Source organism: Streptomyces sp. NPDC002623, from assembly GCF_053592635.1.
The window spans coordinates 1-57,671 of the sequence record NZ_JBSFWB010000038.1; the positions used below are offsets into that span (position 1 = coordinate 1).

Consider the following 57,671-nt stretch of genomic DNA (forward strand, 5'->3'; position numbering starts at 1 on the left):
TTGTGGCCCCGGGCGGCGGGGGGCCCCCCCGCGGGGCGCGCTATCACTCGCGCGAGTGATCGCGCGCCGAGCGGGCGCGACGGAGGGAGCGAGCGGCGCGGCGCGGCGCGGCTTCATACGTTCCCGTGACGCCGGAGTGACGCGGACCGGGGCAGGACTTCTCCATGAGCGGTTTTCCGGGCAGCCCCCGTACCTTGCGGGGCGCCGTGGTGGCGGTCGACAGCAGCGGGCCGCTGTCGCGGCTGGTGGTCTTCCAGTACAACCCCGACCAAGTCGTCCGCACGCTGCGTCCGCGCGGTCCCGCCTCCTCGCATCCCTCCGGCGCCGCGGACGCCCACCGGCTGTGGGGCGCGCCCGTGGAGACGGTCTCGCTCACCGTCGGCGTCGACGCCACCGACCAGTTGGAGCGCGGCGATCCGGTGGCCGCGCTGACCGGCGTCGCGCCCCAGCTCGCCGCGCTGGAGATGCTGCTCTATCCGGGCATCGCCACGGTGGTGGAGAACACGGCGATGCTGCTGGCCGGCACCATCGAGATCCTTCCCATGGAGAGCCCGCTCACCCTGCTGATCTGGGGTCCGGGACGAGTGGTTCCGGTCCGCATCGAGAGTCTCACGATCACCGAGGAGTCCTTCTCGCCCGAGCTGTTCCCCACCCAGGCCTCCGTGCAGCTGTCGGCTCAGGTCCTCTCCTACAACGACCTGTCCGTGAACGACGCCGGCCATGCGCTCTTCCTGGTGCATCACGCGATGAAGGAGACGATGGCCCTCGTGGCCGGCGCCACGGCCGCGGCCACGGTGGCAGGGGGTGCGACCGGTGTCTGACAGGGCCCTGGGAACCAGCCGGTACGACGGAGTCGGTACGGCGACCACCACCGTCGAGGACCCGGTCGACGGCCTGCGGCAGGTACGTCATCTGCGGGTGCGGCGGCATGTGCCCGGCCTCACGGCCGGACGGCCACTGGCACTCCACACGGTGGCCGAGGGAGACCGTCTGGACCTCGTCGCGCAACGCTACCTGGGCGACCCGCTGGCCTACTGGCTCGTCGCCGACGCCAACGCCGCCCTGGATCCCGACGACCTGACCGACTTCCGCACCGTGGGCGCCGTCCTGGTGATCCCCGCACCGGGAGGATGACGATGAGGCAGATGCCGGCCTCCGGCCTGCGGCTCACCGTGCTCGCCGGCGCGACCATTCCCACGCCGCTCCCCGCTGACCTGACCGCACGCCTTCTCTCGGTGCGCGTTCGGGAGGACGACGGCGCGCGCTCGGTGTTCACCCTCACCTTCGACGCCGGACGGTCCGCACCGATCGCCGCGCTGGACACGCCGGTCCTGCGTCCGCCCCTCGTGCCGTTCGCCCGGGTCACCGTCGTCCTCACGTTCGCGGCGCTGCCGCGCGTCCTGTTCGACGGCATCATCACCAACCTCGAGCTGACCCCCGGTGACGGGCCGGGCGGGGCCACCCTGACGGCCACCGGGGAGGACGTGTCCTACCTGCTCGACCGCCGGGAGGTGGACGCCGAGCATCCCGCCATGGACGACTTCGCGCTCGTCAACCAGATCCTCGCGCGGTACGCGTCGCATCGCATCCTGCCCATGGTGATCCCCCCGCGGGTCGCGGACCCTCCTCTTCCGATCGAGCGGATCCCCACCCAGCACGGCACCGATCTGGCCCACCTGCGCGAGCTGGCCGGCCGTCACGGGTACGTCTGCTATGTGGTCCCGGGCCCGCAGATCGGCGCCAGCACCTTCTACTGGGGGCCGCCGGTGCGGTCCGGGGCGCCGCAGCCGGCCCTCTCGGTGGATCTCGGGCCGGAGACCAACGTCCGTGCCCTGCGTTTCCGCACCGACGCGCTCACGCCGGTGCTCGTCGAGGGCGATCTGCAGGATCCGCGCACGGGCGCGCAGATGGCGGTGGACACGGTGGGCAGTCTCCGCCCGCCGCTGTCGTCGCGCCCGCTGTGGGCCTCGCACACGGGGGACATCCGCAGGCGGCGCCTGGTGCGCGACAGCGGGACAGGGGCGATCGGTGCCTTCGCCCGAGCCCAGTCCCTGGTGGACTCCGGCGTCGACGCCGTGGTCGCGGAGGGCGAGGCCGACGGGGGGCGCTACGGCGACGTCCTGCGCCCGAGGGCTCTGGTCGGCGTCCGGGGAGCCGGCTGGTCGCACGACGGCCACTGGTACGTGCGCCGCGTCGAGCACGAGCTGGCGCCGGGCTCCTACGTCCAGCGGTTCACCCTGACGCGCGACGGTCACGGCCCGACCGTGCCCGTCGTGCGACCGTGACCCCCGGCGCCGAAGCCGCAAGGTACAGGAGAGCGTGGCGTGAAAAGGTTCTACGGCAAGTACCGCGGCAAGGTCACCTGCAACGTCGATCCCCTGATGCGGGGAAGGGTCCAGGTCAGCGTGCCGGCCGTGCTCGGGAAGGGACGGCTGTCCTGGGCCGAGCCCTGTGTGCCGTACGCGGGCCGTGGGGTGGGGTTCTTCGCCGTGCCGCCCGAGGGCGCCAACGTCTGGGTCGAGTTCGAGGCGGGCAATCCCGACTACCCCATTGTGGGGGGTTGTTTCTGGGGCACCGGCGAGGCTCCCGCGTCTCCGGCCGTGCCCCAGGTCAAGGTATGGAAGACGGACGCCGTCTCGATCACGTGCAGCGACCTTCCCGGAGGCGGCGGCCTCACCATTGCCGTCGGTCCGCCGGTCTCCGCCCTGCCGATGAGGATCGCGTGCACGGCCGACGGCATCGAACTGTCCCTGGGCGCCGCCAGCGTGACGCTGAGCCCCACCACGGTTTCGGTGAACAAGGGTGCCCTGGAGGTCACGTAGTGCCTGGATTCCTCGCCCACGAAGGGGCCGTCACGCTGTGCACGCACGCGGCCCAAGCCCGTCCGGCCGTCCTGAACCCCCGGGTCAAGGTCGGCGGCCGGCCGACCGCGGTGCTGGCCGCCCCGTGGCTGGTCACCGGCTGCGCGCCGCCCGGCCTTCCGCCCTGTGTCACCGCCCAGTGGGCCACCGGCACGACAAGGGTCAGGTCGACCGGCATGCCGCTGGTGATCCAGGGAGGCACCGCCGTGTGCGCGCCGTCCGGCGGACCGCTGTTCGTCGTCGCCGTCCAGCCCCGCGTGCGGGGGATCTGATGCGCTTCGGCTTCCCTCTGCGCCTGGACGCCCGCGGCCGGCTCGCCACCGTGGACGACGAGGAGTACCTGCGCGGCCTCGTCGAGGCCGTTCTCTTCACCCGGCCGGGCGAGCGGGTCAACCGCCCCGACTTCGGCAGCGGGGTGGACCGGCTGGTCTTCGCACCCAGCGGCGACGAACTGGCGGGGGCGACGCAGTCGCTGGTCCAGGCGGCGGTGCAGCGGTGGCTCAGCGACCTGCTGCGCGTGCACGAGGTCCGGGTCGAGGCCCGCGACGCGGTGCTGGACGTGACGATCCGCTACACGCCCCTGCGCCAGGACACCGCCGAACCGCGGGTCCTGCGGCTCACCGGCCGGGGGACGCCGTGACCGGCCCGGGCGCCGTCGCCGCCGAGGCGACCGTGTTCGGCATCGACCGGGACCGCAGACGCGCGCTGGTCGCGGCCACCGCGGACCCCGCGCTCGACGGGATCGACCACGTCGAGGTCCTCTCCAACCGGCCCGACAGCCCCGAGCACGTGCCGGGAGCCCCTCGGCAGCGCACCCTCGCCGTGCACCTGCTGCGCGGTCCCGTGCCCGAGGATCTGGTGACCGGCCCGGACGGCCCCAGGGTCGTCGTTGTCGGCGGGGTCCGCGCCGACTCCCGACGCAACCCGGTCGAGGTCGAATGGGCGCTCCCCGCCACCGAACTGACCTCCGCCGCCGATACCCCGGCGCCGGTGACGGAGGCCGACCGCGCCCTGGTGGCGGCGTGCGTGCCCGAGGAGGCACGGGCGAAGGTGCTGATCGTCAGGACGTCGTCGCCCGGTGACCGGTCGGCGTGCGTCCTGCGCCTGCTCGGGCCGGCCGGAGCGGCCGCTCCGGCCGGCTTCGACGTGCCGTTGGCGCAGGCCCCGTTCACCTTCGCCGTGGACTGCCCTGCGGACGCCGTCCGCGGCCGACCGAACCCGACGCCGCCCGTCACCGCGGCCTCGCCGGTGCTCGACTACCTCGCCCGCGACTACGAGGCCCTGCGCACCAGGCTCCTGGACCGGATGGCGGTTCTGCTGCCCGACTGGACCGACCGGTCACCGGCCGACATCGGCGTCACGCTGATCGAACTCTTCGCCTATCTCGGCGACCGCCTGTCCTACCGGCAGGACGCGGTCGCCCAAGAGGCGGCGCTGAGCACCGCCCGCCGCAGGGTCTCGGTCCGCCGGCATGCGCGGCTGCTCGACTACCACGTCCACGAGGGCTGTTGCGCACGCACCTGGCTGGCCTTCACCACCGATGCCGAGGTCTCCCTGCGGGCCGGCACGGCTGTGGGCGAAGGAGCGGGACCGCCCGGCCGGCGGCCGCCCGCCGCACGCGACACGGCGCAGGCCGACGCCGCGGTCTTCGAGACCTGCGCCCCAGTGGTGCTCACCCCCGCCAGGAACAGGCTCTTCCTGCACGCCTGGGCGGAGGCGGACCACGTCCTGCCCGCCGGCGCCCGCTCCGCGTTCGTGGCGGTGGCCTCGGACGGCGATCCCGCCCTGTGCGCCGGTGACGTGCTGGTGCTGGCCGAGCTGGGCCCCTCGGGCACCCTCGTCGACGGCGATCCGACCCACCGGTACGCCGTCCGGCTGGACCGGGAACCGGTCGAGCACGTCGACGCGCTGGCCGGCCACGGCGGCGGGGCCGCCACGCAGCGGGTGCTGGAGATCCACTGGCACCGTGACGACGCCCTGCCCTTCCCGCTGCGGGTCTCCCGGCCGGTCGGCGACCGGGCCGCGGGCACCGCGGTCGCCCTGGCCAACATCGTCCTGGCGGACCACGGGGCCTCGGTCCACGACGACACCCCCGTACCCGCGCAGGTGCCGTGGCAGGGCGGCTACCGGCCGTTCCTGCGCAGGGCGGGACTGGCCTGGGCCGCCCCGGCGGATCCCGGTCCGCTGAACGGGGTGCCCCCCGGCCAGGGCTGGGAGAGCGCGAGTGCGGCTCTGCGCCCCGATCCGCGGCGCGCCGTCGCCCAACTCGAGCTCGACGACGGCGCGCGCCGCTGGCTGCCGCGTCCCGACCTGCTGGACAGCGACCGGGCCGCCGCCCATGTGGTGGTCGAGACGGAGGACGACAGAACCATCAGGCTCCGTTTCGGCGACGGCGTGACGGGGCGCCGCCCCACCCCGGGGACGACCATGACCTTGCGGTACCGGCTCGGCGGCGGCTCCTGGGGCAACGTCGGCGTCGACACCCTCACGGAACTCCTCGGTGCTCCGGGCGGCACCAGGCTCACGGGCGTCTTGGTCACCAACCCCCTGCCGGCCGCAGGCGGCCTCGACCCCCAGCCGATGGCGGAGGTACGGGAACTGGCGCCCCGAGCCTTCCGTACCCGCCTTCAGGCGGTCACCTCCGACGACTACGCCGCGATCGCCGGTGCGGACGGCGCGGTGCGGCAGGCCGTGGCCTCACCCCGGTGGACGGGCTCGTGGTACGCGCAGCAAGTGGTCGTGGATCCGGACGGGACGACGGACGAGCAGCTCTTCGACCGGCTGGCCGGCCTGCTGGACGTGCGACGGACCGCGGGGGTGGACGTCGAATTCGCCGAGGCGGCCCTCGTGCCGGTGGAGATCGGCATCGGCTGCTGCCTGGACCCGGGAACCCTGCGTGTCCAGGCCGAGCAGCGCCTGCGTGAGGTCCTGTCCGCGTCGGTGCTGCCGGACGGGCGCCGCGGGCTCTTCCACCCCGACAACCTGGGTTTCGGTTCGTCGCTGTACCTCAGCGACCTGATCGCGCAGGCCATGTCCGTGCCCGGAGTGGTTCAGGTCCAGGTCGAACGGTTCTGCCGTGCGGGTGCCGACGCGGCCACGAACCGCGCCGCTCTCACCCGCGGCCGCCTGGACGCCTCGCGCCGCGAGATCCTGTGCTGCCGCAGCGATCCGGACAGCCCTGAGACCGGCTTCGTCGATCTGGTCGTCGGAGGCGGCGCATGACCGAGCCGCTCCCCCGGCGCCGCGACCGGCCACCGGCCGCCGGTCAGCCGGAGCAGTTCCCCGCCCGCGTCCACGTCACGGCCCACGGCCGGTCCATGGCGAGGATGCGCACCGCCCTGGCCGCCCCCAGCCAGCCCGTGGGGGTGCGCGCCCTCGCCCGAAGGCCGCCCGACGAGCCGGCCATCGCCCTGCTGGACGCCTGGGCGGTCGTCGCCGACATCGTGGCCTTCTACACCGGGCGGGTGGCGCAGGAAGGCTTCCTGAGCACCGCGACCGAACGGGAGTCGGTGCGGGAGCTCACCCGTGCCCTGGGGCACGAACTACGGCCCGGGGTCGCCGCCCAAACCGACTTGGCGTTCACCGTGGAGGAGGCACCGGGAGCGCCGGAGATCGTCACCGTGCCGCAGGGCACGGCGGTCCAGAGCGTCCCGGGCCCCGGGCAGAGCCCGCAGATCTTCGAGACGGGCGCCGACCTCGAGTGCCGGGCCGCGTGGAACCGCGTCCCCGCCGTCGCCACCGTCCCCCAGCCGCTGGGAGCTCGTCCGGCCCGGATCTGGGTCGAGACGGCGGCGTCCGCGGTCCAGGCGGGCGACACGCTGCTGGTCGTCACCGGGTCCGGCACCGACGGACCGTCGTCGGCCTGGGCCTGCGCGGTGGTCACCGATGTGGCGGCGCAGCCTCCCGGGCGTCCCGGCTGGACCCTGCTGTCGGTGTCCGCGGCGTCCGGCACGGACCTTCCCAGCGACACCCTCCTGCTCGTCAAGGGCGCCCGCGTCCACCGCTTCGCCCAGCGGGCCGCTCTGTCCGGCTGGAACATGCCGGAGGGCGAATCCGTCGCCGCGGACGGACCGACGGCGCCCCCGCCGCGGCCAGACGAGAAGCTGGTGCTGGAACTGGACGGCGACAATCTGCGGATCCTGCCCGGCTCCTGGCTGGTCGCAGAGTGCGCACGGCCGGCCGACGGCCACACGACGGCCGCCCAGGAAGGCGGCGGGGAGCGCCGACTGTACCGGGCGGTCTCCGCCTCCCCTTCGGCCAAGGCGCACAGCGGCTTCGGCACACGGACCACGGTGGTGCGCACCGACGGCGCCGACCGGGAGTTCGACCCGCGGAGCACGCTTGTGCACTGCCAGTCCGTGGAGTTGCCCACCAGCCGCATGCCGCGGACGGAACCGGTCGCCGGCCGGAGGCTGGAGTTGGCGGCGACCACACCCGGCTTGCCGCCGGGACGCGCGGTCGTCGTCCAGGGATGGGACGTCGGGAAAGGCGCCACGGCCGCCGAGCGGGCCGAGATCGTCGACTGCACCGTCGATGCCGCGGGCGCCTTCATGACGGTCACCCTGGACAGGGAACTGAAGGGCGCGTACGCGCCGGAAACGTTCGTCCTGCGCGGCAATGCGGTGACGGCCACCCATGGGGAGACGGTGAACCAGGTGCTGGGCAGCGGCGACGGCGAGCAGCGGTTCACCGCCCTGCCCATCTGGCGCGGCCCGCTCACCTACGTGCGGACGGCCGCCCTGGCGGGAGCCGGGAGCACGCTGGACATCCGGGTGAACGGCGAACTGTGGACGGAGGTGCCGACGCTGCGGGAGGCCGGACCGAACGACCGGGCGTACGTGGTGCGCAACACGGAGGACGGCACGGCGACCGCGGTCTTCGGCGACGGTGTGCGCGGCGCCCGCCTGCCGACCGGCACGGAGAACGTGACCGCGAGCTACCGCGTGGGCATCGGGGCCGACGGCGCCCTCGGCCCCGGTCAGCTGAGTCTGCTTCCGCGCCGCCCCCTGGGCATCGCGACCGTGGACAATCCGGCGGCCGCGCACGACTGGGCTCCTCCTGAGACGCTGGAGGACGCGCGGGGCGCGGCGCCCCGTCGGGCCCGCACGCTCGACCGGGTGGTCTCGGTCGGCGACTACGAGGACTTCGCGCAGGGTTTCGCAGGCGTCGCCACGGTGCGGGCCGACCTGGTCCTGGACGGCAACCGCAGGACCACCGTGGTCTCGGTGACCGGTGAGCGCAACACGCCCGTCGGCGAAGGGCTGCTCGCCGATCTGACCGCGGCGTTCCGGGACGTCTGCCCTCCGGGTGCCTGGGTGCGCGTGCTGGCGGCCGACGTCCTCTGGTTCGGGGTCCGGGTGGGAGTGCTCGTCGACCCCGCCCATGAGCGGCCCGCGGCGGTCCGTGCCGTCGCTGCGGCTCTCGAGCTACGTTTCGCACCCGACCGTCAGCGGTTCGCGACCCCGGTGACCGCGTCGGCCGTGACGACGACGGTGCGGGCCGTGCCAGGTGTCATGGCCTGCGACGTTCCCCGGCTGTTGCCGCTGCCCGCCGTTCCCGGGGCGGGGGTTGCGCTCCCGCCGGACACGGAGTCGGTGCGGGTGCTCACGTCCTCCCCCGCCCACCAGAGCGCCGAAGGCGTCCGCCCGGCGCGGCTGGTGGGCCTGGCGCCCGGCGCGGTGGAGGTCACGGTGATGCCCGCGTGAGCGGCTCGGTGGACGAGACGGGCGTCCAGGGCGACCCGGAACGGTTGCTGTCGCTGCTTCCGGCCCATGTACGCGCCCGGGACGAGCAGTCGGGCGGAGCCCTGCGCGCCCTGCTGTCGGTGGTCGCCGGGGAACTGGGCGTCCTGGAGAGGGAGCTCGCGGGGCTCTACGACGGCTGGTTCGTGGAGACCTGCAGTGAGGAACCGCTGTCGCATCTCGCGGAGCTGATCGGGCTGACCGAGGCTCTGCCGGACCTGGGCGAGGGGCACGGCTGGCGGACCGTCGTCGCCCACACCGTCTCCTACCGTCGGCGCAAGGGCACCGTCGCGGTGCTCGAGCAGGTCGCCAGGGAGGTCACCGGCTGGCAGGCGCGCGCCGTCGAGTACTTCAAGCTGCTGGCCACGACGGTGCACGTCAACCATGTCCGCCTGGACAGACCGGCAGTGGCGTCGCTGCGCAAGGCGAGCCGTCTGGACCACACCGGCGGTCCGCACCCGTACGCCCGCGGTCCCGCCACACCGCAGGACTTCGAGCGAGGCGCGCTCGATCCGCTGATGCGGACCGCCGAGGTACGCGGGATCGGGTCGGAGCGCGGCCGTTACGGCATCTCCCAGCTCGGCGTCTTCCTCTTCCCCTTGCGCAGTCACTCGGTGGGCGACGCCGATGCGCCCGGGCGATGGCCGCAGGCCCGGCCCGACGGACCGGGCCGTTGGGCCTTCGACGCCCTGGGCAGGCCCGCGCCCCTGTTCGCCGCCGCGCCGCCGGCGCAGGCGACGCGGGAGCAGGCCGCCTGCGAACCGGACCTGCCCGTCCCGCTGCGGGCCCGGAGGCTGCACGCCCTGCTGGAAGCCGCGCGTCACGGCGAGCTGGACGCGCGGCAGTTGCCGCTGGGCGTCCGGATCGGCCGGGACGCGCCACCGCTGCCGCCCGAACGGTTGCGGGTGTGCGGCCTCGAGCCCCTGGCGGGCGGGGACGAGGACCAGGCGTGCGTGGACCCCGTGACGGGCCGACTGCTGCTGTTCCGCGGCCGCGCCCCGCTGGAGACGGCCGAGGTCTTCGTGCGGTACCACTACGGTGCTCTCGCCGAGGTCGGCGCCGGGACGTACGACCGGTCCGCGGGGTTCCACCGGGCCCTCGAGGCAGACGGGTACGGCGGCGAGGGAATCGTCCGGCGGATCGACGTCGGCCCGGGCGGGCAACGGTCGCCGGCCGCGGGCGTCGTCCGGGCGCGGGAGGCGCTCGCCGGGCTGCCGCCGGGCGCCACGGCGATCGTCGCGATCGGGGACAACGCCTCCCGCTCGGCGGACCTCTCCTTCAACATTCCCAAGGGGACCCGTCTGGTCCTGGTCGCGGCCTCCCCGCCGCGGCGGGAGCCCGAGGCGGGCTCTCCGGGGCGGTCCGCGGACGCCGCGTGCGTCCCCGCAGGGCTCCGTCCCCATCTGCGCGGCTCCCTCGTGGTCACCGGGGAGCAGGGCAGCAGCCTGGTCCTCGACGGGCTCGTCGTCGAGGGAGACGTGACGGTGCGGGCCGGGTCGCTCGCCCGGCTGGTGCTCTCCCAGTGCACGGTCACCGGCCGCGTCACAAGGGCGGCCGACGCGCCGCCCGGGGACGGCGGGGTCCGTCGGCTGGAGCTGATCCGCAGCGTGGTGCGGGCCGTGGACTGGCCCGAAGGCCTGCAGGACATCGCGATCAGCGACTGCATCGTCGACGCGGGCGCCGCCCGACCGGCGCTCACGGCGCCGGGGGCGCGTCTGACGGTTCGGGCGAGCACCGTGCGCGGCGCGCTGCGGGTGCGCACGCTGGACGCCGCCGACACGGTCTTCGACGGCCGCCTGCGCGTCGAGGACCGGCAGGAGGGCGGCCTGAGCCACTGCTACGTCTCACCCGGATCCCTCACGCCGCGCCGCTTCAGCTGCGCACCGGCGAGCCGGGAACACTCGCTGCTCGCACCGGTGTATGCATCGGAGGAACCGGGCTCGCCGCTCTACCTCGCCTTGGCGAGGACCTGCCCGGACGCGATCCGCGAGGGCGGCGAGGGCGGCACGGAGATGGGCGCGTACCACCACCTGCACCGGCCGTCGCGCCTCGCCGCGGTCCGACGGCACCTGGCGTCGTACGTGCCCGCGGAGCTGGAAGCCGGGATCATCTGGAGTTGAGCCATGCACGGAGACTTCACCCGCTGGACCTTCGCACCGAAGGAGGCCTACCGCTCGGTCCTGCTCCAGCAGGGCCGGGTGGTGCTGGACGCCGACTGGAACGAACAGGCCGCACTCACCGCCCACCACGACGAGACGCGCACCCTCGACCTGGCCGGGCCGGCCGGCGGTCCGGCCACCGGTGCGGGCTTCGCGATCGTGGGCGCGGACGGCGCGCCCGCCGAGGCGGCCCGATGGGAGGACCTCTCGGTCACCCCCGGGCGCTACTACGTGGCCGGAATCCTGGTCGAGGCGCCCGCCCCGCCGCCCACTGCAGACGGGGAGCGGGCCGGGTGGCCCCTGCGCGACCAGCCCCATCTGCGGGAGGTCGACGGCCTGTCGGCGCTGCCGGAGCCGCCGCCCGGCCGCTACACCGCCTTCCTCGACGTGTGGACCCACCATGTGACCGCGGACGAGCGCCCCGCCCTGCGCGAAGCGGCGCTGGGCGGTCCGGACACCGGCAGCCGTGCCCAGACGGTCTGGCAGGTGCGACTCGCGTCAAAGGAAACGCCCAGGACGCCAAGATCGATGGCGGCCTCGCTCGGGAAGCCGCATGCGGAGCTCGATCCGTGCGCGGTGGCCCCCGCCGGCGGCTACCTGGGCCTGGAGAACCAGCTCTACCGGGTGCAGATCCACCACCCGGGCCCCGAGCCGACCTTCCTGTGGTCACGCGAGAACGGCAGCGTCGTCGCGGGCGTCACCGCCATCGCCTCCGCCTCCGAGGCCGAGCCCGTCTCGCACCTGACGCTGGATCGGGAGGGCCGCGACGAGGAGCTCTCCATCCGCCGGGACGATCTCGTCGAAGTCACCAGCACCGATCTGCAGATCCGCCGGCAGCCGGGCTTCCTGGCCACCGTCGTCGCGACACGCGGGCTGCAGCTGACCGTGCGCTGGTCCGGCCCGGCTCCCGCCCTCGCCCAGCTGGGCAGAACGCCCCTGGCGCGGCGCTGGGAGGGACTGCTGCCGGTGACCGAGGACCACCAGGACCTGGAGAACGGCATCCGGGTGCGGTTCCCCTCCGGCGGAACGCCCGCCAGCGGCGACCACTGGCTGATCCCCGCCCGCACCAGCCGGCTGCTCCACGGCCAGACCTCGCAGGCCGGAACCATCGAGTGGCCCCCCGGCGCCGACGAGCGGGGCGAGCCCACGACCCCCGTGGGGCCGGTGATCCACAGCGCTCCCGTGGCCCTCCTCACCCGGGACGCAACCGGCTGGACCCTGGAGGGCGACTGCCGGCACCTGTTTCCGGCCCAGACCGAGCTGATCACCCTCGACCTCGCCGGCGGCGACGGGCAGCAGGCCCCGCCGGGGTCGCCGCTGCCCCAGCCTCTCCGCGTGGCGGCCCGCAACGGCGGGCTGCCGCTTCCCGGCGCTCCGGTGCTCTTCACGGCCGAGAGCGGCGTGCTCACCGGACTCGGCGCCGGCAGGACGGGCCGGAGGATCACCGAGGAGACCGGACCCGACGGAGTGGCCGCGGTCGCCTGGACCCTCGACCCCCAGGGCGGACCGGACCAGCGGCTGACGGCCGCACTCCTGGAACACCCGGACGCGGAATCGGGGATCCCGCCCGAGCTCACGATGACCGGCCGCCTCGCGATCGCCGCCCGGATCGCCTGGCAGCGCCCGGCCGAGGCGGCGGCCTTCGCCGAGCCCCCGACCGTCCAGAACGCCCTGGAGCGGCTGGCGACCCTGCGCCGGCTGCGCCTCCTCGGCGGCGACGGCCAGCACCTCGGCCCGCGTGACCGGGTCCTGCCGCAGCCGGTGCGGGCCGTCGTGGACAGCGCCTGCGGCCCCGTCCAGGGCGCCACGGTGACCGCCACGGCGAGCGGCCAGGGGCTGGTCGCCGTGGCCCGCCCCGCCGACACCGGGCCGCCCGAACCGGGGTCCGCGCTGTGGGGGGCGGCCAAGGACTGGGTGACGGGTCCGGACGGCACGGCGGCGTTCTGGTGGCAGCCCGATCCCGGCGTCGCCTCCGACGTCCTTCGTCTTCGCCGGCCCGACGGCCCGGACGCGCCGCTCGCCGTCACGGCGCAGAAGTTCCTCGAACGCGCGGTGGCGGCCGACGTCTCCTGGACGCCTCCCGGCCCGTGCCCGGGTTCCCCTTCGACGAGGACCGTCCAGGCGGCCCTGGCATGGCTCGCCGAGCGCCGCAAACTGCGGCTGGTGAGCGGCGACGGCCAGTATCCGCGGGTGAGCAGCCGGGTCCTGCCGCAGCCGGTGCGGGTCGTCGTGGACAGCGCCTGCGGCCCGGTCCGGGGGGCCACGGTGGTCGCCAGGGCCAACTCCGGGGCCCTGACCGCCGAGGCGAGCGGCAGCACGCCCCCCGGACCCGCCTCTCCGGCCTGGACCGGCACGGGCGAGAGCGTGACGGGCGAGGACGGGACGGCGGCGTTCTGGTGGCAGCCGGCACCCGGCGCGGCCGCAGACACCCTCAGGCTCCGGCTGAAGGACGGCGACGGCGCCACGGTCACCGTCGCCCTGGCGCCGCGACCGGGCGTCCACATCACGCAGGTCACATGGCTGGAACCCGAACAGGGAGAGTTCCGCAACGACGACGACGTCGTCCCCGCCACCCTCGCCGGCGGGATCTCCGCCGCGCTGGACCGGCCCATCGACCTGCGCAGCATCATGCACTCCGCCGCCGACCGGCGGCCCAAGCCGGTGTGCCATGTCGCCCTCGACCTGCCGGGGCCGATCGCCAACGAGTTCCCCTGGGCGGGGATCGCCAACCCCATGAAGAACGTCATGCTCAGCACCGTCGTCCTGCCGCCCGCCCCCTTCACCGGCGCCGTCTCGGACCGCACTATCGAATGGCGCCCCATCCAGGACGACACCGCCCCCGCCGCGAAATGGCTCACCGACAGACTCCCCGCCAAACTCGCGGAGCTCCCGCCCTCGCTCCGCCCCGTCACCGGACGCTTCGTCATCGAGGGCTCCGCGATCATCGCCAAGGACGACCCGGACCTGCGGCTCAACTGCCACGCCCCGCACGTCCTGGACGGAGACCGCACCCGGCTGCTCCTCCCCACCGACGACGCGGTCCCCGGAGGCCGCTTCGTGCAATGGTTCCGCCTCAACGTTCCCTAGCCTGTTCTTCATGGACTGACCCGGTCTCGTCCGGCGGCGGTCCCGGGCCGCCCGGCCGTCTCGCCCACGTCGCAGCGGGCGTCGGGGCACCGGTCTTCGAGCCGAGCGGTGTGCCGGGGCCGGGCCGGGCGGGTCTCGGCACACGGGCCGGGCAGGGTAGGGGCTGTCGCGCAACCTCCGCTCGGCGAAGGCCGAGAGCGGGCTTCGGCTGTGCGGCTGTGCGGCTGAGCGGCTGAGCGGCTTGTCGAGGCTGCGGACCGTGCCGAGGAGCTTGGCTTGGTCTCGGTGTCCACGCATGGCGACCGCGGTCATCGAGGTGGCGGCCGAACCGCTGGAAGAGCCGGGCGAAGCCCGGCCCGACCAGGGCACTGCGCCGGCGGTATCGGGCCCGACCGGGCGCAGCGGCGAGGCAGGCGACCATGGCCTGCCGGCCGGCGGGGGCGTGTCGACGCCTGGCGGGGAACCCCGCCTGGTGGGCCTCGCCGGCGACCGGGACCGACAGCAGCAGGTCGGCCAGGGCCTCCCCCTGCGGGCTCCGAGCCGGAGCCCGGGACGACGACGCGATGCCGACCCCTATCGCCCGGCGTCCACTTCAACCAGAGGACCGAGCCGGACGGGGTGGGATCAGGGACGCGCGGGTCCGGGCGGCAAGAGGGCCGCGGCCGCGCGGACGGTGTCCTGGAGCGAGTCGTGAACGGTCACGTCCGGGCGGGCGAGCCGCAGTTGCTCCAGGACGTCCAGGCGGCGCGGGTACTCGGGGTGCGCGCCGACCGCGAGCCGAACGCCGCGGGCGGCGTGAGCCCCCAGCTCGTACAGGGCGATGGGCTGGACGGCTTCCGCGCAGAACCAGAAGAGGATCACGTCGGCGAGGCGGAGGTGCTCGTACTCCCAGGCGGTCTGTTCCCGTGCCGCCTCCGCCTGCCCGAGAGGGAAGGCTTCGCGACGCGGGTTGAGCACGACCGCCGGGGAACCGATCGCGTCGAGCTGGAGCGCGGCGCGGCGCTGCCAGTCGGGGCATCCGGTGATGCCGCCGCCCAGGAAGAGCGCGGCGGGACCGCCGTCATGGCGTGCGGGAGCTTCGACGTAGCGCAGGGGCCGGGGCGGCAGCAGCGGGAAGCCGCTGACGGCGATCGCATCCAGCAGGTCGCGTACCAGGGCTTGGGCTTCGAGGGTTCCGGCCGGGTAGACGCGCAGTACGGGAGCCAGGCGCCAGGTGTCGAGTTGGGGGTGCGGGCGCAGCATCTGATCGATGGACGCGGCGGTCAGGACGCCGTCGGCGGCGGCGAGGCCGTCCAGGCCTGCGTCGATGCTCACCTGCGCGGACAGGATGCGGGCGCGGTGTGCTTCGGTCGCTTCCGGCCGCCACCGGCCATGGAGGTAGTCGGCGGTCAAGCCGTCGGCCAGGCGCTGCAGTTCATCCGTCACGCCGACCAGCCTACGAGTGCCGGCCGGCTGCCGGACCACCCAGTCACCGTCTCCCCCGCCTGCCGCCGGACCCGCCGGCAGACAGCGTGACGCGGCGTCCCCTGAACCCTCCATTCCACCCATCACCAGGGCCGGCCCGCGCCGTCGACGACAACCGGCCACCGGCCCTCTGCCCGGGGGCAGGACACGCGGCCACCGCACCCGCTCACGTGCCATGCGGTTGCCATGCGGTGCATGCACTTCTTGTGACCGTTCACCACAGTCGGCGGTCCGCCCGTGGAGCCCACGCAGGTCACGGCACTTGTGTCCATCGCGGCTGGCGAGACCCGTCCACGGCAGTCGGCGGATCCGGGACCCGAACCGGGCACGGCGCGCCGAACGCCGTGCCCGGTTCGCGAGGCCGGGCACGCCGGTCAGCCGCTCCAGCACGCCCGGAACCTCGGAATCTCCTCGGGCACGGCCCCGGGGGGGGCTCACGGAGCCGGTCAAGAGGCAGAGGCAGGCGGGACCGGCGATGACGCGCCGGCAGCCACGGCCGTCCACCCGGATCACGGGGCGCCGGGAAGTCCGTGACCTCGGAAGGGCACGTCATGTGCCGGCGGCGTCCCCGGCCTCCCAGCGCAGCAGGTCGCCCGGCTGGCACTCGAGCACCTCGCACAGCGCGGCGAGCGTCTCGAAGCGCACCGCCCTGGCTCGGCCGTTCTTCAGTACCGCCAGATTGGCGGGCGTGATCCCCACCCGGTCCGCGAGCTCGCCCACGGACATCTTCCGCCTGGCCAGCATCACGTCGATGTCCACGGCGATCGGCATCAGATCACCCCGTCCAGCTCGGCCTGCATCTGCGCCGCCTCGACATCGCGCGCGACCGCCTGGGCGAGCAGCATCCGCAGCACGAGCACGATGAGCGCCACCCCCAGAACGGCCACGCCGACCCCGGCCATGATGACGGTGACACCCGGGTCGTCCCGCTGGCCCGGCGCATTGACGGCCGTAACCGCGAACCACACGAGGGCAGCCGCCACGATCGCGCCGATCACACCGTCCACGTACCGGAAGGCGGCGTGGGAGAACACGGTTCCCCGCCGCACCATCGCCACCAGCCGCCATACACAGACCAGGGCGACCTGGACCGACACCATGCCCAGGATCGTGATCACGCGCAGCGCGGTCAGCGGGAGCGACCCGTCCTCCGGGTCGCTCCCGCTCACCAACACCCACACCATCAATGCCTGCACGCACACGGTGCCGGCGAACACCACCACGAGCACGGCGCGCAGCGCACGCACGGTCAGCTTTCCCACAACCCATCCCTCCATCGAATAACGATGGGAATCTATCGAAAATCGATAGATGAAACAAGGGGTGGGGCAGAGAGCGGCGGCGGGGAGTATCCGAACGGAAATCAGCGGTAGCCGCTGACTCGGATCATGGTCCGGTCGGGGTGAGGGTGCCGACGCGGTTCTCGCACTCGCGGCGGGCCTTTCGCTGGGCCGGGATCGCCCCGACGCCGACGAGCACCTGGCAGCGGGCGAGATGTGACGGTCATGGGAAGAGCGGTCAGGTGCCGTTTGGCGGCGTTCTGGGCATGACTGACGTCGGAGCGGCGGTAGCGCGTTGGGGGACGGCGCGGCTGCTGCGACGGAGGACCGGGGGGCGGTCGATGACGGTCGAGCGTTGAGGAGCTGCGGGTGCTGCTGTCGCCGCACGCGCCGGTCCTCGCCCATGGCGATTTCCTTCTCCTGGGCGACTTCCTGGTGGCTCTGGGAGTGGCGCGGCCGTGGATGAGCGCGTCGCTTTGTCGGGGCTGGACGAGGGCACCGCCTGGGAGCTGTTGAGACGGATCGGCGGCGGGGACCGGGTGGACGAGGACCCCGAAGCAGGTCGTGACGTGGTCCGTCTGTGTGGCGGGCTCCCGCTGGCCCTGCGCATCGCGGGAGCACGGCTGGCCACGTTTCCCGCCCGTACGGTGGGCTCCTTCGCCCGCGATCTCGCCGACGACCACCGGCGGCTGGATGTGCTGAGCCTGGGCGAGCGCAGCGTGCGCGCGGTCTTCCGCGCTGGTTATCAGGCGCTTCCGCTATTGCAGCAGCGTGCGTTCAGGCTGGTGTCCGCCCTGGACACTCCCGACCTGCCGGCCTGGGCGCTGTCGCCTTTGCTGGACGTGAACGCCGATACGGCCGAGGCGTGCCTGGAGGGACTGCTGCTGGCGCATCTCGTGCGGGCTCGCCGCGGCGAGGCAGGCGGCCAGCGCATCGTGCTGCACGATCTCGCGCGCGGGTTCTCCAAGGAGCGAGCGGCCGAGCAGCCGGCGGACGAGTCCGACAGCGCCGTGCGGCGTCTGCTGGGTGCCCTCCTCAGCGCGGCCGACGCAGCCGACACGCAGCTACGGCCGGCCGATGCCCGGCACAGCGGCCGTGACGGGGCGGTCCGCCGTCCGCCGCCGGACGACGCTGTGGCGGGTGATGTGGGAGAGGCCGTCGAGTGGTTCGAAGCCGAGCGCGTGGTGCTGGTGGCAGCTGTCGCTCATGCTCACGCTCGCGGGTGGTGGGAGCTGTGCTGGGAGATCACCGACGCGATGAGTATCGCTCTTGAGCATCAGTGGCGCTGGGACATCAGCAGCCGGGTCCATGAGCTTGCTCTGGACGCGGCCGGCCGTCTGGGGGACGGCGGGGCCCGTGCCGCGCTGCTGCGCAACCTCGGCGAAGCCTTGCGTGACGGCGGCAGTGACGCGGGCAGGGCCGCAGAGTGCTTCAGCGAAGCGATCGCGCTCTCCACAGCTCGGGCGACGTGCACGGCGAACGCGATGCCGGCCGGCATCACGACGTCCTCCACACCCTCCAGCAGTCCCGAACCCACTACCACGCCGCCGGCATGCCCTTCCCCGACCTTGCCGACACCGAACTCTGCAGGACACTCAACCGCCCCGTGCCCCGCGCCCGTCGCTTCCGCCGACATCAGTGATTCCTGCGGCTTGGCAGACTCCATGAGGAATCAGTGGGCTCCTTCAGCTGGCCACTGATGAGGTGACCGACGGAGGCATCCGCAACGGACAAGACTCCTTGCCGTTGAGAGAGGTGTTCGACGTCTCAACTCATTGGCACAGGAGCCTTGTTGGTTCCCTGTCCTGCCGCACTCGACCTGCCTCATGCCCCGGTCGAGTAGGCCACCATGCTCATCGTCACCCGAGAGGGTGACCGCCGCTGCGAGCTCCCGCCGCACCTGCATGCCCTCGTCGGCCTGGTGTACCTGCGGCGGCCCGACACCCTCGCCCGACTCGCCGCCGGCTTCGGCATTTCCGTTGGCACCGCCCACGCCTACACGGTGTGCGCCATCGACTATCGCGCATGGTTCTCCCGGGCCGAGGCGTACGTGCGCCGTTGCCGCGGCGATGTTCTGATCGAGACCGCCCCCGGCAGTGTGGAGGAGTTCCTCGCCAGCCCAGGCGCTGCAGATCGGCGGCGCCGGCAGGTTCACCACGCGCCCCGGTCACGACACCTGCCGCCCTGTGTGAAGGCCAGGACCTCGCCGGGGTACTCACCGGCCTCGGTGACGAGCTGCGCTTCGGTCGCCACAACAGCGGCGGGGCCGACCTTTTCGCCGGGCTCCGGGCACGCCTGAGGGGCGACGACCGTCAGCTCCTACGACACCGCAAGTTCAGCCTCAGTAGCCGTTGTACGGCGCTCGTAAATAATGACTTGCGCCCCGTCAATTTGTATGGTGAGGCCCTTGGTGAAATGTTCCGCCAGAACCCTCTCCTTCATTAACTCTGTCCCGTTACTTTCGGCACGAACGCCTTCGGGTTCCGTTACCACCAGAATTCGCGCACTGCTGCGCATGCGCGCGCGAATCTGAGGGGAAGGCAATTCGGTGCCGTAAAGGTCGTGCGAGGCTGCCGGAGTGAGCTCTTGGGCGAGGTCGAACATCCCTCTGCTTACCGAAGGGTAGGCCAGTGACCATGCGCGCCTCTTCACGGACAAGTAGAGAATTCCGTCGCCGGGATAGTACTCCCTGGCCAGGACCATTGCCAGATCGGTGACGTTATCCGATCGGCTTTCCGGTGCCCGCAGCTTAAGAGACTCGGGTATGAGCAGTGCGATCGCCAACGCGACAACAATCACTGCCGTCACTCGCAGGTTGCGCCCCAGTTCAGACACACGCCCCAGCACGGCCCCCAGAAGGAGCGCCAGGCCGACGAGACCGTAGAGCACGTACCTCTCCACGTAGAGAGGCTTATAAAGAGAAATGAGCATGAGAAGCGCAGTGGGCAATATGAACAGAGGCAGAGCGATCGCCCGTAGACTGAAAGGCGCTTCAGGAGAAGCTTTACCAGCGCCCCCTGACGAAGCAAAGCAAGACAGCACTATCGCGAAAGAAGCCAATATCGCGAAGCGCAGGTATTCACCACCGGTGACACCGTCGATCCATGCGACTTGCCCAGATTGCGCCATTCCCAGAGCCGCAAGGGGTGCGACTCCTGCCGCAACCAAAAGTGCGGTGTATACCCAAGGGCGCCGCGCATAATGTGGCAGGACGAAGGCATGTACCGCCAGGGCGAAGGCGGCGAACTGATGCAGAATACACGCTGCCAGCATGAGAGCACCATAGACGATCCACGGCGTCATCGAACTTCTACGCCTGACAATGACCGGGGCTCGACAGCTGAGTACCGCATTCACAAGAAAATATGTGGCCCAGACAACAAGCGCGCAAACCAGCGAGTACGAGCGCCCCTCCTGTGAATATCTTTGGACATCTGGGAGTACGGCGAAGGAAAGCCCTGCCAGTATTCCGGCTCGCGTCCGTGACAATCGGACCCCGAGCGCTGTGACTCCTGCCGCTGCCAGCGCACCGGCGAGAACAGAGGGAAGACGCAGCACCAGGAGATCGGTCCCGAACAGGCCAAACAGCCCATGCATGAGAAGGTAATACGCTCCATGCACGGCGTCGATGTTACCCAGCGTCTGCCACAGGTCCGGCAGGCTACGGGAAGACAATTCGAGAGTCACAGCCTCGTCATGCCACAAGGTTCCTTCTCGGCGAATTCCCCATACGCCGAGAAGGGTGGCCAGTGAAACGGGCAAGAGCAAGGGAGTGAGGAATCTTCGGCGTGAGAGCGAGGAAACTCTATGAAGGCGTCCCTGAGGAGCGTTTTTCGTATCGTTGACAATGGCGAGCTCAGCACGGGACATCGGCGGCAGGGCCTTTCAGCAGTGGCAAAAACGCTCCGCCAGCGTGCCCGGACCTCGTTGACCGGATGCTGATCCAACCTGACCGGCCGATCAGGAAGGCGGCCCGGCGCTGTGCGAGGCTGCACCGCATGCGCATCCTGGTGGTCGAAGACGAGGTGGACCTTGCCCATACCCTGCACACCGGTCTCACCGCCGAGGGCTACAGCGTCGACCTCGCCCATGACGGCCGACAGGGACTGTGGATGGCCCGGACCGGCGAATACGCCCTGGTCGTACTGGACTTGATGCTGCCCGGACTCAACGGCTACAAGGTCTGCGCCCAACTGCGCCGGGAGGGCAACGCGACCCCCATCCTGGTGCTCACCGCCAAGGACGGGGACTGGGATCAGGCAGAGGCCCTGGACACGGGGGCCGACGACTATCTGGCCAAACCCTTCTCCTACATGGTGCTCGTCGCACGGCTGCGGGCCCTGGTCAGACGAGCCGCCGCGGTCGCCCCGCCCGTCCTCGCCGTGGGCGACCTCTCGTTGGACGTCGCCGGCCGGGTCTGCCGTCGGGCCGGGGCCCGGGTGGAACTCACACCCCGGGAGTTCGCCGTGCTGGAGCTGCTGGCCCGCCGGGCGGGCCAGGCGGTCTCCAAATCGGATCTGCTCTATCACGCGTGGCCCGACGAAGCCCTGGATCCCAACCTGGTGGAGGCGCGCGTCAGCGCCCTCCGCAAGAAGGTGGATTCCGCGTTCGGTCGACGATCCCTGCAGACCGTACGGGGTACCGGCTACCGGCTGGTGGACGACCGTGAACGCGACTGAGCCGCGACGCCGCTGGTGGCCGCGTTCGGTACGAGCACGCACGGCCCTGGCCGCCGCCTCGACCGCCGCCGTCATCCTGGCGATCATCGGCTGGTGGCTACACCACGACGTCTACCGCCAGAGCACGCAGATCGCCGAAGAACAAGCCCAGATGCAACTCTGGTCTCTCTGCGAACAGTTGCGCCAGGGTGTCGTTCCCGCCTCCACGAGCGCCGTGCCGTACGAGGTCGTCGCGACCGGCCGACGCACCGCTGTCGCTTCCGGCGGGGCCCTGAGCCGCGCCTACCCCGACACCCACCACGTGATGCCCGCCCCGCCGACAGACGGGGTGGCCGCGCTCCTACCGCTCACCACCGTCCGCCTGCCTGTGAACCGCGACTACAACCCCAGGGACAAATTCGATATGGCCGGCGGGGCCCAGCGGGTCATGACCGCCGATATCGAGGCCGATCAACTCAGCAGCGACAAAGTCGCCGCTCTGGGCGTCGCCGCCGACGCCAAGCTGCGGGTCTATGTGGTGGTGCTCCCGCACACAGCCGCGGCAATCACCAAGACCACCGACCGCCTGCTGCTGCGGGCCGGGCTCGTCGGCCTCGTACTGATCGCCGCCGTCACCTACTTCGCCGTCCGCATCGCGCTGCGGCCGGTCGAAGCCATCCGCGTCCTCACCGCGTCGGTCACCGCGAGCGATCCCCGCGAACGCGTCACCGTCCCCGCCACGGGTCACGAGATCACCGCCCTGGCCACCACCATCAACACCACCCTCCAACGCCTCGACAACGCCGCCGCCCAGCAACGCCGCTTCGTCGCGGACGCCGCCCACGAACTACGCAGCCCCCTCACCACACTGCTGGCCAGCCTGGAAGTCGCGCTCGCCTACCCGGAACGTACCGACTGGCCCGCCGCGGCCACCACCGCCGCACGACAGACCCGCCGCCTCCACGCCCTCGCCGAAGACCTGCTGCTCCTCGCCCGCCTCGACACCCGCACCCCCATAGCCAGCCCCGAAACCGTCGACCTGACATCCCTCGCCTCCAGGCTGACCGAGCAATACCCCCTCGCCGAGCGACCGTTGACCCTCACCTGCGACAGCACCGCCCCCGCACACGCACAGGGAAACCCCGGCGAATACGAACGACTGCTGCGCAACCTCATCGACAACGCCGCCCGCCACGCCGCACACCGCATCCAGATCACCATCCGAAACCAGGACGCCTGGGTCGTCCTCACGGTGCACGACGACGGACCGGGCGTACCCACCGAGGACGCCGAGCGCATCTTCGAACGCTTCGTCCGACTCGACGACGCCCGCTCCCGCGACCACGGCGGCACCGGCCTGGGCCTCGCCATCGCCCGCGACCTGGCCCACCGCCACCGAGGCACGCTCACCCTCACCCCCCGGACCCCCGGAGCATGCTTCCAGCTACGCCTGCCCCGAGCCCCCACCCCAGCCGAGAAATGACGCGCTTCACCGCGGCAGCCCTTCGGAACCGCAAGACCACTCGATGACCACACCCACCGCCACTGCCGCAGAAACAATCACCCACTCACTCACCCGCCACCTGGCTGAGCCCGGCTGCTGTGGACCTCCACCGCCCGACTCGCGAACGGCTCGGAGATCACCGCCTGCCGCCACGACGACCTGGTCGGCCGACACCGCGCGGCCGGCCTCGCTACGACCTGCTCACCACGAGGATGTCGACCACGAACACCAGCGTGTCCGTGCCCTTGATCTCACCCTGCCCTTGGGATCCGTATCCCTGTGCCGGCGGCACCGCGAACTGCAGGCGGCTGCCCGCCCGCTTGCCCAGGAGCGCGGTGTCCCAGCCCTTGATGACCTGCCCGACGCCGATCTGCACGGTCAACGGCTCGCCGCGGTCGAACGAGCTGTCGAGAACCTCGGCCCTGTCCCACGGCTGCAGAAAGTAGTGACAGGTCACGTAGTCGCCCTTGACGATGGTGGTGCCGCGGCCCTGGACCAGGTTACGGACGACGAGTTCGGTGGGGGCCGGGCCGCTCCCCACGGCGAGGGCCGGCTTCTCGCCGAAGCCCTGGCCCGAGGTGATCGCGGGCAGCGCCCCGATCCCGGCGGGCCCGCCTGCCGAAGCCATGCCGTCCGGCGACGAGGAACCAGCCGACGACGTCGAACCGCCCGGGGAACGCGTCCCGTTCGCGTCGGCGGCCCCGGACGGGCTCGGACTCCCGGCGGCCGCGCCGGTCTTGCCGCCCGGTTCGCCGTCGAGCGAGAGCAGCACGGCGACCGCCCCGCCGCCGACCGCCAGGGCTCCGCCTGCCCCGGTGAGCAGCAGGGAACGCCGGGACAGGCCCCGCCGGGGCGACACTCCCGGTGCCGGCACGTCGGCGGGGCCGGTGCGCGAGGAGGACGGGAGGACCGTGGCCGCCGCGTGGGCCGACTCCCGCCGTCCCGGCATCATGGTGCTGTGCCGGGGCGGCAGCCATCCTCCGTGACCGAGGGTGGAGCCGACCGCGAACCGGGCCCGCAGCCGCGCGACCGTGGGACGGTCGGCGGGGTCCTTGGCCAAGCAGCGGGCGACGGTCGGGCGCAGCGCGGCGGGCACGTCGTCCAGTTGCGGTGCGCTCTCGATGGTGCGGTAGATCATCGCCAGCGGATCGCCCTGCCCGTAGGGGCCGTGGCCGGTGGCCGCGTAGACCAGGGTGGCGCCGAGCGCGTAGACATCTGCGGCCGGACCCACGTCACCGCCGCGGAGCTGCTCGGGCGCCATGTAACCGGGGGTGCCCGGTGTCATGCCGGTCGTGGTGATCCGGGTGTGGTCGCCGGCCCGGGCGATGCCGAAGTCGATGACGCGCGGGCCGTCGTCGGCGAGCAGGACATTGGAGGGTTTGAGGTCGCGATGGGTGAGGCCGGCGCCATGGATCGCCTCCAGGGCGGCGGCGATGCCGGCGGCGAGCGCCCGCAGGGAGGCTTCCGGCAGCGGACCGGCGGAGACGACAGCCTCGGTGACCGAGACACCGGGGATGTACTCGGTCGCCAGCCAGGGCCGCGGGGCGCTGTGGTCGGCGTCGAGGACCGCGGCCGTGAAGCGGCCGTCGACACGCCGGGCGGCCTCGACCTCGCGGGCGAAGCGACGCCGGAACTCGGCGTCGTGTGCGTACTCGGCATGGGCGGCCTTGATCGCGGCGAGCCGCTGGTCGGCGGTACGGCCGAGGAACACCTCCCCCATGCCACCGCTGCCAAGGCGGCCCACCAGTTCGTACATGCCGATCCGCTCCGGATCACCGGCCTCCAGCGGCTGCATCACCAGGGTCCCCTCCCATCGTGCGGGAGCGAGCGTACCGCCGGTGCCGCCGCCCATCCGCGCCACCCGGCGCGGCTGCCGTCGGCAATCCGCTTCCTCCGCCGCCGACCTGGCCCGCGTACCGGCGGCCGACCTGGCATCCGTAGGAGGTGGTGCACATTCACTTGTACGCCGACGTCGAAGTCGCCCGGCACGAACGGCTGATGACGAAATCCGGGTCACGGCCGGCGCCGGACCACGGCCTGGAGACGCCGGTCCGCAAGCCGGGAGCCCTGCCCGGATCGACCGCGCTGGAACAGGCCCGTTCCGCAGGGAAGTTCCCCCCGGTCCACGACGCCTGGTGGGCCGCTGTCTGCAAGGCATACGGCGACCGGGACGCACCGGGCACCCATCGAGGTCCTACTGTCATGGGGGTTGGGAGGTCACCGCGTCCGCTTGCGCATCTGCTTCACATCCTGATCAACGGCCCAGGCGTCGGCGACCGGGCCGAGGTGGCCGAGCTTGTCGGGGTTGATGACCGAGCGGATGGTCTGGATCCGCCCGCCGAGCACGTCGAGGGCGAGGATGTGGAGGACCTTGCCGTCGCGGTCGCGGAAGAGCGCGCCCGGCTGGCCGTTGACCTCATGCGGTTCGAACGTGATGTCAACCCGCGCCATGAGCGGGTAGACGGTGGCGAGCAGCCTTGCCACGTTCTCGGCGCCGGCGACCGCCCTGGCCAGCTGCGGGGCCTTACCACCGCCGTCCCCGACGAGCTGGACATCGGCCGACAGCAGACTCCGCAGTCCGTCCACGTCTCCCTGCGCCAGAGCCTCGAAGAACCGCCTCGCCAGCTCCTGCCGCTCCTGGCGGTCCGCTTCGAACCGTGGCTGTCCCTCGCTCATGTGACGGCGTGCCCGTACGAGCAGCTGCCGGCACGCCGCCTCCGAGCGTCCCACCGCCGCGGCGATCTCGTCGAAGCCGAAGGCGAAGACCTCCCGCAGCACGAACACCGACCGCTCCAGCGGGCTGAGCCGCTCCAGGAGCAGCAGCGCCGCCATCGACACCGAGTCGGCCAGCTCCGCCGCGCGGACCGGGTCCTCGTACGGATCGTCCAGCAGCGGCTCGGGGAGCCACGGTCCGACGTACTCCTCCCGGCGCACCCGGGCGGAGCGCAGCACGTCGATGGCGATCCGGGTCACCGTGGCCGACAGGAACGCCTTGACCGACACCGGCCGGGTGGTCGAGGCGTCGTAACGGAGCCAGGTCTCCTGCACCGCGTCCTCCGCCTCGCCCACGCTGCCCAGGATCCGGTACGCGATCGAGAACAGCAGCGGCCGCAGCTCCTCGAACTCCTCGACCTTGCCCACGCCGACTCCTCCTTGCGTTCCGAGTGCCCGACCGGGCCCGCGCCGACGAGGCATTCTTTTCGGAGATCATCCGATGTGTGAGCGGAGCGGACAACGCTCGCACCCGCGACCGACCTGACGGCCTTGATCATGGATCCCGGCCCCGTCCCCAACTCCGGCATGCCTGACCCGGGCCGGGGTGCGGTGACGGTGATGGTGGCGATGGCGATGGCGATGGCAGTTCAGTGGAACTGGCCGACCTGGTAGTCGCCGGCCGGCTGCTGGGTGATGATGTTCAGCCGGTTCACCGCGTTCATGAACGAGACCAGCAGCACGAGGGCCGTGAGCTGATCCTCGTCATAGTGCCGGGCGGCGCGCTCCCACACCTCGTCGCTGACCCCGGTGGCCGCGTCCGCGACCCGGGTCCCCTGCTCCGCCAACGCGAGCGCGGCGCGTTCCGCCTCGGTGAAGACGGTTGCCTCCCGCCAGGCCGCGATCAGGTTCAGCCGCACCGGGCTCTCGCCGGCCGCGGCGGCCTCCTTGGTGTGCATGTCGATGCAGACCGCGCAGCCGTTGATCTGGCTCACGCGCAGCGCCACCAACTCCTGCGTCGTGGCTGACAGCGGCAATCCCTTCAGCTCCCGGCCGGCCGACATGAAGTACTTGAGGGCCTTGCCGGTGATCGGGTTGGCGAAGTAGTTCAATCGCGCGTCCATCGGGTGCTCCTCCACGTTCGTCGATGCCTTCACCACCCGAGACGAGGCGGCCCTCGCTCCTGTGACATGGCGTGGTGTGACCCGTGTCTCTCCGTTGTCCGGGTTCGGGCATGTCACAGGCCGAGTCACTGCCTCGTCTCGGGTGCTCGAAGCAGGCCCGCCTCGATCTGGCCCTGCTGCTCAACCAGGCCAACTACCCATTCTGCAAGGGAAGTTGTAGCGAAATGCTGCCGTAGAGGGGCCTGTCGTCCCCCATGCACTTCATCGCAACACAACGGTGTGACCATGACTGTGTGGGACCGGCCGGAGCCGCCGGATCGCCCCGTGCCATGGTCGACGAGGTCCAAAGCTGAAGCGCCAGTCGTTCGATGGCCGTCGGCCACAGCCCCCCACCACTGACGATCTCCCTTCCCACTCTGCTCGACCCGTCCTCGGTCAGGAGAGGACGGCCCTCGTGTTTCCCTGGCGGCTTTCCGGACTGTTGCCGATTGCCCTATAGGGCACCGGTAGGTGACCGCCCGGATGCCCCTGGCGCTCATGAATCGAGTATGTGCACGTTCGAGACTTGGCCTCGTTGCTGACGGGGGATGGGCTATGCCGGCTCAGGAACGAGAGATCGAGAAGGAAGCAGAGCGTGACTCCGCGCGGCGCGCGGAGACGGACACCACGGACACCGCCGCGCCTCAACTCGCGGGGCGCCCGGTGCCGCGTTCGGCCTCTCTGAGTCCTTCGATGGCTCGAGGCCTGCAGTCCGCCGCGGGCAACCGGGCCGTGGCCGGGTTGATCGCCCAGCGCCGCAACGATCAGACGCACGGGCCGCGGCCTGCCGGTCACACGTCGACCGGCGGTTCGACGGCTGACGGTTCCACGCAAGCGGGGCCCGCTACGGCAGTCGGGCCCGCGAGCACGGGCGGTCCTGTGGCCGCCACCGGCCCCGTCAGCGCCGCTATGCCCTCGGTCGTCGCCGAGCCCGCGGACGTGGACGGTCCCGCGGGCGCCGCTTCAGTGAACGTCGCCAGGTCTGTGGACGCCGCCGGGCCGGCGGGTGTTGCTGGTTCTGCGGCCGCCGTCGGGCCTGCAAGCCCTGCAGTTGTTGTCGGGCATGTGAGTGTCGCCGGGGCCGGGTTCGGGGCCAAGGCCGGAACCGCGGCCGGGGTGCAGCGGCTTGCCGAGGGGCACCGTGACGGCACCAAGCTTGCCTCGCTCAAGTCCGACGTCCGCAGCAAGCAGAAGACCATGTCCGCCCACAAACCGCCGGCGACCGCCGCGCAGGCCGCTCAGGCTGCTGCAAAGCCGCCGCAGGACGACAAGCAGGCGCAGGGCAAGGCGGCCAATGCGGAGAAGATGAACGCGGCGAAGCCGGGTGGGTTCGACAAGGCCGCGTTCGTCAAGGCCGTCAACGATGCCATTGCCGCGCAGGCGCCGAAGAACCTGGACGAGGCCGACGAGTTCAGCGGGTCAGGCAAGGCCGACGCGGTCAAGGGGCAGGTGCAGGGTCGGGTCGCCGACGGCAAGAAGCAGTCGGCCGGACAGATCGAGACCACGACCAAGGCGCCTCCGGACACGTCGGCCGCCAAGGAGAAGCCGGTCACGCCGTTGCAGCCGGGGCAGCCGGCCGCGACCCCGGCCACGCCGGACCCGGCGAACGCGGTGCCCGACAAGGCTCCCGCGAGCGCCACGGATTTCTCGGCCGGGCCGCGGCAGGTCGACCAGGAGATGGCGGACGCGCAGGTCACCGACGAGCAGTTGGCCAAGTCGAACGAGCCGGAGTTCGCCGGGGCGCTCAAGGACAAGAAGGCCGGCGAGCAGCATGCCGCCACCGCGCCCGCCCAGGTGCGCGGGAAGGAGGAGCAGACCCTGGCCGCGGCCAAGTCGCATGCCGTGCAGCAGGGCGGCGCCGCGATGCAGACGATGGCCTCCGCCAACAAGGGTGCCACCGCGGCCGTGTCGCAGGGCCAGCAGGGCGCTCAGGGCAGCGACGAGACGAAGCGGGCGCAGGTCACCGGGATCCTGCAGAAGGTGTTCGACGCAACCCAGAAGGACGTCGAGCAGATCCTCGACGGGCTCGACAAGAAGGTCGACGACGCGTTCAGCGCCGGGGAGAAGAAGGTCCGGGACGCGTTCACCGCCGACCACAAACGGCGCATGGACGCGTACAAGGACAAGCGTTATTCGGGGTTGATGGGCAAAGGGCGCTGGATCAAGGACAAGTTCGCCGGGCTGCCCGAGGAGGCCAACCAGATCTTCGTGGTCGCGCGGCAGGGCTATGTCGCGGGCATGCAGCAGGTCATCTCCGACGTGGCGGACCTGATCGGCGGGGAACTGACCCGTGCCAAGCAGCGGATCGCGACCGGGCGTGACCAGCTGAAGGCCGAGGTCGCCAAGCTGCCGGCAGATCTGCAGGCGATCGGGAAGAAGACGGCCGGGGAGTTCTCGGACAAGTTCGACGAGCTGACCGAGTCGGTGGACTCCAAGGGCAAGGAACTCGTCGACGCCCTGGCCTCGAAGTACAACGACGCGCTCAAATCGGTGGACGCCGAGATCGAGGCCGAGAAGGAGAAGAACAAGGGCCTGATCGCCAAGGCGATGGACGCGGTCGGCGGCGTGATCAAGACGATCCTGCAGCTGAAGGACCTGCTGCTGGGAATCCTGGCCAAGGCCGCGGCCGCGGTGATGGCGATCCTCAAGGACCCGATCGGGTTCCTCAGCCATCTGGTGTCGGCGCTGGGCGCCGGGCTGGGCAACTTCATGAACAACATCGGCGCGCACCTGCAGAAGGGGCTGATCGGCTGGCTGCTCGGCACGATGAGCGGTGCCGGTCTGCAGCTGCCCGCGAAGTTCGACCTGCGCGGGATCCTCGGCATGATCGCCTCGCTGCTCGGCCTGACCTGGAACGCGATCCGCGGCCGGATCATGAGGAAGGGCATTCCCGAGCAGGCCATGTCGGCGGTCGAGGCCGGGGTGCCGCTGATCGGCAAGCTGCAGAACGAGGGCGTCGCCGGGGTCACCGAGGAGATCAAGGAACAGGTCGGCGACCTCAAGTCCAACCTGCTCGGCAAGATCAGCAAGTACCTGATCCCGACCGTGCTCGTCGCGGGCATCACCTGGATCATCTCGCTGTTGAACCCGGCCTCGGCGTTCGTCAAGGCCGTCAAGATGATCATTGACATCGTCACGTTCATCATCGACCGCGGCGCGCAGATCGTCGAGTTCGTCAACTCCGTCCTCGACGCGATCATCGCCATCGCCGGGGGCGGTGCGGGCGGCGTACCGGCACTGATCGAGAAGGCGCTCGCCGCGAGCATCCCGGTGCTGATCGGCGCGCTCGCGGCGATCCTCGGGATCGGCGGCATCGCCGACAAGATCAAGGGTTTCTTCACCGCCCTGTCGAAACCGGTCATGAAGGCCGTCGACTGGCTCGTGGCCAAGATCGTCAAGCTGGGCAAGCAGATCTGGGCCAAGCTCAAGAGCAAGTCCGGCAAGGGCAAGGACGGCAAGGAGGCCGATCCCTTCGACGTACGCGTCGTCGCCCGGCAGGCCGCACAGCGAGGCTGGGCCGTCGCCCGGCAGCGAACCGACACGCAGCTCGTCGGCCGCGCCGAGCTCGAATCGGCCCTGGCCAAGGCCGGAGCGGCCCGCGGCGGCGTACAGGTGCAGGTCGTAGTCGCCGAGGCGGGCACCCATTGGACGGTCCGGGCCACGGCCGGCAAGGGTGCCAAGAAGGCCACCGCCGAGGAGGGGAAGGGCTGGATCGCGAAGGGCGAGAACGGCGCCTCCTGGTACGCCGCGAAGGACCACAGCGCCTTCAACCGCTCCGTGATCGCGGAGACGTTCGACGCGCTGCGCGCCACCGCCGAGCCCGAGGACGGCGACCTGCGCACCGCGTACGCCGGGAAGGTCGCCGCGGCCAAGAACATCACCGTGACCCAGCAGGGGCGCCTCGACGGCCGTGCCCGCGGCCTCAAGCTCACCATCGGCATGGAGCCGTTCACCGGGGTGGCCCGGGACAAACAGATCGCGACCACCGTCAAGATCGCGCCGAACACCACCCAGCAGCAGGGCCAGGTGCCGGCGGCCGGCGATGCCTTCCCGTACAGGATCGGCCCGCTTCAAGGCGCGGCCCAGTTGAAGACCACTGCGGCCGGGACCGTGAACGAGCAGTTGCAGCCCTTCCCCGCCGGCGGCTTCGAAGTGAAGGACGACTTCACCGGCTTCGCCGTCAACCTTCTCGCCACGCCCGACAAAGCCAAGAGCGATCTGGCGACCCGCTACCTGGACCGGGCCTGGGCCGGTGACCCGGAGCTGCAGTCCGTGGCGGCGAACCGGACGGCGGTCATCGCGGGCGTCAACGCCTTCGAAGGGCTGGACGCCGAGGCCACCGACACGGCCCGCAGCGAAGTGGCGAGCGCCGTCTCGGGTGTGGCGAAGCGCGGCAGCATGCTGATGGCGGTCTTCGGCTTTCTCTGGGAGCCGCGGTGGTTCCCCAAGGCCGGTGGCGGGGCGGTGCCGCTGAGCAGAGTGCGCAAGGCGTACGCGGCGCTGACCGACGAGGGCGACCGCGCAAAGGCGAAGGAGGAGGAGTCGACGATGCGGCAGAGCAAGTCGCTCCCGTACGGCGCCCTGCGGGAACAGGTGCTCCGCTCGACGTACACCAGGCAGGCGGTCGAGATTCTGTCCACCCGAAATCATCGGGTGCACGTTGTCAGCCAGGATCCGGACGGCGGGCTGACCACCGTCGGCGAGGACCCGATGGGTGTCCTCGCGAAATACACGAAGGTTCTCGCGGACATGCAGCGGCACCCCATGCTGACCATCGGCGGATACTCCTTCAAGGGCGTCAGCTGGGCTGCGGACGCGGATCCCCGAAGGGTTCAGCTGACGGTCCTGGGCAACGAGATCGACCGGGCGATCCGGGCGGCCGTGGCGAAGGTCCTGCCGCGGATGATCTACCCGACCGAGCCGAACATGCTCATCAAGGCCTGGACTCACGACAAGGGCGAGCAACCGGGCATCTTCCAGGACCCGGCGATGGTGGGGAGCGAGAAGCCCCTCTGGGGCAAGAAGGCCGCCGAGGGCTGGGCGATGCGTGATCGGCTGGCGAGGGGATACCACGGCGACGAGAAGGATTTCGTGGCCTACGTCCCCGAGGCCGCGACGACGACGGACCCCCTTATCCACGACTCCTCCCGGGGTTTCGGCATCGGCGACCCCGAGGTCCTGCACGCTGCCCGGCCCAGCCGACGGAATCCGGATCCCGCCGACGCCTTGCTGGAGCAGTCACAGACCTATGCGAACGCGAAGCGGCTCGCCATGGAGATGGCCAAGTCCGAAACGCCCGCGTCCGGCGCGGCCCCGGCGGACTGGGTCACCCAGGGTCAGACGGCCAAGGTCTACTCCGAGGTGGAAAGTGTCGTACGAATGCTGGCACGCAATCCGAAGGCGCTCAGTACCGAGGAGCTCCGGCTTCGCCTGGAGGCGATCGACGCGAAAGTCGAACAGGTGCTCGCCAGGAGGAAGAGGGGGCGCGAGGATTTGATAAGGATGGCCGGGGAAGTCACCAAGGAAATCGTCCGCGCGCTCACCTCCGCCGACCTCGTGGAGACCTGGGCACACATCAAGCAGCACCTGGACCAGATCGTCGAACCTGCCGAAGGGTGAGCCGACAAGTGAGTCCGATGACGCCGCGCGAGGGGTACGCCGCGATGGCTGCCCGCGCACAGGCCCTCTACGACCAGGGACGGAGCGCCCGCGAGGCGCTCACCGAGTGCTACGGGGTGGAGCTTCCCGACGAGATCTTCGCCATCGCCGACTCGGGGATCGAGCCCAGGCTGCCCGACTACTACCCGGCCAACCAGCCGTGGCTGCTCATCAGCGGGCCCGGCCGGGACCCGGTCCCGCCGGCCCCTGACACGCCGGAGCCGTACGAGAAGGCCATCGCCGACCTGGACCCCGACCTGCTCCCCCTCGTCGGCCTTGGCGACGAGGAGGCGAAGCACGGCGACTCCATGCTGTGCTACCGCCTGTCCGACCTCGCCAAGGGCGCCGCCACGGTCTACGGCATCGAGGGCGCGGTCTGGACGGTGCTGGAGGCGCTGCCCGCCGAGGTTCCGCGTTACGGCGACTCGCTGATGGACGTCCTGGCCGAGTACTACGCCGACTTCTACGCCCAGGTGGAGGAGCGCTACTACGGGCCCGGGAACGCGGTGGCAGACGAGATGCTCGACGAGGCCCGGTCCATCGTGGAGGCCATCGATCGCCTCAAGCGCGACCTCGAACTCGGCGGACAACCCTGAGGCGCCGCCCTCAGCCCGGCTCGACCAGATCGAACTCGGTGACCGACGGCGGGTTCTTCGTCTGAGACCAGCTTCTTCGCCACATCGAGGGCAGGAGCATCGGGCAGCCGGCCTCTCGAATTGACGGAGATGGTCGTCCTGCCGACCCGCACCTCGATAACAGCCGCGTTCGGATAATTCATCGCGTAGTACGAGTCCCCGAAAGGCTCGGGTGGCGAGACGAACTCACCCTTCCAGCAATGGCGAGCAAAAGCAGCCTCCGTCACTCAGCCGTTCTCGGAGCTTGTATCGCTGGTATACATCGTGAGCATCGCGCCGACCCCTTCGGCGCCCTGTCCCCAGGACTGCCCAAGGACAGGGCGGACTCTGGGCGGCCCGCAGACCACTGGTCGGGAGCTGCCGATGCCGGGCGAGTTATCCCAAGTAACCACACGAACTCCGCCGTACCGCGTCAGAGCCGACACGAGCACCACAACTGCAATCAGAGCCACAAGTCCGGCCACTGTGTTAGGACTTATTGATCGTCACCGGACCCAGAGTGATCCCAGGGCCCTGGCGTGTGCCTCGGACGTCTGGTCGATCACGTGATGCCGGAGAGGGCGAGGACACGGTGGCGTTCGGTGTGGGCTCGGCGTCCGGCGGCGGTGTCGACGTATCCGGCGAGCTTGAGCGCGCCGCGGATCAGGTCGCGGACGGCAGCGACCGGCAACTCACCATGGAACAAGACGGGATGAGCCGGATAAAGCGGCGGTTGGCTCTGTTTGCGATGAACATGCACAGAGCCAATCTGCCCGACAACGACAGCCGCGCCACTGCGGCGGCCACCGGATTCGGTCACTACGGCGCACGCGAGGCTGGAAACTGTCGGCTTTCCCGGGAAAAGATCGAACTGGCCTGTCCGTTCGGCACAGTCCGCGATAGTGGTCCCCGAATATCGTTGTCCAGATAGATGGAGTGGGCTGGCCGTGACACGGATAAACAGTGGGATCGGGCGCATTCTGACAGTCGGTGTGGCGGCTGTGGCGTTGGCGTTGTCCATGAGTTCCCCGGCTTCGGCCAGTGCCCAGGCGGCAGCGAACAGGGTCTGCGCCAAGGTGTACGTGCAGGGCTCCGGCTGGACGGCTGAACAGTGTGCCAACGCCGGGCAGTCCGTGTCGGTCGGCGCGGCCGGAGGGGGGCGCGCGATCGAGGCCGTTCAGATGGCGGTCGCCGGGAGCAGTCTCTGTGCCAGGGGCTATCGGCAGGGCAGCGGGTGGGGGGCGGAGAAGTGCGCCGCGTCCGGCACCCGCATCACGCTCGGCTCCGCAGGTACGGGGCTGCGCCTGGAATCGGTGATTTTCAGTGTGCAGACAGGGACGATTTGCGGCAACTCCTATGTGCAGAGCGTGGGCTGGAACCCGGTCTGGTACTGCGGGGTCGACGGCGAGACCAACGCGATCGGCACCACCGGGCAGAACAAGCGTATGGAGGCCGTGTCCTTCATGATCTGTCGGTCGATCGAGAGCTGCTGACCAACGACGTCAAGCAGGCGAACCCGGCCGCGCTGAGCCCGGCCGGATCGAGGCGTCCCAGCACGGCGCGCAGGGTCTTCTCGCTCGGCACCCGATAGCGGCCCGCGCCGAACTCAAGCGCCAGTTCACCTCGGAATCAGCGGACAAGCTGCTCAACGAGCTCTATTCCGGGACCAACTAGTCCACCCCCTTTCCGGATCATGCCGTGTCGTCCTCGTCCAGCTCCGGCCCGTCCGGGTCGCGCAGCGGGCGCAGGGCGCCGACGGCCCGGGTCGAGGCGGTTGGGCGACGGCGGCGTCGATGTAGTTCGTCGTCCAAGGTGTCTCAGGCGGCGCAGCTCCCACGGACGAGACGTGACGGGCGTCGCGGCCACGTGCCGCAGCGGCCGCTCAGAGGTGGCCGTCCAGGAACTTCCGTACCTCGGCGATGGTCATGGGCCCCGTGCCGTGCGCCACCGCCTCTCCCTCCTTCAGCAGGACGTAGGACGGGGCTCCGGTGATCCCGTATCGCTCGGTTGCGGCCGGACAACGCGTGATGTCGGCGCGGACGGCCGTCAGGCGGCCCGTGTAGTCGTCGGCGATGCCACCCACGACGAGGTCCATCACCCGGCAGGGCTCGACTGCCTTGGGCCATGTCCCGGTGAAGTATGCGAGGACCGGAACTGCGCTCATCCCGAGGATGAAATCGAACTCCGCGTCCTCACGGGGTCGGTGAACCCGCTTCGCCATGCAAGCTCCTGACCTCGCGCTCCGTCGTTCCTTCCCCATCATCCCCCGCGCGGTGTGCCAGGCCGGACCGGTCGGTCGTCCGGTCTTCCGGTCGTCCGGTTGACCTGTCGGAAGGGAGGCACGGGGCCGCCGGAGAACCACGGTGGTCCCCGGCGCGAGCGGCCCGGCTCCCCCGCCCCTGGTGATCCGGCATAGCTGCCCAGATCGCCGACCAGATGCTCGACGAGCGCGTCGACGAGCGGGTCGGTGCGCATCGTCCACCGGATCCAGTCGAGCCGTATCCGCCACCGTGCTTCTCAGGGACAGCGCCCCCGGCGAGCTTCCCGAGGCCTTGGCCGGTCTTCACGTCAATCCCCGGTCTCAGCCGGCTGACGGCACCGGGAACGAGGCACGGTTCCTGGACCGCTCGCGGACGCAGTCGCGGTCGTGGTCGTGGACGGTCGGCGTACGCGTCAGCCGGCCCGGAGACCGACCGCCAGCGTCAGTTCAAGGACCCGCTGCGGCGATGCGAGATCCGGAAACAGCTCCCGCAGCTGCGACATCCGATACCGGACCGTCTGGGGATGGACGAACAACGCCGCCGCCACCTCGTCCCGTCTGCCCTGGTGCAGCAGCCACGCCCGCAACGTCTCCTCCAGCCGCCGTGCGGTCGCGACGGGCAAGGTCCGCAACGGTGCGAGAGCCCGGGCACGCAGGTCCGCGAACGCGTCCGCGTCGGCGCTCAGCACCAGCTCGGGCAAGTGGTCCTCGGTGTCGCGGATATCGGAGGAGAGGGAGCGCGCGCGTACGGCTCGTGCGTACGAGGCGGACGCACGAGTCCATGGCCGGGCCGGGCCGGCCACGGCGGTGCGGTCGGTCAGCTGCCGCAGCAGATGTGCTCGGTCGGCATCGGGGACGAGCAGCACACCGGTGGCGTCCGGCAGATCGTCGAGGACGAGGGTGCTCGGGTCGAGCGCGCGGTAGACAGGCCGGGCCTGGGCGGCGGGCAGCAGGACCGCGGTCAGTGAGACCGGAGGCTGCCACCCGGCCCGTTGCGCAGAGGCCAGCAGCACGTCCGGTCTCGCGCCGGCGAGGAGGTCGCGGGCCAGGTGTTCCAGGTGGCGCTCGTGGGCCCTGCCATGGGCGGCCAGTTCGTCGGCGTGGCCCGCGGCGCTCGCGGCGGAGAGCTCGTCGATGTAGGCGAAGGTCAGTTCGGCGAACTTGGCGACCTCGGCGGCGGGCAGACCTGCGGGTACGGCGCCTGCTGCCAGGCCGCGCCAGGCCACGCGGGCGCCGACGCGGTAGGCGCTGAGCAGGGCGTCCATCGAACGGCCGTCGCGCGCCTCGCCGCGGCCCAGCTCGTAGGCCGCGTCTCCGGCGTCGCCGCCTGTGGCGTTCCCGCTCGCGAGGTCCAGGTAGTGCCCCAGGGCGGTGCGGACGGCTCGGCGGATGGTGCCGCCCATGCGGCCCGAAAGGGCGTTGGCGTAGGGAGGGACCTCGTCGATGATCGCCTGGACGACTTCGTCGGCGGTGCTCCTCAGCGCGGCCCGAAGTGCGGTGACCGTCGTCTCGTCCAGAGCCAGTTCGCTGGCCCTCCGTATTGCATGGCTCACGTTTTTGTTCCCTGCGAACAATTCAGCCGAACAGATTTACGTCCTGCGGTCAGGACTTTACGCCCTGAGGCGCAGCAAGCTGGAGTCATGACGAGTACAGCCCTCCGCAGCAAGGCGTGGAAACTGCTGGAGATGGTCACGACGCCGCTGCTGCCGTCGGACTACCTCGACCTGGTCAGCCCGCTGCGTGCGGGCGCCGACCTGCGTGGGCGCATCGAGGCCGTGCACCCCGAAACGGGTGACGCCGCGACCATCGTGATCAGGCCGGGACGAGGCTGGCGCGGCCACACGGCTGGTCAGTACGTGCGGATCGGGGTCGACGTCGACGGGGTGCGCCTGTGGCGTGCCTACTCCCTCACCTCGCCGACGAACCGCCGGGACGGCCGCGTCACGATCACCGTGAAGGCGATCCCGGACGGCAAAGTCAGCGACCACCTGGTCCGCAGGGCGAAACCGGGCACGCTGATCCAGCTCGACCAGCCGACCGGTGACTTCGTGCTGCCGCGGGCCAAGCCCGCCAAGGTGCTCTACCTGACGGCCGGCAGCGGCATCACGCCCGTGATGGGCATGCTGCGCGACACCGAGTTCGACGACGTCGTCATGGTCCACTGCGCGCCACGGCCGCAGGACGTGATCTTCCGCAATGAACTGCACGACCTGGTCGCGGACAAGAAGCTGCGGCTCACCGAGGTGCACACCGACACGGACGGCAAGCTCGACATCGCCCGTCTCGACGAACTGGTGCCCGACTGGGCCGAGCGCGAGACCTGGGCCTGCGGGCCCGCGGGCCTGCTCGACGCCGCCGAAGAGCACTGGAGTGAGCACGGCGTACAAGAGCGCCTGCACACCGAACGCTTCCGCCCCGGCATCGTCGTCACCGGCGACGGCGGCGAGGTCACGTTCAGCGCCACCGGCAAGACCGTCACCGCGGACGGCGCCACGCCGTTGCTGGACGTCGGCGAGGAGGCCGGCGTGCTCATGCCGTCCGGGTGCCGCATGGGCATCTGCTTCGGCTGCGTCACGCCGCTCAAGGCGGGCGCCGTCCGTGACCTGCGCACCGGCGAGATCACCGAGGCCGAGCCGGGCGTCCTCATCCAGACCTGCGTGTCCGCCGCGGCGGGCCCCTGCGACATCGAACGGTAGGAGCACCTTGACCGCCATCGACCCCACCGCCCACCTGAGCGCGGAGCAGATCGAGGAGCTCGGCCGCGAGCTGGACGCGATCCGCGACGAGGTGATCGCCAGCCGTGGTGAGAAGGACGCCGCCTACATCCGTAAGGTCATCTCGGCGCAGCGCAAGCTCGAGCTGGTCAGCCGGGGCGTGCTGCTGTTCTCGTTCTTCCCGCCCGCGTGGCTGATCGGCACCGCCGGTCTGTCCGTGGCGAAGATCATGGACAACATGGAGATCGGCCACAACATCCTGCACGGCCAGTGGGACTGGATGCGGGACCCGAAGATCCACTCCACCACCTGGGAGTGGGATCACGTCTCGCCGTCCGAGCAGTGGAAGCACTCGCACAACGAGCTGCACCACACGTACACCAACGTGATCGGCAAGGACAACGACCTCGGCTACGGCATCATGCGCGTCGACGAGGACCAGAGGTGGCATCCGTTCCACCTCGGCCAGCCGCTGTGGAACTTCCTCAACGCCTGCTTCTTCGAGTACGGCATCGCCGCGTACGACCTTGAGCTCGGCAAGAACCTGCACAAGCGCCGCCGCAACAACCCGGAGTTCCGCGCGCGGGTCAAGGCCGTGGGCCGCAAGATCCGCAAGCAGGTGCTCAAGGACTACGTGATCCACCCGCTGCTGTCGGGCCCGTCGTTCCTCACCACGCTCGCCGCCACGTTCACCGCGAACCTGGTCCGCAACATCTGGACCCACTCGGTGATCATGTGCGGGCACTTCCCCGAGGGCGTGCAGGTCTTCGAGCGCCGGTCGATCAAGGGCGAGACGCGCGGCCAGTGGTACCTGCGCCAGATGCTGGGCTCGGCCAACATCAGCGGCAGCAGGGCCATGCACTTCATGACCGGCAACCTCTCCCACCAGATCGAGCACCACCTGTTCCCGGACCTGCCGAGCAACCGGTACGCCGAGGTCGCGGTCAAGGTGCGCGCGCTGTTCGAGAAGTACGAGCTGGAGTACGTCACCGGGCCGCTGCCCAAGCAGGTGTTCTCCGCGTGGCACAAGGTCTTCCGGCTCTCGCTCCCGAACAAGAAGCCCAAGGTCAAGACGCCCGACCGCGAGCAGGAGCTCGTCGCGGCCTGATTCCGGTATTGGTTCAGATCTTTCGGCCGTACCGGCCGTACCGGCGGCACCGGCGGCACCGCCGGGCTCGGTGAGACCCGTCGCGGACGGTGGGCGGCCGCGACATCAGACCGTACGACACAGGATCCGGGCAGCCCGGCGTCGACCTGCCGCGGCCGGGCCGGCACCGGGGGCGTACGCGCACTCGGTCTGCCGACGGGCGGGCTGGGCGAAAGGCACGGGCTGTGACGTGGACACTGCCGGACCCGATGCTCGCCGCCCCTGTGTCCGACCCTGCGCCGCCCCCGGGATGGGCGGGTGAGCCGAAGGTCGATGGCCACCGGACCGTGCCGTGGCGGACCGAGGACGGCGTCCGGCTTCAGTCGCGCACCGGCCGCGACGTCACCGCGCTCTGGATGGACCTGGCCGTAGCCGCCATGCGCCTGCCGCCCGGCATGGTCCTGGACGGCGAGGCCGTGGTGTACGTCGCCGACGCTGACGGCCGTGCGCGGATCAGCTTCACCACAGTGCAGTCCCACGCGCTGTCCCGCCCCCGCCGCGAGAGGGAGCTCAGCGACCAACACCCGGCGACGTACGTGGCGTTCGACGTGCGCGTGCTCGCCGACGTCGGCCCGCCGATCGAGCCGGTGTGGTCGACCACCGACCGCAGCGAGGCCCTGCTCTGGTACACGGCGATCGAGGGGACGGGCGGTGAGGATCTCGTCGAGTACGTCGCCCACGTCGCCTTGGGTGCTGTAAGAGGCGGTGACGTACAGGGTGCGGGACACCTTGTACTCGTTGTCGGCGGTGAAGGTCCCTCCGCCGCCTCCGGTGCACGCGTCCTCCACGGCGAGCGGACGGAGGGTGAGGGAGGGGACGGCGTCGTGTGCGCGGGCAATGCCACGAAGCCGTTGTTCGGTCGTCTCACGGGCCTGCTGAGCCTGGCGTCTTCCGGCGAGTCGGCGCACCGTCCTCGGACGAGTCCTGCTGATGTAGTCGTAGACATTGCCGAGAACGAGGACACCGGCGGTGGCGGAGATACGGGTCACACGCCCCAGGGCGTGTTTCGTCCTCGTCCTCCAGCTCACCGCTTGGCCTGCCGCTGGGCGCACTCGCAGATCCCCGGACGCACTCATGCGATGGGACCGCCCCCAGCGCCCACTGCCAGGACGGCTGGAGGAAACCGGAGAACGCTCGTCAGCCGCCGGATCGGCTACGGGCGCTCGGGCCGGGACGAAGCTCCTCGCCCTTGCGACTGCGGAGACGGCGTGCTCGACCGCCGGCTGGTCTGCGGCACTCCAAGACCAGGGTTCCAGGCGGGGGCGCCAGGACGCCCTTCGACAACGGCGGCCGGGTGCAAGGCCGGTGGGATCCGTCGCCGGGCAGGGTGATCTCACCGTCGAAACCGAAGCCCCGTAGCACGGCGGCCGAGGCGCAGCCGGCCTGCGACGCCCCGACGACGATGCGGCGCCGTGCGGTCGTGTCGGCGCCGAAGCCATGGACCTGTTCAGGGCTGCTACGGGGAAGGCGCGCACCGCGGGTCGGCGAGCGGTTCGCGTGTCGGCGGGATCTCGGCGACATCGATGACCGGTTCGGCGTCCTCCTGGGATGCAGCGGCTCCGGGGCGACTTGCCCGCTGCATCCCGTGCGCGCGGTCAGCTTTCGCCGGCGAAGCTCGTGTTGTGCTCGTGGATGAGCCGCAGCGCCGTCTCACGGTCGCGTGCGTCGAGGGCGTCGACGAGGTCGCGGTGGAGTTCGTGGCGCTGTGCGATGTACTCGGCGAGCGGCTGGTCGCTGCCGGGCAGTACGGCCAGGGTGTGGGTCTCGATGAGGTCGAGCAGGTTCTTGTAGAGCGACCTCAGCAGCGGGTTCGGGCTGATCGCGGCGATACGGGCGTGCAGCTTCCAGTTGGCGTGCACGAAGGCGACGGGGTCGGCCGCCGTGACCGCCTCCGCCATGGCCTCGATCTGCTGCCGGAGGTCCGCGATGTCGGCCGGCGAGGCGTGCCACAGCGCGTCCTCGATCAGCAGCGGGTCGAGCGCGTCACGGATGCGCACGGCGGCCGCGACATCCGTCTCCTGGGCGTCCAGCGCGAGGACGGAGTTGCCGAGGCGCACCATGGGGGACTGCTCGGCCACGAAGATCCCGCCGCCCGGACCGGGTCTCACGGTGACCAGGCCACGGGACTGGAGCAGACGGAGCGACTCGTTGAAGGTCCCGACCGAGACCGCGCACTGGGTACGCAGCAACTCCTTCGTGCCGAGCCTGGCACCCGGTGGTGCGGCCTCGGCGAGCGCGGCGATGCGCTGCGCCGCCTGCTCGGCCCGGCTGGACGCACTCGTGCGTGCGGCATCGTGTGCGGTACTCAAGGCTCTCCTTCGACGGCTCACTGAATTCATTATGAAGGTTACCCCGATCCCCCCTTGACGTCTCCGGAACCGCGGGCGCAACATCAACGTAATCATCATGCTGAATTGGATTCCGGCAGGGTGACCCCATGACCCCGACGAGGAGCGCACCATGCGGATCGCCAATCTCTCCGGCCGACTGGTCCTGATCACCGACGACCAGGCCCGCGCCGTCGACGTCGAGAAGGCCAGCGGCGGACGCTTCGGCGCCGACCCGCAAGCCGTCTACGAACGCTGGGCGGAGTTCCGGTCCTGGGCCGGCTCGGCCGAGCTCCCGCAGGGGCAGCGCTTCGAGGCCGCCCGCCTCGGATCGCCCGCGCCGGCACCGCGCCAGCTGCTCGCCATCGGGCTCAACTACCGCGCGCACGCCTCGGAGTCGGGCTTCGAGGCCCCCGAGGGCCTGCCCCCCGTCTTCACCAAGTTCGCCACCAGCATCAGCGGCCCGGTCACCGAGGTCGCGCTGCCGCCCGAGGGGCACACCGACTGGGAGGTGGAGCTGGTCGCCGTCATCGGCGCTCGCGCCGAACGCGTCTCCGAGGCGGATGCCTGGTCGCACATCGCCGGACTCGCGGCCGGCCAGGACATATCTGAGCGAATCACCCAGCTGGCGGGCCCCGTCCCGCAGTTCGGCCTCGGCAAGTCCTTTCCCGGGTTCACGCCCATCGGTCCGTGGCTGGTCACCCCGGACGAGTTCGACAACCCGGACGACCTCGAGCTCTCCTGCTCCATCAACGGCGAGGAGGTCCAGAAAGGCCGTACCGGAGACCTGATCTTCTCCGTCCCTGCGCTCGTCTCGAAGCTCTCCGCCGTTCTGCCGCTGCTCCCCGGCGACGTCCTCTTCACCGGTACCCCGGCCGGCGTGGGCCTGGGCCGCGATCCGCAGCGCTGGCTGGCCCCCGGCGACGTACTGGTCTCGTCCGTCGAAGGCATCGGCGAACTGCGCCAGAGCTTCAAGGGCTGACGCACCCGCCCGGGTCACGGAACCGGACAAAGGAGTCCCCTTCATGCCGCTGCACTGCCTGACCTCCCTCACCATGGGGGTCCCCAACGTCGGCGAGACCGCCGCCTACTACGCCGACTTCGGCCTCTCGCCCGAGAGCGATGGCTGGTTCGCCACCCGCGACGGCGGCCGCCAGCTGCGCATCGTGCACGCTCCGACCCGCCGCCTGATCGAGGTGCGCATCGGCGTCGACGACCCTGACGACCTGGCCGGCGCGGCCTTCCGCCTCGACCGCATCGGCGTGCCGAGCGAGGCGAGAGGCCCGTCGCTGACCGCGTACGACAAGGCCACCGGCGTACGCGCCGTTGTGGAGATCGCTCCGCGCCTGATCCAGCAGACCGTCCCGGCCACGCCCTACAACGGGCCCGGCCGCATCGAGCGCACAGGCTCCCGCGCCCCCGGCGTCCTGCGCACCGCTCCCGTGCGGCCGCGCAAGCTCGGCCACGCAGTCGTCGGCACCACCGACTTCGAGGCGACCACCGCGTTCTTCCGCGACGGTCTCGGCTTCAGGGCCAGCGACTACATCAAGGACGCCGGCGCGTTCCTGCGCTGCTCCACCGACCACCACAACATCCTCGTCCTGAACGCGCCGGTCGCCTTCCTGCACCACACGTCCTGGCAGGTCGATGATGTCGACGACGTGGGACGCGGCGCGAGCGCGATGCTGGCGGACCACCCCGAGCGCCACATCTGGGGCCTGGGCCGCCATCATGCGGGGTCGAACTTCTTCTGGTACCTCAAGGACCCGGCCGGCAACTTCTCGGAGTACTACTCCGACATGGACTGCGTCGTCGACGACCAACTGTGGGCACCCGAGGTCCTCGAAGGCGCCAAGGGGCTGTTCAACTGGGGCCCGCCGCCGCCCCCGTCCTTCCTCCACCCCGAGGACCTCGCTGCTCTCATGACCGGCACCCACAGCGCGGAGAAGTGACCCGATGACCCGACACACCCCACGTGAAGAGCGCATCCACGACGTCGCCCTCGTCGGCTTCGGGCCCGTCGGCCAGCTCCTGTCCCTGCTGCTCGCCCGCGCCGGCCACGACGTCCTCGCGCTCGAACGCTGGCCCCAGCCGTACGACCGGCCGCGCGCCGTGCACTTCGACGACGAGATCGGCCGCGTCTTCCAGGCCGCAGGCGTCGGTGAGCAGGTACGGGCGGTCACCGAACCGGTACCGGACCACTACGAGTGGCGCAACCGCGACGGCGACGCCCTCGTCCGCATCGACTGGTCGGGTACCGGCCCCTCTGGGTGGCCGGTCGCCAACTTCTTCTCCCAACCCGAGCTGGAGGCCGTCCTCACCACGGCCGCCGCCGGACATGAGGGCATCGCCCTCCGCCGGGGCCAGGAGGTCACCGACCTCCAGGAGCACGACGATCACATCGAGTTGACCACCGGCACGAAGGAGACCTTCCGCGCGCGCTATGTCGTCGGGACCGACGGTGCCAACAGTTTCGTGCGCTCCCGCATGAAGACCGCCATCACCGACCTGGGTTTCTTCTACGACTGGCTCATCATCGACGTCCTCCCGCAGGAGAACGACGCCGTCTGGGCGCCGATGAACTGGCAGCTGTGCGACCCGAAGAGACCCACGACCATCGTCTCAGGCGGCCCCGGACGGCGCCGCTGGGAGTTCATGCGGCTGCCCGACGAGAGCGTCGAAGACCTCAACACCCTTGACGCCGCATGGGATCTGCTGAAGCCATGGGGCCGGACTCCCGGCAACACCACCATCGAGCGGCACGCCGTCTACACCTTCCAGGCCCGTTGGAGCGACACCTGGCGTGAGGGCCGGCTGCTGCTCGCCGGGGACGCCGCTCACCAGATGCCTCCGTTCGCCGGGCAGGGCATGTGCTCCGGTCTGCGCGACGCGATGAATCTCGCCTGGAAGCTCGACCTGGTGCTGGCCGGCACCGCGTCCCCCACCCTCCTGGACACCTACACCAGCGAGCGCCGCGACCATGTCCAGCACGCCATCGCCATGTCGATGGCACTCGGCCGGGTCATCTGCGTCCCCGACGAGCAGGAGGCCGCCGAGCGCGACGCCCGCATGATCGCCGGCGATGCGGACCCCGCTCGCGTACTGCCGAACACGCCCCCGCCCGTCCTGGGGGACGGCGTACTGCAACGCGCCGGCGACGGCGCCACCCGCGCCGGGAACGTCGGGCATCTCACCCCGCAACACCGGGTCACCCACAAGGGCAGGACCGCGCCGCTGGACGACATCACCGGCGGCGGCTTCCTCATCCTGACCGACGGCGATGCGGCCTGCTCCGAACTCGACTCCTCCGACCTGGAGTTCCTCGACCGAATCGACGCGAAGATCGTCTCGCTCTCCCCCGGCGTCCGCGACGCGGCAGACCCCGCAGGTGCGCATCACGTCGACACCGACAACGCCTACCTGCCGCACATGCGGGACCACGGCCACGTCGCGGCGATCATCCGTCCCGACTTCTACCTGTTCGGCGCAGCCGGTTCACCCGCCGAACTGCACCGACTCGTAGGCCAGTTGAGAAAACGGCTGCGGATCCTTCCGACCGGCCGAACGAGCCTGCCGGGCGCATCGCGCGCGCCCCTCGCCACGGCGTCCGACTGACCCGGCCGGTCCGCCCCTCTGGATCACGCACAAGGAAGTCGCCGCACCGGTGGCGTTCCTGCACCACACCTGGCGCCAAGGCCATGCTGGACGACCACCCCGACCGGCACGTGTGGGGACTTGGCCGGCACCACCTTGCCGGGCTCATGACCGGCTCGCACAGCGACCAGTCAGACTCTCCAAAGGAGTTCACATGATCGATCTCAGGGATCTAGACCCCTCGGCCCCGTTCCTGACACAGCTCCAAGGGCCGGACGACGGCCAGCCCATCACCTTCGTCAACGTCTTCCTCGCCCCCGAAGGAGAGGTCGACAAGGTCATCGACGTCTGGCGTGAGGACGCACTGCTCATGAAGGCGCAGCCCGGCTTCATCTCCGGCCAGCTGTATCGCGGCATCGGCGACAGCCGCATCCTCACGAACGTGGCCGTCTGGGAGAACCTGACCTCCCTCAAGGACGCGTTCATGCGCGAAGCGTTCCAGAACACGCTGACGCTCTACCCGGACGGCTCCCTCTCGCACCCCCTGATCATGCACAAAGCGGCGGTGGCGGGGGTGTGTGTCGCATGACGACCCCTGCCGAACGCCAGGAGAGCATCACTTTCACGGAACTCGATCCCGGCCAGGAATTCGCCGCCCAAGTAGGCCTCGACAGCGGCCCCTGCACTCTCCTCGACATGCTGATCGTCCCGCCGGGAGCAGTGGACGAGGTCATCGGCCACTGGCGGCAGCACGCGGACTACATGAAGACCCAGCCCGGCTTGATCAGCGTCCAGATGCACCGGGCAGTCGGGGACGGGGGCACTCTCATCAACCTCGCCGTGTGGGAGTCCCCGGCCGCGCTCCTCGCGGCCGTTTCCGCCCCTGAGTTCGCGGCCATCGCGACGGACTACCCGCCCGGCACCGTCTGCACACGACAGCTGCTCCGCAAGGAAGCGGTCGACGGCGTCTGCGTGGCATGAGCCCCGAACAGCACGCCCCGGCCGTGACAAGTCACAGGGGGTCCAGGGAGGTGACCGTAGCGAAGAGCAGACGGCCCTCCCGGCCGGCGCTCGTCGGAGCCGACGGCCACGGTCCGCCAGGCGCAGACGGGGCATCCTGGCGTCTGCGCCTGGCGGGGCTTGTCCCGCTCAGCGAGCCTATGACTGGCGGTAACGGCCGGCAGGGATCGGGGCGTTGCCTCCCATGAGGGCCGTTTCGGCGGACAGGAGGGCGTCGAGGGCGGCTTCCTGGTCCTCCAGGCCGGGTACACAGACCGTCTCGCCCAGTTCCAGGCCCGCCAGGCTGGCCTGGGCCACGCCTTCCGGGGTCATGGCGAAGGGCAGGTCACGTGCGTAACCGCCGTTGAACTCCGTTGCCACCACGCCCGGGCAGACCACCTGGGCGCGGACGCCGGTGTCAGCGAGTTCGAGGGCGAGCGTGCGGGTGAAGGCCACCGTGGCGGCCTTCGCGGCTGTGTACAGGGTGCGCGGCGGCATGCGGGGGTCGGCGATTCCGGCGGTGAAGGCGAGCAGTGAGGCGACGGTGATGATGCCGCCCTGGCCGGCGTCCAGCATGCCGGGAAGGGCAGCACGGGTCAGCTGGATGGACGCACCGGCGTTGAGGGTGATCAGGGAGCCGATCTCGGCCGGGTCGACCTCGGCGAGCGGGGCGTAGCCTCCGACTCCCGCATTGCTGATCAGCAGCCGGACGTCACCGAGGAACAGGCGCGCGGTGACCGCGTCGAGGCCTTCGCGCGTGCCGAGGTCCGCGGGCAGGACCTCCACCGCGGCACCGGCCCTGCGTAGTTCGTCCGCCACCTCGGCAAGGCGGTCGGCCCGCCGGGCGACCAGCACGAAGTCGTGGTCGTCGGCGAGCCGGCGGGCGTAGGCGACACCGATGCCGGACGAGGCACCGGTAATGAGAGCGAGTTCGCGTGACATGACTCCACAATCACTCAATCATTTGCCTCATGTCAAATGATTGATACATGCTCGATGTCGTATTCTCGCGGCGTGACACACGACGACAAGGGACCCATCGCCGCCGACGCGCTGGACCGGGTGAGCTGGGCACTGCGTCGGGCGGAGTGGGCGGTGCAGGGCCGCAAGGAGCAGCGGCTGCGGTCGCTGGGCATGGTGGCGTCGCACTACGCCCTCCTGATCAGCGTCCACACCGAGCCCGGCCTGACCGGCGCGGAGCTGGCCCGACGACTGAACGTCACCCCGCAGGCGGTGGCCTCCCTGGTGGCCCGCCTGGAGGACCGGGGCCAGCTGGAACGCCGGCCGCACCCGCGCCATCGCCATGTACAGGAACTCCATCTGACGGACGTCGGCCGCGAGGCCCTGCGACTGGCCGATGCCGTGGTCGACGAAGTCGAGAAGAAGATCACCGAGGAGCTGGGCCCCGAGAACGCTGCGCAACTGCGAGCGCTGCTCGGCCAGGTGGCCGACGCGGTCCGGGAGGCCTGACCGGTACGCGCGGGCCCCTGCCCGGCCGGCCGAACTCAAGGAGTGGCCGAGGCCCTCGGAGCCTCCGGCCGGACCGCAGCCCGGCGGCGCCGACAGCTGCACAGCACCGTCAACCCACACGTGGCCACTCGGCGTAGCGCAGCGGACGGCCGAGCTAGTACTCCAGCTGTAGATCGTGATCTTCATGTCTGATTCGCGGCTTGTCGGCGGTAATGGCTGGCCTGGGCTCGGGCCTGGTGGCGGCGGCGCCAGGCGGACCAGCGGAGCCGGTGGGCTGCATCGTGCACGGGGCGGACGATCAGCGTCGTGAACAGTCGCTGGATCTCGTTGCAGGTGAGCGGGATCAGTTCGTCCGGGGCGGGATGGCGGGCGTGTTCGTCGGCGCGGACGACGGCGAGGAAGGCGTGAGCGAGCATGGCGAGGGTGACCCAGCGGGACCAGGAGGTATAGCGGCGAACCTGGTGCTCGTCGAGTGCGGCCAGGCCCTTTCCGGATTGGAAGAACTCCTCCACCCGCCATCTTGATCCAGCGACTCTGACCAGCACGGCCAACGGCACGGACGCGGGCGAGTAGCAGCGGTAGTAGGCGAGTTCACCGGTGCTGCGGTTACGGCGGATCAGCAGCTGACGACTCCCGGGGCGGGGGTCGGCGAGGTCGATGACTGCCCAGTTGTAGAAGCGGTGCCCCTTGGCCCCGGCCCCTGCCGATAGCTTCTGCCAGGCCCGCTTGGGCACCGTCTTGGACAAGATGTCCGCACGGAACTTCCCCGCACCGGTGGTGACTTCGTGCGAGCAGGCCACCGCGAGGACGTAGCCGGTGCCGCGTTCCTCCAGTGCAGTTCGCAGCTTCGGGTTGCCGCCGTAGACCTCGTCCCCCGCCACCCAGGCAGCCTGATGGCCGGCGTCCAGGAACCGGGCGACCATACGAGTGGCCAGCTCCGGCTTGGTCGCGAAGACGGTGTCCTCGTCCAGGCCCGCAGCCCGGCAGCGGTCGGGGTCCAAGGTCCAGGAGCGCGGAACGTAGAGTTCCCGGTCCACGGCGGCGTGGCCGCGCTGACCTGCGTAGACCAGATAGACAGCGACTTGGGAGTTCTCAATCCTGCCGGCGGTGCCGGTGTACTGGCGCTGCACCCCGACCGTGCTGGTGCCCTTCTTCACGTCCCCGGTCTCGTCGACCACCAGTACCGCCCGGTCGTCGTGCAGATGCTCCACCACGTACTCCCGTACGTCATCGCGTACCGCATCGGCATCCCACTTGGCCCGGCCCAACAGGTGCTGCATACCGTCCGGAGTGGTCTCGCCGGCCCACTCCGCGATTGTGTGAGGTCGGACCGGGGTGCCCTGCCGACGTTGCCGTCGGTGGGTTTCCCCGGCCCGCCTCCCGAACCGGACGTGCCCGATCTCCAGGCATCCGGCTCTCCACAAGTCCTCTCAGACGGCCGCTGTCATCGTGGTCCCGCTGGGCCAGGGCGAGGGGATCTTGTTCCCGCGATAGAGGTAGCGGTTTGTGCGCACCTTCGCGCACCTGAACAAGACGACCTCGTCGTGTGCGGGCCACCATTGGCCCGCACAGTAACGACGGCGCAGGTTCTTCCAGTTGGACCGGCGGTGTTTGCGCTGCAGCCATCCGAAGACCTGGCGCCAGGTGAAGGCCGACAGGTACTGGAAGGTCGCGGACGACACCCCGTGCCGGAAGTACGCCGTCCAGCCGCGCAGCACCGGGTTGAGCTGGTGCAGCACGACTGCCAGCGGCAGGTTCGTGTCCTGTCGGCACAGCGTCTTGACCTTCTCCTTGACGGCCTGGAGGGCCTTCTTGGAGGGGTAGAGATAGACGTAGTGCTTCTGGGTCCCGCGTTTGCGGTGACGCTGGAGGCGCCACCCGAGGAAGTCCAGCCCCTCGTCGATATGGGTGATGGCTGTCTTCTCCACCGACAGACGCAGTCCCATCGGGGCGAGTGCTTCCGCCGCCTGGGTGCGTATGTCTTCAGCCTGCTCACGGGTCCCGGTCACGGCGATCAGAAAATCGTCTGCGTACCGGAAGAGCCGGTAGTTGGCGAGGTTCTGGCGACGTCGCCGGGCCCGCTGGCCCTGCGTGAAGTTCGGCCCGCCCGGACTGGCCGCGATGAACTCATCGAGGACCGACAGGGCGATGTTGGCCAGCAGAGGCGAGAGGATCCCGCCCTGCGGAGTGCCGGTATCGGTGTCCTTGGACTGGCCGCCCTCGCTGAGGATGCCCGCCTTCAAGAACGCCTTCACCAGGTCAAGAACGCGTCGGTCCCCGACTCGGCGGCGCACCCGGCTCATCAGAGCCGTGTGGTCGATCGAGTCGAAACACGCCTCGATATCCCCCTCCACCATCCACTCATAGGAGCTCTTGGCGAAGTGGTGTGCCTCGGCGAGCGCGTCATGAGCCCGGCGTTTGGGGCGGAACCCGTAGGAACACGGGAGGAAATCCGCCTCAAAGATCGGCTCCAACACCAGCTTCAGGGACGCCTGGACCACCCGGTCCCGCACGGTGGGGATCCCCAGCCGACGGCGCTTGGCCGTCCCCGGCTTGGGAATCATCCGTTCCCGCACGGGAAGCGGGCGGAAAATGCGGTCTTTCAGGTCGGACCGCACCTCGTCGAGGAATGCCTCGACGCCTTGCCCGTCCTCTACGGAGCGAGCGGTCTGCCCGTCCACTCCGGCCGAGCGGGCGCCCCTGTTTCTCCTCACCCGATCCCACGCGACCAGTAGGAACGCGGGATCGGCAACGAGATTGAACAGGTCATCGAACCGGCGATCACGATCGTCGGTCGCCCAACAGTGCAGCTTGGTCTGCATCTCCAGTACCCGGCGCTCGGCCTTGAGCAGCGCGAACTCCAGCGCGTCGGTATTCACCAGCGGCCTCCCGGCATTGCAGCATCCTCCCTGCAGACTTGCTGGCCCCCTTCGCCATGCACGGAGCTTTCCTCCGCTCGGACTACTACGGGGCCTCCGCCCCACCTGCGGCCCTCAGCCGGCAACGGGCCTGCCCTCGATCTCTGGACCGGGTGCCCAGAAAGCGGGGACGACCGCAGGCGGTTCCCACGTTCACCATGTGCCGATCGGCCAGGTCGGCGTCCCGCTACTACCCCGGCAGCATCACCACGCCTACGCCGCAGACCTTCAGCGTGGCCTCCCCACCGGCAGTTGGAGACCGGCTTCGGAGTTGACCGCCCCTGTCGAAGCGAGCGGTCACGCACTGCACCCCGGGCCCATATCCGCCAGATTTGAGCCCGGTGCAAGACTTACGGGGCTTTACACGGGTTCCTCTTCGTACGCCTTCTGGCCTTGCTTGCCGAACCCGACACGTCTGGCAGTACCGTGCCGTCCCGGCGTTGTCAGGGCGGCTTTCCATCCTCACCGGCGTTCCCCGGCTCGGACTGCCCTCAGCTTCTACCCGGCCGCTGCGACGGCCCGGCGGTAGAGGTCTTGCACCTCCACTCGGTCACATAGCGCCTCGTGGCGCACCCAGCAGTTCTTGCGTGGCAGGTCGGCCAATAGACCGAGCACCAACCGCGCCGCCCTGCGCCGGGGTTCGACCCGGGCGAAGCGCCCCGCAATCCGGCCCATCAGGCCCTCGAACGCGTCCCGCCAACGGGCGGGTTCTATGCTGTGACCTGCGGCCACCGTCTCTTCGTCAGTCCACACAACTCACGATGATCAACGGTGGCCGCAGCCGTCTTATCGTCGGCCCTGACCAGCCAACATTACGATCTGTGCCTGGAGTGGGCGGCGGTCGAAGGGGCGACGCAGGCGCACCGTCCCGTATCAGGAGGACATATGCGACGTGGCGAAGTCTGGTGGGCAGATTTCAACGAGCAGCGGGCAGTCGTACTGCTGTCGGGAGAAGAGGCGTCCGGTTTCTTGGCGATGCAGGTCGTCGCTCCCGCGGGTACCGATCTCAGCGGCGTGGCCGTTGAGGTGGCAGTAGGTGCCCCCGAAGGACTGCCTCTCGAAGGCGTCCTGAGAGTCGCACTTCCACGTCCCGACCTCATCCCTTGCACTTGGCTGGTCACCCTGGCCAGGGAAGACCTGATCGGGCAGGCGGGCGTCCTGCCGTCCGCGAAGCTCAGCGAGATCGAGGATGCCCTTCGTCTCGGTGGACTCAAGTAGGCAGAGAGGGATGGACGCCGCCGATGGCGCGGCCGGTCTCGTCGAGATGGTCAATGGTGGCCGCGCCATATCAGCGGCGCCCCCACTCGCAAGATCACGATCTACTGCTGGAGTACTACATCGCCGTTGTCGTTCAAGGCGAAGGTGATGACCTTGCCTTGGAACTGTGCTCCGCTCGGCGTGAAGACGAGTTCGTCCGTGTTTGGCTCCTTGATTTCCCCGGCGTATGTCGCCAGCACCTCGTCTCGTGTGCTGCCCCGATGGATTCCCGATGCGGTCGAGATCGACGAGGGTGAGAGGACAGAGATCGCGACGAGTCGGTCTTCGTGGCTGAAACGCAGCAGCAGACCCTCCGGCCCCCCTTCGATGGACAGGTCCTTACAGTCCGGGCCGCCTGGCCCTTCGGGGATGCGGGATCCGATCGACTGCTCTGCCTCACTGCGGGTCATGCCCATTCGTAGGGGGCCAATTCCGTTGACAGTGACGCGGTGTCTGCTCAGATCGGTCCGTTCGGGTTTCCTGGCATCGATCTCAGACTGCTTGACGAACCGGCTGCCATCCCAGCGCCAGGTGACGTGGCGGAGAATGGACGGGCCGGTGGCATGGCTGTCGCCGGGGCCGTAGAACTTGACGTCTGCAAGGAGGTGCCCCTCGCCGAACCTCACGGTGCCCGGTTGGTACTGCGGGGACAGTTCATCGGCCTGGAACGTTGGCGTGCGGCCGACCTCCCGACCGTCAATCGTTCGGTAGACACGCAGCTCTTGGAGCCTGAAGTTGCTCGGCTGGGGGCTGCAGGAGAACAGCACGGCCGTCACATCACCGAGGCGCGGCACGGTACCCCGGGCAATTCGCTGAGTCTGCACCTCCCAGCGGTCATAGGCGCCGATGCCGCTTCCTCGCGCGGTCCCCTTGCCGTTGCGTACCGTGACCGGCACTGCCTTGCCGACGATGTCGTCACAGGTGAGGCGGTAAGTGCGGTTATTCCAGTCAACGTTGACTCTGGAGGCCAGGAACTGCCCGCCCTGCGTAGTGGACCTACCGGAGTAGCAGTGAGTGTGGCCGGGGCACTTCGTCTCCTTCAGCGCATCCACCAGCCGGAGTGTCAGATCCAGGGTCCCGGCTCGGTAACCGGTGCCGCAGATCGGGTCACGGTGGTTGCACAGGCTCTGTACCCGATCAGGGAACGGAGGGTAGGGGGTACGCAGGCCGCGGCCGAGGATGACGGCCAGCCCCTGCCCCTTCCCGGGGTCGTTCCACTGTGGGTCACCGTACAGTTGCGCGGCGAGTACGAGGTGCCGGCGGCGAGAGTCGGTGAGCAGGAATCTGTCGACGACCCATGCCCCCAGGGAGTAGCCGACGAGCACGAACTTCGTGGACGAGCACTGTCTGACAGCCCGGTCCATAGCGCGCTGGACGGCCGAGACGCCTGCGTTCACATCCGGCTCAACCCCGGTCCGGTTCGTGGCCGTCTTGGCCAGGAATTCCTGCGTCGTCACCTTGGGAAAGAAGATGAGATCCCGAATTGATCGGGCCGTCTTCGCGGCGACCGCAGACTCGAACGTCTCCCAAGTCGCGTTGATGGGCAGGGAGCGCAGATCGCTCTCCTCATTCAAGCCGTGCAGGCCCAGGAAATGAACCGGACACGTAGTAGCTGCGGCAGCAGGCATGGGCGGCAGGCTCACGGAAAGCCCAGAAGGCACTACCAGCGCCGCGGCGAGGGCAACTCTCAAGCAGATACTCCGCGTCATGTCCGGTGGCTCCGTAGGTACGGTCGGCCCACCCCGAGCTGGACCCTCGGACCCTTCCAGGACATCACAGCGCTCAGCGCCGTGCATCTCACGGACCTGCACCGCCGGAGTCTGGTATCGCAGCGGAGACGCTACGGCTGTACGGTTTCGTGACGTCTCCAGTGGATTCATGTGACTGAGTGTCGGTGTGCAACTGAGGCCCTTCAATCTGCGGCGCGCAGACAGTGTGCCGAGCGTTGTCATGCCCTCAGGCGCAGCGTGGCGTACAGCCGCCCGTGCTCCGTTGCCGGGAGAAGGATCACCGGCCGGACCGGGCAACTGCTCTGCTCGCCAACTCTTGCTGTTCGTTTGGCGCCGGCGTCGCGGGCCTCGAAGAGGCGGTCCGCCCAGCGTGGCGGCAGGACCTGGGTGATATCCCGGATCCGGGCGTCGTCGGTTGTGCCTGGCGCGGCCCACGGCGCGCCGGGACACCCCGAGGGCCGTCCTCCATCCCGGTTGGTCCTCCGTCTCGGGTGGTAGCGCACCTCGATGCGTTTGTGGGCGTCTTGAAGGTCTGTCAGGCCCGGCATGCTGTCGCCGTGTATCTGGGCAGGGTCGGTGTGCGACTGTGCGGCCTGCCGGGCGTCAGGCGAGCAGCCCCGCCTCCTGCGCCAGCACCGCCGCCTGGACCCGGTTGGTGCAGTCGGTGCGGGTGAGGATGCTGCTGATGTGGGCCTTGACCGTGCCGGAGCTCAGGTGGAGCTGTGCGGCGATCTCGGCGTTGGAGAGGCCGGTGCCCAGCAGCCGGAGGACGTCCCGTTCAGCCGGTGTCAGGTCCGCGATCCGACGTGATGCGACGTCGCTGCCGTGGCCCAACCGGATCCGGAAGTCGACGAGTTGGCGGGTGACCTGCGGGGCGAGAACGGGTGCTCCGGCTGCGGCGCGGCGTACGGCGTCGATGAGGTCGCGGGGGCCGGTGTCCTTGAGGAGGTAGCCGTGGGCTCCGGCGCGCAGGGCGCTGGTGACGGTCGCTTCCTCGCCGAAGGCCGTCAGCATCACCGCTCGGGTGCGGGGCGAGTGCCGGGCGATCTCGGCGACGGCGGTGATGCCGTCCCCGGGCATACGGATGTCGAGGAGGGCGACGTCGACGAGGTGAGCGCGGCAGGCTTCGACGGCCTCACGGGCGTTCTGTGCCTCGGCCACGATGCGGACCTCGTCGTCGTTCTCCAGGATCAGGCGGATCCCGGCGCGCATCAGCGCCTCGTCGTCGGCGATCAGGACTCGGATCATCGGTTCAGTGTAGAACCGCCATGATCAGCAGGGCGATGGTGCCGCCGATCGTCGGCAGCAACACCAGCAGAGCCGCGCAGCCGCCTCCCAGGAGGCGGGGCCACGTGAGGACCTCCGTGGACAGCGGGGGCCGGGAGCCCGCCCCGCCGGACACCGACCCGGGCGAAGTCGCGTACACGGGCGGCGCGTCGGGCCGGACGGGTATACGGGCGGAGAGGACGAAGCCGCCCTCCGGGCGCGGTCCGGCATGGAGGGCGCCCCCGAGCAGGCTGATCCTCTCCTGGAGGCCGACGAGTCCACTGCGGTTCCCGGCCCCGGGCGAACAGGGCACCGGCGGGGCGTCGTTGACGACGGCGACCACCACCGTGTCCCCTTCCTCCCGGAACGTCACACGGACCGGCGCGCCGGACGCGTGCTTCAGCGCGTTGGTGAGGCCTTCGCGGGTCACACGGTGGACGGCCTGCCGGGTGCGGGCGTCCGCGTCCGTCGGCCCGGTCGCGTTCCAGTGCAGTTCGGCGTCGGCCCCCGCGTTCCGGGAGTCCGCGACCAGAGCCGAGAGATCTTCGCGGGTCCCCCGCTCACCGCTGTCCTCGCCGGACTGGTGACGGAGGACGCCGAGGATGCCGCGCAGCTCGTCCATGGCCGTTCCGGCGGTGGTGTGCAGAAGTTCGGCCTGGGAGGCCAGCGGGGGCGCCTGTCGTTCGGCGGCGAGCTGGAGGGCTCCGGCGTGCACCGAGATGAGGCCGATGCGGTGGCCGAGCACATCGTGCATCTCGGCGGCGATGCGCGCCCGTTCCTCCATGCGGGCCGCCTCCTCGGTGAGGAAGCGGGTCTGTTCGAGGTAGGCGTTGCGTTCCCGCAGCAGCCCCGTCAGCGGGCGGCGACGCCCCATCACCATGCCGGACAGCGCGGGCAGCAGGATGAACAGCGCAGCCACGCCGACGCCTGCGACCAGGTACGGCATCGTCGGGAGTCCGCTGAGGGATTGGGCGGCGATCGACATGAGCACGGCGCCGGCACTGCTCGCCCCGATCACTCCCCAGGCGCGCCGTACGGGGGTGATGCGGCGTACGGCGGACCACACGACGCACGGCACCACCACCATCGCCCACACGTTGTTCCCGGCGATCACCGGCACGCAGCCCAGCACCGTGAGGGCCGGGTACATCCGCCGCGCGGGCACGAGCAGTGCCGCCCACACCCCCAGGAGGGCCACCGCCACCGGGTGGGCCGGCGGAATCAGCGGAACCGGCGCCAGCGAGCACAGCAGGACCAGGCCGGCGAGCACGGACTCGGTCACGACCGCCCGACGGGGCGCAGCGCGCACCGCCTCCCGGATCGCGGCGACCTCGCGGCGCGCCCGGCTGCACGGTCGCACTGCCGGACTCATGTTTCCTCCCTGTGGGCGCCGTTCTCAACGGCTGCTCTCGTCGTACGCGTTGGCGGACCACTGCGGATGCGGATGCGGATGCGTCAGGACGCCTGTGCAGCTCCGCCCGGGACCCGGAGCTCCGGCTCCGCCCGCAGCCCGGCGACGTCCGCCCCGCTCTCGGTCAGCACACGCTCGATCTCCGCCGCGGACTCCGCGTCCGTCCCCTTGTCCAGCAGCGCGGCCAGCAGGTGGGTCGTGCCGACCGTGGGCGAGCCCTGAGCGGAGGCGGTGAACTGGGTGACGTGCAAGAGTCGCTGTTCGAAGTCGGCGTGGCCGCGGACCTCCCGGGGCTCCTCCTCCACGACCCCGGTGGCGGGAAGCAGCACTCGGGTGACAGCATCCTGCCGTACGCCGTGCCGGCGCAGGAGTGCGGCCCCCTGGTTCGCTCCCGTCAGCTTCTCGGGCAGCTCACGCCCCGCGACGGTCAACGACCGGTCCAGCGCCAGGATACCCAGCAGCACATCAACGGGTTCCATCTCCGACGCCCCGCGCCGCACCGCCCCCCGTGGCGCCTGCGTGCGCACCGCACCCACGACTGCGGAACCGAACCCGGCGCCGCCCCCGAATATCCAGGCGGTGAACTTCCGGGTCAGCGGATTACCGCTCTTCCCGAACGTCCCCGCCTTGCGCAGGATCAACACCGAGCCGGGCTCCGGTACTTCGTCGCTCCCCCGCAACGCGTCGATCGCCATCGAGGCAGCCGGGACGTCCATCTTCTCCAGCACCATGGCCTCGCGGGCACGGGTATCGGGCAGCCCGACCAGTGCGCGCGCCACATGCCGGACGCGCACGGAAACGGTGCCCTCCTCCCGGGCGGCCTCCAGCGCCTTGCGCAGACAGGTCCGCAACGCGCCGGTCATCGGCGGAAGTTCAAGGCTTCCCTGCCCCTGACCCCGACCGAGCCCCTGCTCCTCCTTCTCCTTCCGATTCTTTGAGCGCAGCCGCTTGGCCTCCTCCAGCCGGACCTCCCGCCAGAAGGCGTCGATCTCCCGCTCGTCGTCCGGGCTTCCCGCAGTGCCGTCACCCGCGTCCTCACTGACCCACACGGATGTCCCCCGGCACCCGATCGAACCGGCGAGCGAGCCGGCGGCCCTCATCCCGGATGCGATCGCGGAACCCGCGGCCGAGTCACCCGACACGAGCGCATACAGCACGCTTTCCGTACCGACGTCCTCGCGTTCCTGCTTGTCCACCGCGCGCATCGTCTCCAGCAAGAGCTTGACGACGTCCCTCTCGAACTCGGTGGTCACGCCAGCCTCGCGGTCGGACGTTCGCTGGTCCATCGGGCTGTCTTCCTCTCCGTGGTGTTACCTGCCGAGAAGGACGCTAGCCCGCGTTCTCCGGCTCCGCGTCGGCCGACCGGCCATGCTTCCGGTCCGATCGGCCAGGTTCCTCCGTCCGGGCGGACGACGGCCTTACGGGCCCAACGCGGCACCTCTCGCGGACACTTCACGTCCGACAACGGTGCGCCAGCGCCACAGGAGAATGACACCGGGGCGCTGCGCCCCTGAGCGGCTCACCTCTTGCGACATGAGGCGACGTCGGCGGCCACACGGCCGGGACGCGGCATCCAAGGGGTTCGGCCTTGCCGAGCCCGGCTGTTGTTCAGCGCGGGCTCGGGGTGGCGGCGAGGCGGTAGACACCTCACGAAGCCAAGCCGTCAAGCCGCCCTGC

43 protein-coding genes and 3 pseudogenes are annotated in these 57,671 nt (G+C 70.5%); 27 read left to right on the forward strand and 19 right to left on the reverse strand.

The features are described 5' to 3' along the window. Positions 1-164 precede the first annotated feature (164 nt). Genes ACWD4O_RS40625 through ACWD4O_RS40670 form a run of 10 tightly spaced genes read left to right on the forward strand, consistent with a single transcriptional unit; the run spans position 165 to position 13,848 of the window. Positions 165-821, forward strand: a complete 657-nt coding sequence (locus ACWD4O_RS40625) for a hypothetical protein (protein WP_451288073.1) — start codon at positions 165-167, stop codon at positions 819-821. Beyond that, positions 814-1,134, forward strand: coding sequence for a hypothetical protein (locus tag ACWD4O_RS40630; protein ID WP_451288074.1), 321 nt, complete (start codon positions 814-816; stop codon positions 1,132-1,134). Before ACWD4O_RS40625 ends, ACWD4O_RS40630 begins: the two co-directional genes overlap by 8 nt. 2 nt (positions 1,135-1,136) lie before the next feature. Then, positions 1,137-2,285 (forward strand): phage late control D family protein, encoded by a 1,149-nt coding sequence (locus tag ACWD4O_RS40635; RefSeq protein WP_451288075.1) that lies wholly within the window; start codon positions 1,137-1,139, stop codon positions 2,283-2,285. 39 nt (positions 2,286-2,324) lie between these two features. After that, on the forward strand, positions 2,325-2,822 hold the full coding sequence (locus ACWD4O_RS40640; protein ID WP_451288076.1) for a phage baseplate assembly protein V: 498 nt from the start codon (positions 2,325-2,327) through the stop codon (positions 2,820-2,822). Further along, entirely contained in the window at positions 2,822-3,133 is a 312-nt protein-coding gene (locus tag ACWD4O_RS40645; protein WP_451288077.1) for a hypothetical protein, read from the forward strand. The genes ACWD4O_RS40640 and ACWD4O_RS40645 overlap by 1 nt, the downstream gene beginning before the upstream one ends. Further along, entirely contained in the window at positions 3,133-3,501 is a 369-nt protein-coding gene (locus ACWD4O_RS40650) for a GPW/gp25 family protein (RefSeq protein WP_450951005.1), read from the forward strand. Before ACWD4O_RS40645 ends, ACWD4O_RS40650 begins: the two co-directional genes overlap by 1 nt. After that, entirely contained in the window at positions 3,498-6,083 is a 2,586-nt protein-coding gene (locus ACWD4O_RS40655; RefSeq protein WP_451288078.1) for a hypothetical protein, read from the forward strand. The genes ACWD4O_RS40650 and ACWD4O_RS40655 overlap by 4 nt, the downstream gene beginning before the upstream one ends. Next, on the forward strand, positions 6,080-8,566 hold the full coding sequence (locus ACWD4O_RS40660; protein ID WP_451288079.1) for a hypothetical protein: 2,487 nt from the start codon (positions 6,080-6,082) through the stop codon (positions 8,564-8,566). The genes ACWD4O_RS40655 and ACWD4O_RS40660 overlap by 4 nt, the downstream gene beginning before the upstream one ends. Beyond that, entirely contained in the window at positions 8,563-10,722 is a 2,160-nt protein-coding gene (locus tag ACWD4O_RS40665; RefSeq protein WP_451288080.1) for a hypothetical protein, read from the forward strand. Before ACWD4O_RS40660 ends, ACWD4O_RS40665 begins: the two co-directional genes overlap by 4 nt. 3 nt (positions 10,723-10,725) lie before the next feature. After that, positions 10,726-13,848 (forward strand): DUF6519 domain-containing protein, encoded by a 3,123-nt coding sequence (locus ACWD4O_RS40670; protein WP_451288081.1) that lies wholly within the window; start codon positions 10,726-10,728, stop codon positions 13,846-13,848. Between the two features lie 624 nt (positions 13,849-14,472). Here the strand turns inward: ACWD4O_RS40670 and ACWD4O_RS40675 are convergent. The 3 genes from ACWD4O_RS40675 to ACWD4O_RS40685 all read right to left on the reverse strand — a co-directional run bounded on the left by ACWD4O_RS40675 (position 14,473) and on the right by ACWD4O_RS40685 (position 16,574). Next, positions 14,473-15,273, reverse strand: coding sequence for a nucleoside 2-deoxyribosyltransferase domain-containing protein (locus tag ACWD4O_RS40675; RefSeq protein WP_451288082.1), 801 nt, complete (start codon positions 15,271-15,273; stop codon positions 14,473-14,475). A gap of 588 nt (positions 15,274-15,861) precedes the next feature. Then, positions 15,862-16,083, reverse strand: a complete 222-nt coding sequence (locus ACWD4O_RS40680) for a helix-turn-helix domain-containing protein (protein WP_451288083.1) — start codon at positions 16,081-16,083, stop codon at positions 15,862-15,864. Continuing rightward, positions 16,083-16,574, reverse strand: coding sequence for a DUF2975 domain-containing protein (locus tag ACWD4O_RS40685; protein ID WP_451288118.1), 492 nt, complete (start codon positions 16,572-16,574; stop codon positions 16,083-16,085). Before ACWD4O_RS40685 ends, ACWD4O_RS40680 begins: the two co-directional genes overlap by 1 nt. Before the next feature lie 476 nt (positions 16,575-17,050). Here ACWD4O_RS40685 and ACWD4O_RS40690 point away from each other — a divergent pair, with 476 nt between their 5' ends. Together ACWD4O_RS40690 and ACWD4O_RS40695 are read left to right on the forward strand one after the other, a co-directional pair. After that, positions 17,051-18,292, forward strand: a complete 1,242-nt coding sequence (locus ACWD4O_RS40690; protein ID WP_451288084.1) for a hypothetical protein — start codon at positions 17,051-17,053, stop codon at positions 18,290-18,292. A 149-nt stretch (positions 18,293-18,441) separates the two neighbouring features. Next, a pseudogene (locus ACWD4O_RS40695) lies at positions 18,442-18,657 on the forward strand (transposase family protein); the annotation flags it as partial. 254 nt (positions 18,658-18,911) lie between these two features. Here the strand turns inward: ACWD4O_RS40695 and ACWD4O_RS40700 are convergent. After that, positions 18,912-20,279 carry a glycosyltransferase family 39 protein gene (locus ACWD4O_RS40700; protein ID WP_451288085.1) on the reverse strand — a complete coding sequence of 456 codons (1,368 nt, stop codon included), beginning with the start codon at positions 20,277-20,279 and terminating at the stop codon, positions 18,912-18,914. Between the two features lie 311 nt (positions 20,280-20,590). Between ACWD4O_RS40700 and ACWD4O_RS40705 the strand changes: the two genes are divergently transcribed. Beyond that, the gene (locus ACWD4O_RS40705; protein ID WP_451288086.1) at positions 20,591-21,271 is read left to right on the forward strand and encodes a response regulator transcription factor; all 681 of its coding nucleotides are present in this window, start codon (positions 20,591-20,593) and stop codon (positions 21,269-21,271) included. After that, the gene (locus ACWD4O_RS40710) at positions 21,258-22,733 is read left to right on the forward strand and encodes a sensor histidine kinase (RefSeq protein WP_451288087.1); all 1,476 of its coding nucleotides are present in this window, start codon (positions 21,258-21,260) and stop codon (positions 22,731-22,733) included. Before ACWD4O_RS40705 ends, ACWD4O_RS40710 begins: the two co-directional genes overlap by 14 nt. 211 nt (positions 22,734-22,944) lie before the next feature. Here ACWD4O_RS40710 and ACWD4O_RS40715 read toward each other — a convergent pair whose 3' ends face one another. The 3 genes from ACWD4O_RS40715 to ACWD4O_RS40725 all read right to left on the reverse strand — a co-directional run bounded on the left by ACWD4O_RS40715 (position 22,945) and on the right by ACWD4O_RS40725 (position 26,590). After that, a complete protein-coding gene (locus ACWD4O_RS40715; protein ID WP_451288088.1) occupies positions 22,945-24,606 on the reverse strand; it encodes a protein kinase domain-containing protein in 1,662 nt (553 codons plus the stop codon). Between the two features lie 365 nt (positions 24,607-24,971). After that, positions 24,972-25,895: an RNA polymerase sigma-70 factor gene (locus tag ACWD4O_RS40720; protein WP_451288089.1), complete on the reverse strand. Its 924-nt coding sequence runs from the start codon at positions 25,893-25,895 to the stop codon at positions 24,972-24,974. Positions 25,896-26,116: 221 nt separating this feature from the next. Next, positions 26,117-26,590: a carboxymuconolactone decarboxylase family protein gene (locus ACWD4O_RS40725; RefSeq protein WP_451288090.1), complete on the reverse strand. Its 474-nt coding sequence runs from the start codon at positions 26,588-26,590 to the stop codon at positions 26,117-26,119. A gap of 1,104 nt (positions 26,591-27,694) precedes the next feature. Between ACWD4O_RS40725 and ACWD4O_RS40730 the strand changes: the two genes are divergently transcribed. Both ACWD4O_RS40730 and ACWD4O_RS40735 read left to right on the forward strand, forming a co-directional pair. Next, positions 27,695-32,248, forward strand: a complete 4,554-nt coding sequence (locus tag ACWD4O_RS40730; RefSeq protein ID WP_451288091.1) for a phage tail protein — start codon at positions 27,695-27,697, stop codon at positions 32,246-32,248. A gap of 8 nt (positions 32,249-32,256) precedes the next feature. Further along, positions 32,257-32,883, forward strand: coding sequence for a hypothetical protein (locus ACWD4O_RS40735; RefSeq protein ID WP_451288092.1), 627 nt, complete (start codon positions 32,257-32,259; stop codon positions 32,881-32,883). Between the two features lie 580 nt (positions 32,884-33,463). Here ACWD4O_RS40735 and ACWD4O_RS40740 read toward each other — a convergent pair. Next, positions 33,464-33,592 (reverse strand): hypothetical protein, encoded by a 129-nt coding sequence (locus ACWD4O_RS40740; protein WP_451288123.1) that lies wholly within the window; start codon positions 33,590-33,592, stop codon positions 33,464-33,466. Between the two features lie 490 nt (positions 33,593-34,082). Here ACWD4O_RS40740 and ACWD4O_RS40745 point away from each other — a divergent pair, with 490 nt between their 5' ends. Beyond that, positions 34,083-34,394 (forward strand): hypothetical protein, encoded by a 312-nt coding sequence (locus tag ACWD4O_RS40745; protein WP_451288119.1) that lies wholly within the window; start codon positions 34,083-34,085, stop codon positions 34,392-34,394. 389 nt (positions 34,395-34,783) lie between these two features. Here ACWD4O_RS40745 and ACWD4O_RS40750 read toward each other — a convergent pair whose 3' ends face one another. Both ACWD4O_RS40750 and ACWD4O_RS40755 read right to left on the reverse strand, forming a co-directional pair. Continuing rightward, positions 34,784-35,122: a thioredoxin family protein gene (locus ACWD4O_RS40750; RefSeq protein WP_451288093.1), complete on the reverse strand. Its 339-nt coding sequence runs from the start codon at positions 35,120-35,122 to the stop codon at positions 34,784-34,786. 452 nt (positions 35,123-35,574) lie between these two features. Then, complete coding sequence (locus ACWD4O_RS40755; protein ID WP_451288094.1) at positions 35,575-36,714, reverse strand: PucR family transcriptional regulator; 1,140 nt, start codon at positions 36,712-36,714, stop codon at positions 35,575-35,577. Between the two features lie 132 nt (positions 36,715-36,846). Between ACWD4O_RS40755 and ACWD4O_RS40760 the strand changes: the two genes are divergently transcribed. The 3 genes from ACWD4O_RS40760 (at position 36,847) to ACWD4O_RS40770 (ending at position 40,353) form a co-directional block, all read left to right on the forward strand. After that, a complete protein-coding gene (locus ACWD4O_RS40760; RefSeq protein ID WP_451288120.1) occupies positions 36,847-37,857 on the forward strand; it encodes a ferredoxin reductase in 1,011 nt (336 codons plus the stop codon). A gap of 7 nt (positions 37,858-37,864) precedes the next feature. Next, positions 37,865-38,983 (forward strand): fatty acid desaturase family protein, encoded by a 1,119-nt coding sequence (locus ACWD4O_RS40765; RefSeq protein WP_451288095.1) that lies wholly within the window; start codon positions 37,865-37,867, stop codon positions 38,981-38,983. Positions 38,984-39,231: 248 nt separating this feature from the next. Beyond that, on the forward strand, positions 39,232-40,353 hold the full coding sequence (locus ACWD4O_RS40770) for an ATP-dependent DNA ligase (protein ID WP_451288121.1): 1,122 nt from the start codon (positions 39,232-39,234) through the stop codon (positions 40,351-40,353). Positions 40,354-40,617: 264 nt separating this feature from the next. On the opposite strand, the gene ACWD4O_RS40775 is transcribed toward ACWD4O_RS40770, so the two are convergent. Beyond that, on the reverse strand, positions 40,618-41,331 hold the full coding sequence (locus ACWD4O_RS40775) for a FadR/GntR family transcriptional regulator (protein ID WP_451288096.1): 714 nt from the start codon (positions 41,329-41,331) through the stop codon (positions 40,618-40,620). A 151-nt stretch (positions 41,332-41,482) separates the two neighbouring features. On the opposite strand from ACWD4O_RS40775, the gene ACWD4O_RS40780 reads away from it, so the two are divergent. The 5 genes from ACWD4O_RS40780 (at position 41,483) to ACWD4O_RS40800 (ending at position 45,924) form a co-directional block, all read left to right on the forward strand. After that, the gene (locus ACWD4O_RS40780) at positions 41,483-42,331 is read left to right on the forward strand and encodes a fumarylacetoacetate hydrolase family protein (RefSeq protein ID WP_451288097.1); all 849 of its coding nucleotides are present in this window, start codon (positions 41,483-41,485) and stop codon (positions 42,329-42,331) included. Between the two features lie 43 nt (positions 42,332-42,374). After that, entirely contained in the window at positions 42,375-43,301 is a 927-nt protein-coding gene (locus ACWD4O_RS40785; protein WP_451288098.1) for a VOC family protein, read from the forward strand. A gap of 4 nt (positions 43,302-43,305) precedes the next feature. Continuing rightward, a complete protein-coding gene (gene mhpA, locus ACWD4O_RS40790; protein WP_451288099.1) occupies positions 43,306-44,964 on the forward strand; it encodes a bifunctional 3-(3-hydroxy-phenyl)propionate/3-hydroxycinnamic acid hydroxylase MhpA in 1,659 nt (552 codons plus the stop codon). A 193-nt stretch (positions 44,965-45,157) separates the two neighbouring features. Then, the gene (locus tag ACWD4O_RS40795) at positions 45,158-45,532 is read left to right on the forward strand and encodes an antibiotic biosynthesis monooxygenase family protein (RefSeq protein ID WP_451288100.1); all 375 of its coding nucleotides are present in this window, start codon (positions 45,158-45,160) and stop codon (positions 45,530-45,532) included. Then, positions 45,529-45,924 (forward strand): antibiotic biosynthesis monooxygenase family protein, encoded by a 396-nt coding sequence (locus ACWD4O_RS40800; protein WP_451288101.1) that lies wholly within the window; start codon positions 45,529-45,531, stop codon positions 45,922-45,924. Before ACWD4O_RS40795 ends, ACWD4O_RS40800 begins: the two co-directional genes overlap by 4 nt. A 177-nt stretch (positions 45,925-46,101) precedes the next feature. On the opposite strand, the gene ACWD4O_RS40805 is transcribed toward ACWD4O_RS40800, so the two are convergent. Beyond that, complete coding sequence (locus tag ACWD4O_RS40805; protein WP_451288102.1) at positions 46,102-46,884, reverse strand: SDR family NAD(P)-dependent oxidoreductase; 783 nt, start codon at positions 46,882-46,884, stop codon at positions 46,102-46,104. A 72-nt stretch (positions 46,885-46,956) separates the two neighbouring features. Between ACWD4O_RS40805 and ACWD4O_RS40810 the strand changes: the two genes are divergently transcribed. Next, the gene (locus tag ACWD4O_RS40810; protein ID WP_451288103.1) at positions 46,957-47,412 is read left to right on the forward strand and encodes a MarR family winged helix-turn-helix transcriptional regulator; all 456 of its coding nucleotides are present in this window, start codon (positions 46,957-46,959) and stop codon (positions 47,410-47,412) included. Positions 47,413-47,594: 182 nt separating this feature from the next. Here ACWD4O_RS40810 and ACWD4O_RS40815 read toward each other — a convergent pair. The 3 genes and pseudogenes from ACWD4O_RS40815 to ACWD4O_RS40825 all read right to left on the reverse strand — a co-directional run. Next, positions 47,595-48,731: pseudogene (locus ACWD4O_RS40815) on the reverse strand (IS701 family transposase); the annotation flags it as partial. Positions 48,732-48,842: 111 nt separating this feature from the next. Next, positions 48,843-50,291, reverse strand: a complete 1,449-nt coding sequence (ltrA, locus tag ACWD4O_RS40820; protein WP_451288104.1) for a group II intron reverse transcriptase/maturase — start codon at positions 50,289-50,291, stop codon at positions 48,843-48,845. A 555-nt stretch (positions 50,292-50,846) separates the two neighbouring features. Next, positions 50,847-51,005 (reverse strand): annotated as a pseudogene (locus ACWD4O_RS40825) (IS701 family transposase); the annotation flags it as partial. A gap of 210 nt (positions 51,006-51,215) precedes the next feature. Between ACWD4O_RS40825 and ACWD4O_RS40830 the strand changes: the two are divergent. After that, positions 51,216-51,548 carry a type II toxin-antitoxin system PemK/MazF family toxin gene (locus tag ACWD4O_RS40830; protein ID WP_079076564.1) on the forward strand — a complete coding sequence of 111 codons (333 nt, stop codon included), beginning with the start codon at positions 51,216-51,218 and terminating at the stop codon, positions 51,546-51,548. Positions 51,549-51,649: 101 nt separating this feature from the next. Here the strand turns inward: ACWD4O_RS40830 and ACWD4O_RS40835 are convergent, their stop codons facing one another. From ACWD4O_RS40835 to ACWD4O_RS40850, 4 genes are all read right to left on the reverse strand, one after another. Further along, positions 51,650-53,215 carry a cutinase family protein gene (locus ACWD4O_RS40835; protein WP_451288105.1) on the reverse strand — a complete coding sequence of 522 codons (1,566 nt, stop codon included), beginning with the start codon at positions 53,213-53,215 and terminating at the stop codon, positions 51,650-51,652. A 705-nt stretch (positions 53,216-53,920) separates the two neighbouring features. Continuing rightward, on the reverse strand, positions 53,921-54,565 hold the full coding sequence (locus ACWD4O_RS40840) for a response regulator (RefSeq protein WP_451288106.1): 645 nt from the start codon (positions 54,563-54,565) through the stop codon (positions 53,921-53,923). A gap of 4 nt (positions 54,566-54,569) precedes the next feature. Continuing rightward, positions 54,570-55,955: a sensor histidine kinase gene (locus tag ACWD4O_RS40845; RefSeq protein ID WP_451288107.1), complete on the reverse strand. Its 1,386-nt coding sequence runs from the start codon at positions 55,953-55,955 to the stop codon at positions 54,570-54,572. Positions 55,956-56,038: 83 nt separating this feature from the next. Beyond that, the gene (locus ACWD4O_RS40850) at positions 56,039-57,280 is read right to left on the reverse strand and encodes a hypothetical protein (RefSeq protein WP_451288108.1); all 1,242 of its coding nucleotides are present in this window, start codon (positions 57,278-57,280) and stop codon (positions 56,039-56,041) included. Positions 57,281-57,671: the final 391 nt, after the last annotated feature.

Excerpts from the sequence above, each read along its gene's own strand:
- ACWD4O_RS40835 (WP_451288105.1), bottom strand. The coding sequence starts at position 53,215 with ATGCCTGCTGCCGCAGCTACTACGTGTCCGGTTCATTTCCTGGGCCTG.
- ACWD4O_RS40680 (WP_451288083.1), bottom strand. The coding sequence starts at position 16,083 with ATGCCGATCGCCGTGGACATCGACGTGATGCTGGCCAGGCGGAAGATG.
- ACWD4O_RS40725 (WP_451288090.1), bottom strand. The coding sequence starts at position 26,590 with ATGGACGCGCGATTGAACTACTTCGCCAACCCGATCACCGGCAAGGCC.
- ACWD4O_RS40660 (WP_451288079.1), top strand. The coding sequence starts at position 6,080 with ATGACCGAGCCGCTCCCCCGGCGCCGCGACCGGCCACCGGCCGCCGGT.
- ACWD4O_RS40705 (WP_451288086.1), top strand. The coding sequence starts at position 20,591 with ATGCGCATCCTGGTGGTCGAAGACGAGGTGGACCTTGCCCATACCCTG.
- ACWD4O_RS40770 (WP_451288121.1), top strand. The coding sequence starts at position 39,232 with ATGCTCGCCGCCCCTGTGTCCGACCCTGCGCCGCCCCCGGGATGGGCG.
- ACWD4O_RS40840 (WP_451288106.1), bottom strand. The coding sequence starts at position 54,565 with ATGATCCGAGTCCTGATCGCCGACGACGAGGCGCTGATGCGCGCCGGG.
- ACWD4O_RS40715 (WP_451288088.1), bottom strand. The coding sequence starts at position 24,606 with ATGGGCGGCGGCACCGGCGGTACGCTCGCTCCCGCACGATGGGAGGGG.
- ACWD4O_RS40750 (WP_451288093.1), bottom strand. The coding sequence starts at position 35,122 with ATGGCGAAGCGGGTTCACCGACCCCGTGAGGACGCGGAGTTCGATTTC.
- ACWD4O_RS40850 (WP_451288108.1), bottom strand. The coding sequence starts at position 57,280 with ATGGACCAGCGAACGTCCGACCGCGAGGCTGGCGTGACCACCGAGTTC.
- ACWD4O_RS40805 (WP_451288102.1), bottom strand. The coding sequence starts at position 46,884 with ATGTCACGCGAACTCGCTCTCATTACCGGTGCCTCGTCCGGCATCGGT.
- ACWD4O_RS40780 (WP_451288097.1), top strand. The coding sequence starts at position 41,483 with ATGCGGATCGCCAATCTCTCCGGCCGACTGGTCCTGATCACCGACGAC.
- ACWD4O_RS40795 (WP_451288100.1), top strand. The coding sequence starts at position 45,158 with ATGATCGATCTCAGGGATCTAGACCCCTCGGCCCCGTTCCTGACACAG.
- ACWD4O_RS40830 (WP_079076564.1), top strand. The coding sequence starts at position 51,216 with ATGCGACGTGGCGAAGTCTGGTGGGCAGATTTCAACGAGCAGCGGGCA.
- ACWD4O_RS40845 (WP_451288107.1), bottom strand. The coding sequence starts at position 55,955 with ATGAGTCCGGCAGTGCGACCGTGCAGCCGGGCGCGCCGCGAGGTCGCC.
- ACWD4O_RS40800 (WP_451288101.1), top strand. The coding sequence starts at position 45,529 with ATGACGACCCCTGCCGAACGCCAGGAGAGCATCACTTTCACGGAACTC.
- ACWD4O_RS40745 (WP_451288119.1), top strand. The coding sequence starts at position 34,083 with ATGGCGGTCGCCGGGAGCAGTCTCTGTGCCAGGGGCTATCGGCAGGGC.
- ACWD4O_RS40625 (WP_451288073.1), top strand. The coding sequence starts at position 165 with ATGAGCGGTTTTCCGGGCAGCCCCCGTACCTTGCGGGGCGCCGTGGTG.
- ACWD4O_RS40670 (WP_451288081.1), top strand. The coding sequence starts at position 10,726 with ATGCACGGAGACTTCACCCGCTGGACCTTCGCACCGAAGGAGGCCTAC.
- ACWD4O_RS40785 (WP_451288098.1), top strand. The coding sequence starts at position 42,375 with ATGCCGCTGCACTGCCTGACCTCCCTCACCATGGGGGTCCCCAACGTC.
- ACWD4O_RS40635 (WP_451288075.1), top strand. The coding sequence starts at position 1,137 with ATGAGGCAGATGCCGGCCTCCGGCCTGCGGCTCACCGTGCTCGCCGGC.
- mhpA (WP_451288099.1), top strand. The coding sequence starts at position 43,306 with ATGACCCGACACACCCCACGTGAAGAGCGCATCCACGACGTCGCCCTC.
- ACWD4O_RS40650 (WP_450951005.1), top strand. The coding sequence starts at position 3,133 with ATGCGCTTCGGCTTCCCTCTGCGCCTGGACGCCCGCGGCCGGCTCGCC.
- ACWD4O_RS40760 (WP_451288120.1), top strand. The coding sequence starts at position 36,847 with ATGGTCACGACGCCGCTGCTGCCGTCGGACTACCTCGACCTGGTCAGC.